At 66.8% G+C, this 55475-nt stretch carries 57 protein-coding genes and 1 pseudogene (1 of these 58 running past the window's edge); 27 read left to right on the forward strand and 31 right to left on the reverse strand.

Going from position 1 to position 55475, the window contains the following annotated elements:
• The first annotated feature begins 139 nt into the window (after positions 1 to 139).
• On the forward strand, positions 140 to 679 hold the full coding sequence (locus C489_RS00340) for an HIT family protein (RefSeq protein ID WP_006429081.1): 540 nt from the start codon (positions 140 to 142) through the stop codon (positions 677 to 679).
• 57 nt (positions 680 to 736) lie between these two features.
• Here the strand turns inward: C489_RS00340 and C489_RS00345 are convergent, their stop codons facing one another.
• Complete coding sequence (locus tag C489_RS00345) at positions 737 to 1102, reverse strand: winged helix-turn-helix domain-containing protein (protein ID WP_006429082.1); 366 nt, start codon at positions 1100 to 1102, stop codon at positions 737 to 739.
• A 243-nt stretch (positions 1103 to 1345) separates the two neighbouring features.
• Between C489_RS00345 and C489_RS00350 the strand changes: the two genes are divergently transcribed.
• Complete coding sequence (locus tag C489_RS00350) at positions 1346 to 2602, forward strand: RNA-guided endonuclease InsQ/TnpB family protein (protein WP_006429083.1); 1257 nt, start codon at positions 1346 to 1348, stop codon at positions 2600 to 2602.
• A 45-nt stretch (positions 2603 to 2647) separates the two neighbouring features.
• Here the strand turns inward: C489_RS00350 and C489_RS00355 are convergent, their stop codons facing one another.
• The 7 genes from C489_RS00355 to mfnA all read right to left on the reverse strand — a co-directional run bounded on the left by C489_RS00355 (position 2648) and on the right by mfnA (position 11047).
• A complete protein-coding gene (locus C489_RS00355; protein ID WP_006429084.1) occupies positions 2648 to 3901 on the reverse strand; it encodes a tRNA (N(6)-L-threonylcarbamoyladenosine(37)-C(2))-methylthiotransferase in 1254 nt (417 codons plus the stop codon).
• Between the two features lie 90 nt (positions 3902 to 3991).
• On the reverse strand, positions 3992 to 4360 hold the full coding sequence (locus tag C489_RS00360; RefSeq protein WP_006429085.1) for a hypothetical protein: 369 nt from the start codon (positions 4358 to 4360) through the stop codon (positions 3992 to 3994).
• Positions 4361 to 4420: 60 nt separating this feature from the next.
• A complete protein-coding gene (locus tag C489_RS00365; protein ID WP_006429086.1) occupies positions 4421 to 4750 on the reverse strand; it encodes a DUF7312 domain-containing protein in 330 nt (109 codons plus the stop codon).
• A 66-nt stretch (positions 4751 to 4816) separates the two neighbouring features.
• Complete coding sequence (gene pyk, locus C489_RS00370; protein ID WP_006429087.1) at positions 4817 to 6574, reverse strand: pyruvate kinase; 1758 nt, start codon at positions 6572 to 6574, stop codon at positions 4817 to 4819.
• A gap of 108 nt (positions 6575 to 6682) precedes the next feature.
• On the reverse strand, positions 6683 to 7462 hold the full coding sequence (locus tag C489_RS00375; protein ID WP_049890470.1) for a potassium channel family protein: 780 nt from the start codon (positions 7460 to 7462) through the stop codon (positions 6683 to 6685).
• A 168-nt stretch (positions 7463 to 7630) separates the two neighbouring features.
• A complete protein-coding gene (gene metG / locus C489_RS00380; protein ID WP_006429089.1) occupies positions 7631 to 9802 on the reverse strand; it encodes a methionine--tRNA ligase in 2172 nt (723 codons plus the stop codon).
• A gap of 159 nt (positions 9803 to 9961) precedes the next feature.
• Entirely contained in the window at positions 9962 to 11047 is a 1086-nt protein-coding gene (gene mfnA / locus C489_RS00385) for a tyrosine decarboxylase MfnA (RefSeq protein WP_006429090.1), read from the reverse strand.
• Positions 11048 to 11267: 220 nt separating this feature from the next.
• Here mfnA and C489_RS00390 point away from each other — a divergent pair, with 220 nt between their 5' ends.
• The 3 genes from C489_RS00390 (at position 11268) to C489_RS00400 (ending at position 15274) form a co-directional block, all read left to right on the forward strand.
• The gene (locus C489_RS00390; RefSeq protein WP_006429091.1) at positions 11268 to 12560 is read left to right on the forward strand and encodes a glycosyltransferase; all 1293 of its coding nucleotides are present in this window, start codon (positions 11268 to 11270) and stop codon (positions 12558 to 12560) included.
• Positions 12561 to 12762: 202 nt separating this feature from the next.
• Positions 12763 to 14013, forward strand: coding sequence for a Glu-tRNA(Gln) amidotransferase subunit GatD (gene gatD / locus C489_RS00395; RefSeq protein ID WP_006429092.1), 1251 nt, complete (start codon positions 12763 to 12765; stop codon positions 14011 to 14013).
• Between the two features lie 289 nt (positions 14014 to 14302).
• Positions 14303 to 15274 (forward strand): GNAT family N-acetyltransferase, encoded by a 972-nt coding sequence (locus C489_RS00400; RefSeq protein WP_006429093.1) that lies wholly within the window; start codon positions 14303 to 14305, stop codon positions 15272 to 15274.
• A gap of 49 nt (positions 15275 to 15323) precedes the next feature.
• On the opposite strand, the gene C489_RS00405 is transcribed toward C489_RS00400, so the two are convergent.
• From C489_RS00405 to C489_RS00415, 3 genes are all read right to left on the reverse strand, one after another.
• Entirely contained in the window at positions 15324 to 15605 is a 282-nt protein-coding gene (locus tag C489_RS00405; RefSeq protein ID WP_006429094.1) for a ubiquitin-like small modifier protein 1, read from the reverse strand.
• 31 nt (positions 15606 to 15636) lie between these two features.
• Complete coding sequence (locus C489_RS00410; protein ID WP_193364766.1) at positions 15637 to 16932, reverse strand: potassium transporter TrkA; 1296 nt, start codon at positions 16930 to 16932, stop codon at positions 15637 to 15639.
• Between the two features lie 61 nt (positions 16933 to 16993).
• Entirely contained in the window at positions 16994 to 18256 is a 1263-nt protein-coding gene (locus C489_RS00415; protein ID WP_006429096.1) for a hypothetical protein, read from the reverse strand.
• 129 nt (positions 18257 to 18385) lie between these two features.
• Here C489_RS00415 and C489_RS20565 point away from each other — a divergent pair.
• The 5 genes and pseudogenes from C489_RS20565 to C489_RS00435 all read left to right on the forward strand — a co-directional run.
• A pseudogene (locus C489_RS20565) lies at positions 18386 to 18529 on the forward strand (hypothetical protein); the annotation flags it as partial.
• Between the two features lie 21 nt (positions 18530 to 18550).
• Positions 18551 to 19735: an NAD-binding protein gene (locus C489_RS00420; RefSeq protein WP_006429097.1), complete on the forward strand. Its 1185-nt coding sequence runs from the start codon at positions 18551 to 18553 to the stop codon at positions 19733 to 19735.
• Between the two features lie 85 nt (positions 19736 to 19820).
• Entirely contained in the window at positions 19821 to 20174 is a 354-nt protein-coding gene (locus C489_RS00425) for a winged helix-turn-helix domain-containing protein (RefSeq protein WP_006429098.1), read from the forward strand.
• 185 nt (positions 20175 to 20359) lie between these two features.
• Positions 20360 to 21178: an AzlC family ABC transporter permease gene (locus tag C489_RS00430; protein WP_006429099.1), complete on the forward strand. Its 819-nt coding sequence runs from the start codon at positions 20360 to 20362 to the stop codon at positions 21176 to 21178.
• Positions 21171 to 21485 carry an AzlD family protein gene (locus C489_RS00435; protein WP_006429100.1) on the forward strand — a complete coding sequence of 105 codons (315 nt, stop codon included), beginning with the start codon at positions 21171 to 21173 and terminating at the stop codon, positions 21483 to 21485. The genes C489_RS00430 and C489_RS00435 overlap by 8 nt, the downstream gene beginning before the upstream one ends.
• Positions 21486 to 21555: 70 nt before the next feature.
• Here the strand turns inward: C489_RS00435 and C489_RS00440 are convergent, their stop codons facing one another.
• Positions 21556 to 22983, reverse strand: a complete 1428-nt coding sequence (locus C489_RS00440; protein WP_006429101.1) for a universal stress protein — start codon at positions 22981 to 22983, stop codon at positions 21556 to 21558.
• Between the two features lie 74 nt (positions 22984 to 23057).
• Positions 23058 to 23693, reverse strand: a complete 636-nt coding sequence (gene deoC, locus C489_RS00445) for a deoxyribose-phosphate aldolase (protein WP_006429102.1) — start codon at positions 23691 to 23693, stop codon at positions 23058 to 23060.
• 252 nt (positions 23694 to 23945) lie between these two features.
• On the opposite strand from deoC, the gene C489_RS00450 reads away from it, so the two are divergent.
• From C489_RS00450 to C489_RS00465, 4 genes are all read left to right on the forward strand, one after another.
• Complete coding sequence (locus C489_RS00450; RefSeq protein ID WP_006429103.1) at positions 23946 to 24767, forward strand: DUF63 family protein; 822 nt, start codon at positions 23946 to 23948, stop codon at positions 24765 to 24767.
• A gap of 86 nt (positions 24768 to 24853) precedes the next feature.
• Positions 24854 to 25741, forward strand: a complete 888-nt coding sequence (locus C489_RS00455; protein ID WP_006429105.1) for a carbohydrate kinase family protein — start codon at positions 24854 to 24856, stop codon at positions 25739 to 25741.
• Between the two features lie 141 nt (positions 25742 to 25882).
• A complete protein-coding gene (locus C489_RS00460) occupies positions 25883 to 26185 on the forward strand; it encodes a HalOD1 output domain-containing protein (RefSeq protein ID WP_006429106.1) in 303 nt (100 codons plus the stop codon).
• A gap of 132 nt (positions 26186 to 26317) precedes the next feature.
• A complete protein-coding gene (locus tag C489_RS00465; RefSeq protein WP_006429107.1) occupies positions 26318 to 27046 on the forward strand; it encodes a nucleoside phosphorylase in 729 nt (242 codons plus the stop codon).
• 21 nt (positions 27047 to 27067) lie between these two features.
• Here C489_RS00465 and C489_RS00470 read toward each other — a convergent pair whose 3' ends face one another.
• The gene (locus tag C489_RS00470; protein ID WP_006429108.1) at positions 27068 to 29356 is read right to left on the reverse strand and encodes an amino acid permease; all 2289 of its coding nucleotides are present in this window, start codon (positions 29354 to 29356) and stop codon (positions 27068 to 27070) included.
• On the reverse strand, positions 29349 to 29789 hold the full coding sequence (locus C489_RS00475) for a universal stress protein (protein WP_006429109.1): 441 nt from the start codon (positions 29787 to 29789) through the stop codon (positions 29349 to 29351). The genes C489_RS00470 and C489_RS00475 overlap by 8 nt, the downstream gene beginning before the upstream one ends.
• A 251-nt stretch (positions 29790 to 30040) precedes the next feature.
• Between C489_RS00475 and C489_RS00480 the strand changes: the two genes are divergently transcribed.
• Positions 30041 to 30799 carry an Lrp/AsnC family transcriptional regulator gene (locus C489_RS00480; RefSeq protein WP_006429110.1) on the forward strand — a complete coding sequence of 253 codons (759 nt, stop codon included), beginning with the start codon at positions 30041 to 30043 and terminating at the stop codon, positions 30797 to 30799.
• 30 nt (positions 30800 to 30829) lie between these two features.
• Here the strand turns inward: C489_RS00480 and C489_RS00485 are convergent, their stop codons facing one another.
• Positions 30830 to 31636 carry an HNH endonuclease gene (locus C489_RS00485; protein WP_006429111.1) on the reverse strand — a complete coding sequence of 269 codons (807 nt, stop codon included), beginning with the start codon at positions 31634 to 31636 and terminating at the stop codon, positions 30830 to 30832.
• 109 nt (positions 31637 to 31745) lie between these two features.
• On the opposite strand from C489_RS00485, the gene C489_RS00490 reads away from it, so the two are divergent.
• Positions 31746 to 32519, forward strand: coding sequence for an amphi-Trp domain-containing protein (locus C489_RS00490; RefSeq protein WP_006429112.1), 774 nt, complete (start codon positions 31746 to 31748; stop codon positions 32517 to 32519).
• Positions 32520 to 32536: 17 nt separating this feature from the next.
• Here the strand turns inward: C489_RS00490 and C489_RS00495 are convergent, their stop codons facing one another.
• Positions 32537 to 33274, reverse strand: coding sequence for a DUF547 domain-containing protein (locus C489_RS00495; RefSeq protein WP_006429113.1), 738 nt, complete (start codon positions 33272 to 33274; stop codon positions 32537 to 32539).
• Between the two features lie 116 nt (positions 33275 to 33390).
• Here C489_RS00495 and C489_RS00500 point away from each other — a divergent pair, with 116 nt between their 5' ends.
• Entirely contained in the window at positions 33391 to 34410 is a 1020-nt protein-coding gene (locus tag C489_RS00500) for an AI-2E family transporter (RefSeq protein ID WP_006429114.1), read from the forward strand.
• An 82-nt stretch (positions 34411 to 34492) separates the two neighbouring features.
• Here C489_RS00500 and C489_RS00505 read toward each other — a convergent pair whose 3' ends face one another.
• A complete protein-coding gene (locus C489_RS00505) occupies positions 34493 to 35020 on the reverse strand; it encodes a winged helix-turn-helix transcriptional regulator (protein WP_006429115.1) in 528 nt (175 codons plus the stop codon).
• A gap of 318 nt (positions 35021 to 35338) precedes the next feature.
• Complete coding sequence (locus tag C489_RS00510) at positions 35339 to 35770, reverse strand: SPW repeat domain-containing protein (protein WP_006429116.1); 432 nt, start codon at positions 35768 to 35770, stop codon at positions 35339 to 35341.
• Between the two features lie 182 nt (positions 35771 to 35952).
• Between C489_RS00510 and C489_RS00515 the strand changes: the two genes are divergently transcribed.
• The gene (locus C489_RS00515) at positions 35953 to 36300 is read left to right on the forward strand and encodes a DUF7471 family protein (protein WP_006429117.1); all 348 of its coding nucleotides are present in this window, start codon (positions 35953 to 35955) and stop codon (positions 36298 to 36300) included.
• Between the two features lie 72 nt (positions 36301 to 36372).
• Entirely contained in the window at positions 36373 to 37341 is a 969-nt protein-coding gene (locus C489_RS00520) for an AAA family ATPase (RefSeq protein ID WP_006429118.1), read from the forward strand.
• Here C489_RS00520 and C489_RS00525 read toward each other — a convergent pair.
• From C489_RS00525 to C489_RS00545, 5 genes are read right to left on the reverse strand one after another with little or no spacing between them, the layout of a single operon-like run.
• Positions 37327 to 38706, reverse strand: coding sequence for a hypothetical protein (locus C489_RS00525; RefSeq protein WP_006429119.1), 1380 nt, complete (start codon positions 38704 to 38706; stop codon positions 37327 to 37329). The two genes, C489_RS00520 and C489_RS00525, sit on opposite strands and share 15 nt — an antisense overlap.
• A complete protein-coding gene (locus C489_RS00530; RefSeq protein ID WP_006429120.1) occupies positions 38703 to 40058 on the reverse strand; it encodes a DUF58 domain-containing protein in 1356 nt (451 codons plus the stop codon). The genes C489_RS00525 and C489_RS00530 overlap by 4 nt, the downstream gene beginning before the upstream one ends.
• The gene (locus C489_RS00535) at positions 40055 to 40711 is read right to left on the reverse strand and encodes a DUF7269 family protein (RefSeq protein WP_049890471.1); all 657 of its coding nucleotides are present in this window, start codon (positions 40709 to 40711) and stop codon (positions 40055 to 40057) included. Before C489_RS00535 ends, C489_RS00530 begins: the two co-directional genes overlap by 4 nt.
• Positions 40708 to 42372 carry a DUF4129 domain-containing protein gene (locus C489_RS00540; protein ID WP_006429122.1) on the reverse strand — a complete coding sequence of 555 codons (1665 nt, stop codon included), beginning with the start codon at positions 42370 to 42372 and terminating at the stop codon, positions 40708 to 40710. Before C489_RS00540 ends, C489_RS00535 begins: the two co-directional genes overlap by 4 nt.
• The gene (locus C489_RS00545; RefSeq protein WP_006429123.1) at positions 42369 to 43457 is read right to left on the reverse strand and encodes a M48 family metalloprotease; all 1089 of its coding nucleotides are present in this window, start codon (positions 43455 to 43457) and stop codon (positions 42369 to 42371) included. Before C489_RS00545 ends, C489_RS00540 begins: the two co-directional genes overlap by 4 nt.
• Before the next feature lie 235 nt (positions 43458 to 43692).
• Between C489_RS00545 and C489_RS00550 the strand changes: the two genes are divergently transcribed.
• From C489_RS00550 to C489_RS00560, 3 genes are all read left to right on the forward strand, one after another.
• Positions 43693 to 44295 carry an NfeD family protein gene (locus tag C489_RS00550; protein ID WP_006429124.1) on the forward strand — a complete coding sequence of 201 codons (603 nt, stop codon included), beginning with the start codon at positions 43693 to 43695 and terminating at the stop codon, positions 44293 to 44295.
• A 72-nt stretch (positions 44296 to 44367) separates the two neighbouring features.
• Positions 44368 to 45546: an SPFH domain-containing protein gene (locus tag C489_RS00555; RefSeq protein WP_006429125.1), complete on the forward strand. Its 1179-nt coding sequence runs from the start codon at positions 44368 to 44370 to the stop codon at positions 45544 to 45546.
• A 207-nt stretch (positions 45547 to 45753) separates the two neighbouring features.
• Positions 45754 to 46371 (forward strand): winged helix-turn-helix transcriptional regulator, encoded by a 618-nt coding sequence (locus C489_RS00560; protein ID WP_006429126.1) that lies wholly within the window; start codon positions 45754 to 45756, stop codon positions 46369 to 46371.
• A 52-nt stretch (positions 46372 to 46423) separates the two neighbouring features.
• Here C489_RS00560 and C489_RS00565 read toward each other — a convergent pair whose 3' ends face one another.
• From C489_RS00565 to yjjX, 3 genes are all read right to left on the reverse strand, one after another.
• On the reverse strand, positions 46424 to 47083 hold the full coding sequence (locus C489_RS00565; RefSeq protein WP_006429127.1) for an HAD family hydrolase: 660 nt from the start codon (positions 47081 to 47083) through the stop codon (positions 46424 to 46426).
• A 109-nt stretch (positions 47084 to 47192) separates the two neighbouring features.
• Positions 47193 to 47414, reverse strand: coding sequence for a DUF7123 family protein (locus C489_RS00570; RefSeq protein ID WP_006429128.1), 222 nt, complete (start codon positions 47412 to 47414; stop codon positions 47193 to 47195).
• A 253-nt stretch (positions 47415 to 47667) separates the two neighbouring features.
• Positions 47668 to 48192 carry an inosine/xanthosine triphosphatase gene (gene yjjX, locus C489_RS00575; RefSeq protein WP_006429129.1) on the reverse strand — a complete coding sequence of 175 codons (525 nt, stop codon included), beginning with the start codon at positions 48190 to 48192 and terminating at the stop codon, positions 47668 to 47670.
• A gap of 228 nt (positions 48193 to 48420) precedes the next feature.
• Here yjjX and C489_RS00580 point away from each other — a divergent pair, with 228 nt between their 5' ends.
• From C489_RS00580 to C489_RS00590, 3 genes are all read left to right on the forward strand, one after another.
• The gene (locus C489_RS00580) at positions 48421 to 49404 is read left to right on the forward strand and encodes a transcription initiation factor IIB (RefSeq protein ID WP_006429130.1); all 984 of its coding nucleotides are present in this window, start codon (positions 48421 to 48423) and stop codon (positions 49402 to 49404) included.
• 76 nt (positions 49405 to 49480) lie between these two features.
• Positions 49481 to 50155, forward strand: a complete 675-nt coding sequence (locus tag C489_RS00585) for a type I 3-dehydroquinate dehydratase (protein ID WP_006429131.1) — start codon at positions 49481 to 49483, stop codon at positions 50153 to 50155.
• Between the two features lie 59 nt (positions 50156 to 50214).
• Positions 50215 to 50652 (forward strand): zinc ribbon domain-containing protein, encoded by a 438-nt coding sequence (locus C489_RS00590; protein WP_006429132.1) that lies wholly within the window; start codon positions 50215 to 50217, stop codon positions 50650 to 50652.
• Positions 50653 to 50706: 54 nt separating this feature from the next.
• On the opposite strand, the gene C489_RS00595 is transcribed toward C489_RS00590, so the two are convergent.
• Positions 50707 to 51909: a 3-dehydroquinate synthase II gene (locus C489_RS00595; protein WP_006429133.1), complete on the reverse strand. Its 1203-nt coding sequence runs from the start codon at positions 51907 to 51909 to the stop codon at positions 50707 to 50709.
• A gap of 234 nt (positions 51910 to 52143) precedes the next feature.
• On the opposite strand from C489_RS00595, the gene C489_RS00600 reads away from it, so the two are divergent.
• Entirely contained in the window at positions 52144 to 52725 is a 582-nt protein-coding gene (locus C489_RS00600) for a hypothetical protein (protein WP_006429134.1), read from the forward strand.
• Between the two features lie 55 nt (positions 52726 to 52780).
• Here the strand turns inward: C489_RS00600 and C489_RS00605 are convergent, their stop codons facing one another.
• Positions 52781 to 53647: an HFX_2341 family transcriptional regulator domain-containing protein gene (locus C489_RS00605; RefSeq protein ID WP_049890473.1), complete on the reverse strand. Its 867-nt coding sequence runs from the start codon at positions 53645 to 53647 to the stop codon at positions 52781 to 52783.
• Positions 53648 to 53979: 332 nt separating this feature from the next.
• Between C489_RS00605 and C489_RS00610 the strand changes: the two genes are divergently transcribed.
• Entirely contained in the window at positions 53980 to 54654 is a 675-nt protein-coding gene (locus C489_RS00610) for an HAD family hydrolase (protein WP_006429136.1), read from the forward strand.
• Between the two features lie 38 nt (positions 54655 to 54692).
• On the opposite strand, the gene C489_RS00615 is transcribed toward C489_RS00610, so the two are convergent.
• Both C489_RS00615 and C489_RS00620 read right to left on the reverse strand, forming a co-directional pair.
• Positions 54693 to 55232 carry a hypothetical protein gene (locus tag C489_RS00615; RefSeq protein WP_006429137.1) on the reverse strand — a complete coding sequence of 180 codons (540 nt, stop codon included), beginning with the start codon at positions 55230 to 55232 and terminating at the stop codon, positions 54693 to 54695.
• Positions 55233 to 55301: 69 nt separating this feature from the next.
• Positions 55302 to 55475 carry the 3' end of a SprT family zinc-dependent metalloprotease gene (locus tag C489_RS00620; protein WP_006429138.1) on the reverse strand. It continues 399 nt past the right edge of the window, so the window shows 174 of its 573 coding nt (coding positions 400–573); the start codon falls outside the window, past its right edge — the gene reads right to left on this strand; its stop codon occupies positions 55302 to 55304.

Genomic DNA, 55475 nt, shown 5'->3' on the forward strand with positions numbered 1-55475 from the left:
GGCCGATACTATGACTGAGGCGTGCGTTTTCGGGCATAGAACACTTTGAAAACGCCACGTCTCACTTCTTCAACCTTATCTGAACACCGCCATACTGGCGGACTGAAACGCTTTAGGTCGCGCTCGAGTGGCATCGGGTATGGAACAGGTCTTCGCACCGTGGCGCATCGAGTGGATCCGACGCGACGAGGGAAATCCCGACATCGAGGACTGCGTGTTCTGTGAACTGCCCGACCTGGGCGACGACCGGGAGCACCTGATCGTCGCGCGGAGCGAACACGCGTTCGTCATGTTGAACAACTACCCGTATAACCCGGGCCACGTGATGGTGATTCCACACGTCCACACCGGCGATTACACCACTCTCGACGACGACGTCCTGCTCGATCACGCCCGATTGAAACAGCGGACGTTCGACGCGCTCGCGGCCGCCCTCGAGCCGGACGGCTTCAACGCCGGCTTGAACCTCGGTGACGGGGCCGGCGGCTCGATCGACGACCATCTCCACACCCACGTCGTCCCGCGATGGCAGGGCGACACCAACTTCATGCCCGTCCTCAGCGACACGACGGTGATCGTCGAGGCCCTGGAGGCGACCTACGACCACGTCCACGAGGCCTTCGCCGCCCAAGACGGGGCGACCGTCCCCGACGAGGACAGCGCGGTCGTGTTCGAGTAGTCGACGGGGAGGCGGCTGCGGACTCGGGCGACGGTCGGTCGCCGCCGGGAGACGGCGTTAGGGTTCACAGTATAGCGGTCGCCCGTTGCACTCGCACTCGATCCGCAGCGGGTCGTCGTAGGTCACCGACACGTGATCCATGGCCTGGACGTAGTGGGCCGGGGTCCCGGTCCGCGATCGATCGTTGAGCCGCGAGAGGAGTCCGGCCTCCCGGAGGTTCTCGACTTTTCTATACGCCGTCGACTGCGGGAGGTCGACCGCCTCGGCGATTTCGCTGACCGTCGCCGGCTCCTCGGCGTACAGATACACCGCTCGAGCGTCGTCGTCGGCGAGCAGATCCATGACGCGGCGGGGAGTACACCCCAGCTCGCCGTCCTGTCCCAGCCGCGGACACGGGCGCGGTTGCTCGGTTCCGTCGCTCATGTATGCTGCTACACTCGGCGTATACTTTGCTGTCGCCGCCCGTTCCCGCTGACTGGGGATCGGCCCGTATGCTTTCGTTCCGGGCGGTTATACGCGGAACAGGCGCAATACCACGGCCTGAAGGCCGTGGATACGTGTCGTCACTCAGTGACACATTCTACAGACACTAACAATACCGGATATTCCATGCCAAACACAGCTTTTAATAGACTCTGATCCATAACTAGTTATGGAAACAGTACGATGCTGGAGACAACCCGCACCTACGTCGCACGCATCACGAACCACACGCAGGTTCGTGACGACCTCGACCAGTGCGGATTCGCAGCATCGAAACTGTGGAACGTCGGACGCTACTATATCCAAGGCCGATGGGATGAGGACGGTGAGATACCTGACGAAGCCGAACTGAAATCGGAGTTGAAAGACCACGAACGCTACAGTGACCTGCATTCTCAGTCAAGTCAGCGAGTTCTCGAAGAACTTGCTGAAGCATTCACCGGCTGGTACAACTCCGACGACGGCAACAACCCACCCGGCTACAGGAAACGTGGCGACGACCACCCCCGCTCCACCGTCACGTGGAAGCAGAAAGGCATCAAGCACGACGACAAACACGGTCAACTCCGTCTCTCGAAAGGATTCAACCTGAAAGAGTCGCGGTCTGACTTCATCCTCGCAGAGTATGAAACCCGCCCCGACGTAGAAATCGAGAACATCCAACAGGTGCGTGGCGTCTGGAACGGCGACGAGTGGGAACTACACATCATCTGCAAGAAAGAGATTCCAGTCGAAGACGCACCGGGTGACAACACGGCGGGCATCGACCTCGGTATCAGCAACTACCTCGCCATCGACTACGAGGACGGCTCCTCGGAGTTGTATCCGGGGAACGTGTTGAAAGAGGACAAGCACTACTTCACCCGCGAGGAGTACCAGACCGAAGGCGAGAACGGACCGTCGAAGCGAGCGTTGAAGGCTCGCCGGAAACTTTCCCGACGCAAAGACCACTTCCTCCACACCCTCTCAAAACACACTGTTCAACGCTGTGTCGAAGAGGGCGTGGCGGAGATAGCAGTTGGAGACCTCAGCGACATCCGCGAAGACGAGAACGGCGACTCGCGGAATTGGGGTGAGTCGGGGAACAAGAAGTTGCACGGATGGGAATTCGACAGATTTGCCCGTCTGCTCGAATACAAGGCGGAGGAATACGGTATTCTCGTTGACCGCGTAGACGAGGAAAACACCAGCAAGACGTGTTCGTGCTGCGGACAGATTCGAGATGTGAACCGCGTGGAGCGTGGTCTGTACGTCTGCAAGTCCTGTGAAACGACGATGAACGCGGACGTGAACGGTGCAGTGAACATCCGGCGAAAGATAACTCAGAGTCCCCCGACAGGGGATATGAGTAACGGCTGGTTGGCACAGCCCGGAGTCTTCCTGTTCGACCGCGAGAGCGGGTCGTTCAAAACGAGAGAACAGGGAGACTGCAAACCCTAATATCCCAACGCTCGGGATTCCTCCGCCTTCAGGCAGAGGAGGATGTCAAACCGGTTTTCCGAACGCGTACATCGTCTCGTGAGCCGTCACCTCGAGGTCGACGAAATCGCCGGGCTCGATGCCGTGGTCGCTCGCGTTCTGGACGATAATCTGTCGATAGGCCGAGTCGCGGCACTTTACCGAATCGGCGGTGCCGTCCTCGACGACCAGGACGTCCTCGCGAGTTTCGCCGACCATGTCCGCGTAGGCGTCGGCGACGATCTCGCGTTTGACTTCGCTCATCTCCTTCGAGCGCTCCTTCTTGATCGTCCCGCCCAGGCCCTTCAGCTCGGCGGCGTCGGTGCCGGGCCGCTTCGAGAATCGGGTGACGTTGATCTTCTCCGGGCGGGTTTCGCGGAGCAGCGCCATCGACTGGGCGTGGTCGTGGTCGGTCTCGGTCGGGAAGCCGACGATGAAGTCCGTCGACAGCGTCCAGTAATCGAGGGCCGAATCGAAGGTCTCGACGACCTCGAGGTACTCCTCGACCTGATGCTGGCGGCGCATGTCCCCGAGCACGTCGTCGCTACCGGACTGGACCGGCGCGTGCAGGAAGTCGTAGAGTTCGTCGTATTCTGCGAAGACGTCGGCCAACTCCTCGCGGATGCCGTGGACCCCCTTCGGGTTGGCCATCCCCACCCGCACGCGGAAGTCGCCCTCGATCTCGCAGATCTCCTCGAGCAGGCGGTGGAGCTTGCGCTCGCCCTCGTCCCAGCCGTAGACGCCGGTGTCCTGGCCGGTGATGCGGATCTCCTTTGCGCCCGCGTGGATCAGGGCGCGGGCCTTTGCGACGTTTTCCACGATCGACGGGGAGTCGATCTTGCCCGTGGCCTGCTTGGTGATGCAGTACGAGCAGTCGGACATACAGCCCCGCGCGATCGGGAGGATGCCGACGACCCCGTCGAGGATCGGCTCGGCGTCGGGCGTCGTCGTCGGACACTCGCCGTTGGTGACCGCTTCGGGGACCTCGTCCCAGTGGAGGACCTGCCCGTCGACGTCTGCCTGCGCGAACTCCTCGCCCTGGGCCAGGGCCATACAGCCCGTGATGAAGAGATCGGCCGTCTCGTCGGCCAGTTCCTCGGCTCGGCGAAGCATGTTCCGCTCGGTCTTCTCGACGACGGTACAGGTGTTGAGGATGGCGACGTCCGCCTCCTCGGCCCCGTCGACCCGGTAGTGACCCGCATCGCGGAGCCGTCGCTCGATCTCACGGCTCTCCCCGCGATTCGACGTACAGCCGTACGTTTCGATGTGATACCGGGCCATTCGCTTGGACCGTTCTCAGGGCTGGCGAATCAAAAGCGCGACGGATCGCGGGCGCGACGGGCCGGCCGTCACGGCCCGCGGTCGCCTCGATTACCGCTCGTCGGCGTCGGCCCCGCCCGCAGTCCCGTCTCCGGTCTCAGTTGCAGCGTCGTCGACCAGCGCCTCGAGCGCCTCCTCGCCGACGAAAAGGGAGCGACGGCCGGTCGGCTCCTGTGCGATGAGCACGCCGGCCGAAAAGTCGGGGGTTCCATCTTCGTCATAGATCCCGTCGGGACTTGTGCCGATCCGCACCGACTCGCGGACCCGCAACATCGCCTCTCGGACCGCGTCGTCCCGGTCGGCCGCCGCGCTGACGTCCAGCCGGTCGACCGACTCCTCGCGGGCCGACAGTGCCTCGAGGACGGCGTCGACGTGTGCCGGGGCGGTCTCGCCGTCATAAATGTAGCTTCGAACGCGCATGGTTCTACGAATCGGTCGGGGTCGAACGCGACGGGGCTCGAGCGAGTCGGCCGCCTCTCATCAGAGCGGAACCGAGAGCAGTCGCACGAGCACGAGCACCATCGCGATCGCCCCCAAGACGACGAACAGTGCGTTCTCGAGGTCGGGATCGCCGGACTCGATCGGCGTCGAACTGGCTTCGGGCGCGTATTCGTCGTCGTCCGTCGCCGCTTCGTCGTCCGACTCGTCGCTCGAGTCGGAGAGATCCAGCGGGATTCGATCCCAGTCGCCGTCGCTCGAGTCGCCCTCGTTCGTCTCGCTCGCCTCGGTCGTCGGTTCGGCGTCCGGGTCCGTCGCCGACGGCTCGCCCCATCGGTCGGTGGTGTCGTTTCCGGACGGGTCGTCTGCCATACGCCCTCCTAATGGATCCGCCGTCAAAAACCCGCGGTCCGATCGCGGGCGGCCGTCAGGACCGGGTCAGCGCCGCACGGTGCGGTCGCTGATATCGCCGCCGTAGACGACGCCGCGTTCGGCGTCGACCGTGACGACCTCGCCGGCCGCGATATCCGTGCCGTCCGCGTCGCTGATCATCGGTATCTCCAACTCGCGTGCGACCAGCGCCGGGTAGCCGGTCATCCCCCGCTCGGCGTTGATGATGCCACCGATCCGGCTCGTATCGCCCGTAAACTCCTCGTCGAAATCCGCGGGGAGGGCGAGGATCGCCCCCTCCGGGATGTCCGAGAGGTCGCCATCGCTCACGTGGACGACCGGCCCGGTCGCCCGCCCCTCGACGACGACCTGTCCGGTCGTCAGCGCGTCGGCGGCGACGTGGACCTTCAGCATGTTCGTCGTGTTCGACCCCTCGAGGTCTGTCATCATGCCACAGAGGACGACCACGGTATCCCCGCTCTCGGCGATCCCGGCGTCGAGGGCGGCCTGGACGGCCTTCTCGACGACGGCGTCGGCACCCTGATCCGAGACGGGCGCGTACAGCGGCGTCACGCCCCACGTCAACGCGAGCTGGCGGCGCACCGCCTGACTCGGCGTCGAGGCGACGACCGGCACGCCGGGGCGGTACTTCGCCGTCTTCAGCGCCGTGTAGCCGGACTCCGTCGCGGCGACGACCGCGTCCGCGCCGATGTCCCGTGCGAGGAATCGTGCCGACCGAGCCAACGCGTCCGTCCGCGCCTCGCCCGACGCCGGCACGCGCTGCTCGAGCAACTCGGCGTACTCCTCGGAGCCCTCGACCTCGCGGATGATGCTGTCCATCGCGTCGACGACGGCGATGGGGTGGTCGCCGACCGCGGTCTCGGCCGACAGCATGACCGCGTCGGTGCCGTCGAGGACGGCGTTTGCGACGTCGGAGGCCTCCGCGCGCGTCGGCCGCCGGGCGTGGACCATCGAGTCGAGCATCTCCGTCGCCGTGATGACCGGCCGCCCGGCCTCGCGGCACTTGCGGATGATCCGCTTTTGGATCATCGGGACGTCCTCCATCGGACACTCCACGCCGAGGTCGCCGCGGGCCACCATCACGCCGTAGGCGGCGTCGATAATCTCGTCTAAGTTCTCGACCGCGCCGGCGCGTTCGATCTTCGCGATGATCGGGATGTCCGCACCCGCCTCTTCCAAGACCTCGCCGACCTCGTAGACGTCCTCGGCGTCCCGGACGAAACTCGCCGCGACGAAGTCGACCTCCTTCTCGGCGGCCAGCTCGAGATCTTTGCGGTCCTTTTCCGTGACGACATCGAGATCGAGTTCGACGCCGGGGACGTTGACGCCCTTGCGACCGCCCAGCTCGCCGCCGGTGTCGACCCGCGCCCGAATCGCGTCGCCGTCGTGTTCGAGGACGGTCGTCTCGATCAGGCCGTCGTCGAGCAGGATTCGGTCGCCGGGCCCGACCGCAGTGACCGACACCGAGAGGCCGACCGTCTCCGATGTCGCCTCCTCGCCCTCGACGAACCGGATTTCCGAGCCCGTCTCGAGAGTCACCGTTTCGCCCTCCGGCAGCGGTGCGGTCCGAATCTCCGGCCCTTTCGTGTCGAGCATGATCGCGACGGGCTCGGCCCGCTCCTCGTCGACCGCGCGAACGCGATCGATCAACGCCGCGCGATCCGACGGGCTGCCGTGGCTCGCGTTCAGCCGTGCGACGGACATCCCGGCCGCGGCGAGGTCCCGGATCGTCTCCCGGTCGTTCGTCGCCGGCCCCAGCGTACTGACGATTTTCGCGTTTCTCATGGCGGGAGCTAGCGCCAGCACGCCCTAAAAGATGGTCACTTACTCGCCCGCGAGTACTCATCGAGTGTCACCCGCGGCGGACCGAGCGGACGTGCGCTTGCCCTCGAGTCAGTCCGCTGGGTGGCGATCCGCCGGCCGCTCGAGCAGGCGGGTCACGCGCTCGCCGCTGAGGACTTCGGGGATGATCACCTCGTCGGCACCGGCCTCCCGCGCGACGGGCTCGTACATCTCCTCGCCGACGCGGACGAGGATTTCGGGCGTCGACGTCGCCGTTCCGCTGACGATCGCGATCTGGATGTTGACGTTCGAGTCGTCGATCGCGGCGACGAGTTTCGTCGCCCGGTCGACCCCGGCCGACCGCAGCACCCGCTCGCGTCTGGCGTCGCCCTCGACGAGCAGATGCCCGTCCTCGCGGGCGCGCTCCGCATTGTCGTCGTCGATTTCGATGACGACTACCCGTCGATCCGCCTCGGCGAGCCGGTTGGCGATCGTCCGTCCGAACATGCCGTAGCCACAGACGATCACGTGATCGTCGCTGTTGTCGATTCGTCGTTGCATCGTTGCTCGTGATACCTCCGTAGAGATCCGTCCCCCGAACAGCTCGGTGACGACCGTTTCGCCGATCCACAGCCCCGAGAGGACGAGCGCGGCCGTCACCAGCACGGCGTAGGCCTTGGTCGCCCGTTCGGGACCTGCATGGTCCTGAAAGTGGAGATCGATGCTCGTCAGATCGACCAGCCAGAACGCCGCCTCCACGGGGCCGACGTTCCCGAGGGCCGCGAGGCCCGCGACCCCTGCGACGACGACCGCGACGAACGCACCGATCGGCGCGACCGTGTGGCGCAAAACCGGTCGATCGTCGAAGTGTGAGACGCTACCGGGGAACACAGTCTGATACCTGATCCGCGGCTACATATATCTATTTGGAGTTGTTTTTAATGCACATTCGGGGGGGGGGGGACTACGTCCAAAACGTTGTTCTAATGGGTTCGGATTGGCGATAAAACCTCCAATTCGAACTATCCAAAACGCGCTCTCGGCCTCGAGCGATGACCGTTACTTGATCTTCTCGCCGAGGGCCGCGTCGCCGTGTGTCGTCAGCAGGTCAGCTTCCTCGCCGGCCGCGAGAATCATACCGTTCGACTCGACGCCGAACAGTTCCGCGGGTTCCATGTTCGCGAGCAGCACGCATTTCGTTCCGGGCAGTTCGTCGAGATCGTGGAGTTGCTTGATCCCCGCGACCACCTGTCGCGTCTCGAAGCCGATGTCGACCGCGAGTTTCGCGAGATCGTCCGCGCCTTCGATACCCTCGGCCGATTCGATCCGGCCGACGCGAATGTCCAGTTCCTGGAAGTCCTCGAATCCGATCCGGTCCTCGAGCAGCGGCTCGAGGTCGTCCGTGTCTGCCATGCGCTCGGATTCGTCCGCGTCGGTGTCGTCGCTTTCGGTTTCCGCGTCGCCGTCGTCGGATTCCTCGCCGTCGTCCGAGGCAGCCGCGACTCGTTCCTCGAGCTTTTCGGTGAGTTCTTCGACGCGCTCGTCCTCGATCTTGCCGAAGAGTTCGCCGGGCTCGTCGAAGGTTCGCGGCGGGGCCTCGAGGGCGTCCTCGAGGTGGGCGTCAGCAATCTCGCCGTCCTCGCCGAGTTGCTCCCACAGGGCCTGGGCCTTGTCGGGGGCGATCGGCTCGAGCAGGACGCCGACGGCTTTGGCGATCTGGACGCAGTCGCGGATGACCTGCGCGGCTTCTTCGGGTTCGTCGTCGGTGAGCTTCCACGGCTCGTTGCGCTGGATGTACTCGTTGCCGAACTGCGCGAGTTGCGTCGCGGCCCCTCCGACCCCACGCATGGAGTAGTCGTTGACGTTCTCGCGAACGTCGCCGATGGCTCCCTCGATGCGTTCCTCGACCTCTGCGGAGATGTCCGTGTCGGGCGTGCCCTCGTAGTTGCGGTAGGCGAAGAGCAGCGAGCGGTACCAGAAGTTGCCGACGGTGCCGACGAGTTCGCCGTTGACCTTCTCCTGGAAGGCGTCCCACGAGAAGTCGACGTCCTGCTGGAGGCCACCGGTCGTGGTCAGGTAGTATCGCAGCAGATCGGGGTGGAAGCCCTCGTCTAGGTACTCCTTGGCCCAGATCGCGCGGTTCCGGCTGGTCGAGAGCCCCTTGCCGTTGATCGTGATGAAGCCGGTCGCGGCGATCCCGCGCGGCTTGTTGTAGCCTGCCCCCTCGAGCATGGCGGGCCAGAAGATCGTGTGGTGCTGGATGATGTCCCGGCCGATGACGTGCATAATTTCGCCACCGGAAGAGCCGTGCGCTTCCGAGCCTCCGCTCGCTTCGCTCGCGGAGACGTCCCCCTTCCAGACCTGCTCCCAGTCGTACTCGTCTTTGCCGACGCGCTCGGAGTACTGCTTCGTACTCGAGATGTACTCGACCGGCGCGTCGACCCAGACGTAGAGGACGAGGTCGTCGCCCTCAGTGTCGTCGTCCCCGTTAGGGTAATCGATCCCCCAGTCCATGTCTCGCGTGATACACCAGTCCTGTAGCCCGTCTTCGATCCACTGCCGGGGCTGGTTGCGCGCGTTCGAGGTGCCCTCGAGCCCGTCGAGGAACTCGGTCAGGAAGTCCGAAAACTCCGAGACCTCGAAGAACTTGTGGGTCCGCTCGCGGTATTCGGCCGGGTTGCCCGTGATCGTACTCGTTGGGTCCTCGACCTCGCCCGGCTCTAAGTGGCGCTGACAGCCCTCGTCGCACTCGTCGCCGCGGGCTTTCTCGCCGCAGTACGGACAGGTTCCCTCGACGTAGCGGTCCGGAAGATACTGGTCGGCGTCGGGGTCGTAGGCAACCTGAATCTCCTTTTCGTATATGTAGCCCTCGTCGTCCAGCGTCCGGACGATCTCCTGGGTCAACTCGGTGTTCGTCTCGTCGTGCGTGTGGCCGTAGTTATCGAAGTCGACGTTGAACTTCGGGAACGTCTCTTCGTACTGCTCGTGCCAGTCCAGCGCGAAGTCCGCGGGATCGACGCCCTGCTGTTCGGCGTTGACGGCGACCGGGGTGCCGTGCATGTCCGACCCGCAGACGTAGGCCGTCTCCTGTCCCAGCGTCTCGAGTGCGCGGCTGAACGCGTCCGCGCCGATATACCCCCGCAGGTGGCCGATGTGGAGGTCGCCGTTGGCGTAGGGCAACCCACAGGTCACGACGGCGGGATTCTCCGTCGGAAAGTCCTCGTGGCTCATGGTCGTCACGTTGCGCTCGCGGGCGTAAAACCCGCCGGTTTCGATCGCCCGCCTGACGGCTCTCGTCACGCGTTCGTGGGTTTCCGACTCGAGCGAGACCAGTCATCATTCGAGACCCTCGGGAACGCAGCGAATCGTCGCACACGGGCGGCAGCAGGTCTAATCGTCGCTCGTGATAGGCACGCTCGCACGCACCTCGAGTCGGTCGAGATCCCCAATAAAGGAAGCCAGCATCTCGCGGGTGACGTGGGGCATGCAGACAACCCGTAACTCGCCCGTAGCGGTTCTGGAAATTCGCCACCCCTCGGCCCGCAGCGCGTCGAACGTCGACCGCGGCACGTCGGCCGCGACCAGCGGCAAGGTCGGGTCGGCGACCTCGTAGCCGCGTTTTTCCAAGGCGTCAGCGAGCCATTCGGCGTTGTTCTTCGAGCGGGCGTACTGGCGGCGGTAGCCGCCGGGCCACAGCTCTTCCATCGCGGCGACGGCGCTCGCGACGCCGGCCCCGGAGCGGGTTCCGGTCAGCGTCGCCTGCGAGGTCGACTCGAGGTAGGGCGTGTCGACGGCGAGTTCGTCCAGCAGGGCGGAATCGCGGACGAGCAGTCCTCCCGCGGGCACCGCGGCCTGCCCCATCTTGTGGGGGTCGATCGCCATCGTGTCGATCGCGGCGTGGGCGAAGTTCCACTCGTAGTCGGTAAAGGGGAGGACGAAGCCGCCCCACGCGGCGTCGACGTGACACATGGCGTCGACCGAGTGGGCGATCTCGGCGAGATCCGGAATCGGGTCGACGCGGCCGTACTCGGTGGTCCCCGCGACGCCGATCACCAGCGCGGTGTCGTCGTCGACGGCGGCGCGGACGGCCGAGAGATCGGCCCGCTGCCGGTCGTCGGTCGGGATGATTCGGAGGTCGACGCCGAGCAGGTCGGCGGCCTTCTGGAAACTGAAGTGGCCCGATTCGGGCATGACGACGTTCGGCGTCCGACTGTCCGCCCGCTCGCGGGCGATTCTGACGGCTTGAATGTTCGCCTCGGTGCCGCCGCTCGTGATATAGCCCGCCGGATCGTCGAGGCCCGCGATCTCGCTCAACAGCGCGATCGCGTCGTCCTCGAGGGCCGCGACGTTCGGGTAGGTGCCAGGATCGCCGGGGTTCGTCGCGAGAAACCGTTCGGCCGCGTCGCGCGCCGCCGGGTGGGGTTCCGTACACATCGAGGAGAGAACCCGGTCGAACGCTTGCGGCTCGATTTGCATATCACGTATGTACTCAGTCGGCGGTTTATTTGTTGCGTTCGGCGACGTTTCCTCGGCTGTTCGTTGCTCTCGCCCGTGTCTCCAGCTGCTCCCGTCCGATCGACCGGAACCGCCGCTGTCTCCCGCTCGCATTCGTGACGCCAAGAAGGTGTGCTGTCCGCGCTGGACTCGCCGTCTATATGGGCAATGTTGATAACACGCCGACCGGAACCCACCGGCAATGATTTCGACAGCGTCTCGAGCCGTCGAACACGGAGCCACCGTCGTCGGTGTGCTCTCCCTGCTGCTGTTTGGGTTTACACAGGGACGGGAGATCCAGCAGTACTCCCTCGACTTGCTCGTGGTGACTGTGCAGGTGGTGTTCCTCGACGCGCTGTCGTCGATGGCCGTCTTCACGTGTTTCGTCGCGATCACCGGACTGCTGCTGGTCCGCGAGGTGTGGACCTCCCGAGACGTCATCGACCCGGTGACCGACGGCCCGCGGCTGACGGCAATCGTGCCGGTCTACCGCGATCACGCGCTGATGGACGAAAGCGTCGCGAGCCTCTGTGAAAGCGCCTACGAGAACCTCGAGGTCGTCATCGTCGCCGAGCCGAACGACGACGCGACCCTCGAGCGGGCCCGCGAACTCGCGAGCGCTCACGAGCGGGTCGAGTGTCTGATTAACGGGAATCCGGGCTCGAAGGCGGGCGCGATCAATGACGCCGTCCGCGAGACCGACGCCGAGCATGTCGCGGTCTTCGATGCCGACGAGCGGGTCACACCCGAGTTCCTCCCGCGAGCGATGGGCGCGGTACTCGACGGCGCGGACGTCTTTCAGGGCCGTCGGATTCCGCGACCGACCGGCGTCATCGAGACGGTCGCGTACTGCGAACGCGCGGTCTTCCACGCGAGCTACAAGCTGGTCGAACTCTCCGGGTTCGCGAACTGCCGGAGTTCCTCGACGGTTCTCACCCGCGAGGCCTTCGAGCGCGTCGACGGCTACGACGACATGCTCACCGAGGACCTCGATTTCGCCCACAGCTGTTATCGCGAAGGCCTCGACGTGAGACAGGCTCGCCAGTGTACGAACACGATGGAGGCCCCCCACACCCTGCGCGACCTCTGGGGCCAGCGCAAGCGCTGGCGCGTCGGCCAGATCGAAGTCCTCCACGCGACGCTTCTCGAGGCACTGGGCGGACAGGTCGACCGCCGCGGAGTCATCTCGATCGGCCGGATGTGCTCGAGCCTGCTCGGGTGTCTGTTCACGCTCGCGCTCACCTCAAAGCTCCTCCTGTTGCTCGTTCTGGGCGTCGAATCGGCGTTCCTGATTCCCTCCTTGGCGCTCATCGCGACCATCGGCCTCGTCGCGTGGCGCGACGCCCGCGACGGCCAGATCGACGGCCTCCGGTGGAGCGTCGTCCTCGCGCCGCTGCTCTATCCCGCCTTCGGTGTGCTCACCCTCAAATCGCTGCTCGAGTACGGCCTCTCGTGGGACGGGACGTGGTATCACGTCGACAAAAGCAGTTCCTGACGGCGACGGTAGTTCTCGAGTAGTTCGGCGTTTATACTTCGCTTGAGTGACGGCCCGCTCGTCGATCCACGGCCGGGTGGGACTGAAGCGACGCAGGGGCTTTCGCGTTGTTGCCGAAGACGCATTCACGCGATCGAACGAGTCACGTTTGCTGTTGGATCGAAAGCGTGCCTTCAAGTCCGACGCCGCGCAACGCCAACGCATGAACCCAGGCGACCGCGTCCGCGTCGATCGCGCGGACCGCACCTACGAAGGCGTGTTGCTTCCCTCGAGCACGGACGATCACCTCGTGGTGAAACTCGAGGGCGGCTATAACGTCGGCGTCGATCGAGAGGGAGCCGACGTGGAGGTCCTCGCGGAGGACGTCTACCGGATCGACGGCACCGACGCGGCGGGGGACGACGCCGGCTCGGAGATCGAGTTCGACGACGACCTGCCGACGATTTCGCTGATCTCGACCGGCGGCACCATCGCCTCGACGGTCGACTACCGCACCGGCGCGGTGACGGCCCAGTTCGACGCCGAGGACGTGCTCCGCGCGGTGCCCGACCTCGCGGGGCGGGCGAACTACCGCGGGCGCGTCGTCGCCAATATCCTCTCCGAGAACATGGAGCCGCCGCTCTGGCAGGACCTCGCCGACGCGGTGGCCGAGGAGATCGAGGCCGGTGCCGACGGCGTCGTCGTCATGCACGGCACCGACACGATGCAGTACTCCGCCTCTGCGCTCTCCTTTATGCTCGAGACGCCGGTGCCGATCGTCTTTACCGGCTCGCAGCGCTCGGCGGACCGGCCGTCTTCGGACAACGTGATGAACGCCGTCTCGGCCGTCGAGGCCGCCAAAAGCGACTGCGCGGAGGTGCTGGTCTGTATGCACGCCTCCGAATCCGACGACGACTGTGCGCTCCACCGCGGCACGCGCGTGCGGAAGAACCACACCTCCCGCCGGGACGCGTTCGAGACCGTCGGCGCGGCACCGCTCGGCGAGGTCGACTACGAGACCGAGGAGGTCAGCTTCCGGCGCGAGTATCAGGAACGCGGCGAGACCGACCTCAAGACCGCACCCGCACTCGAGAGCGACGTCGAACTCCTCAAGTTCACGCCCGGAATGGACCCCGCGTTCCTCGACGTCGTCGAGGGGTCGGAAGGGCTGATCATCGAGGGCACCGGCCTCGGCCACGTCCACACCGATCTGATCCCCCGGATCGAAGAGCTCATCGCGGACGGGACGACGGTCGTCATGACCAGCCAGTGTCTCGAGGGCCGGGTCTGTGACCGGGTCTACGACACCGGTCGGGACCTGCTCGAGGCCGGCGTGATCGAGGGCGGCGACACGCTCCCGGGAACGGCGAAGGTGAAACTGATGTGGGCACTCGAGAACAGCGAGGACGTCGAAGAGGCGATGGGAACCTCGCTTGCCGGCGAGATTCAGGAGCGGTCGGTTCCGTGGGAGTGACGGCGGACTCCGGTTGCGAAGTCGGTTTTCCTCTCTAAACGTTCGAAACGCTGTCTCGAATAGAAATAGCGGAAGGCGTTCTGCTATCGTGGCAACACGGAAGGCCACGCCCTCCCCAACCGATTCGCTCTCTCACTCCGTTCGTCCGCTCATCCCTCGCACGGGATCAGAACGCGGTTCGCCGGTGGCTCACCGCGTTCCAGCGCGCGCCACCGCAGCGGGCAACTCCCCCTCGAGCCTGCGAAGGTCTTTCGGGCACGATCGCGTGAGATGTCAGTGTTCGATCTATATGTCACCCGATTCGGACGCCGACCCCGCCATCGAAATCCGCCGCGCGACCCACGACGATTACGAGGCCGTCGCCGCCTTCACGAGCGACATCTGGCCCGAGCGCGGCGGTGACTACATCCCGCGGGTCTACCACGACTGGCTCGAGGACGAACCCGGACAGGGCAAGAAGACCTTCCTCGCGGAGGTCGACGGCGAGGCCGCGGGGATCGTCCAGGGCGTGTTGCTCACCGACGACGAGGCGTGGTTCCAGAGCATGCGCGTCGCGGCCGACTATCGCCGGCAGGGGGTGAGCCACCGGCTGAACGAGGCGACCTTCGAGTGGGCCCGCGAGCGGGGCGCGACGGTCGGCCGCGTGATGATCTTCTCGTGGAACGCGGCCTCCTTCGGCGCGGCGCGGACCAGCGGCTACGAGCCGATCACCGAGTTTCGCTTCGCCCACCCCGACCCCGACCCGGACGCCGACGGGTCGGCGTCACACGCGGTCTCGAGCGATCCCGCGGCGGCGTGGCGGTACTGGACCCACAGCGACGCCCGGGAGTACCTCTCGGGACTCGCTCTCGCACCCGAAGAGTCGTGGGCCGTCAGGGAACTCGCTCGAGCCGATTTCGATCGGCTGGCCGACGAGACGGCCGTCTTCGCGGTCGAAGGTGAGACCGGACTCGCGGGAACTGCCTACCGATCGCGAACCTACGAGCGGCCGGTCGAGGATGACGACTCGAGCGAGGACGAATCGGACGCTGACCCGCAGACCGAGACGTGGGCCGAGTACGGCCTCGGCGCGTGGGAAGACGTCGACGCCGCCCGCTCGCTGTTCGCCGCGATCGCTCGCGACGCGGCCGACTGCGGGGCCGACGAGACGCGGGTGCTGATCCCCGAAACGCCCAGACACGTCACCGACGCGCCCTACGCGGGCGTCGAAATCGCCGAGGAACCCGATTTCGTGTTAGGGATCGATCTCAGCGGGAAGTGACGGGACGGTGTCAAAGGGGCCGGTGCCACGATTCATTTCGAATCGGGCGCTACCCGCCGCTGACCGGCGGAAACAGCGCCAGTTCGTCGCCGTCCTCGAGTTCCGTTGCGAGGCCCTCCTCTTCGACCAGCACGTTCGTCCCGTTGCGCAACACGTTGATCTGCGATCGCAACTCGCCGTCTTCGAGCACGCGGCCCTCGAGTTCGGGTGCCGCCTCGAGCAGCGCCTCGAAGGCGTCGCCGACGGTGTCGCCGGCCCCGGCGTCGACGGTCACGTGTTTGTCGCCAGCGCGTTCGGCGAGGTCGGCGAACAGTTTCCACTCCGTAGGCATACGTGGCGCTATCGGTGCCGGCGGCAAGTAGCTACCGCTCCTGTGGCCGTTCCGGTTCGCGATCGTCCTGCCCGCCGGCGACCGTCTCCCGCGCTCGCTCCTGCTCGTCGCTCTGATCGCTCGCCTCGACTAGCGTCCGTTCGGTCACCCGCCGCAGTGCGTCGGGCCGACCGAGTACGTAGGCGATGTCGCCGGCCGCGAGTCGCTCGCTGCCGGCCGGCAGCGGCAGGTACTTGTCACCGCCATCGCCGCCATCGCCGTCACCGCCGTCACTGCTGTCTGGATCGCGCTCGAGAGCGAGCACCAAGACCGGTAGCGAGTCGACCGACAGCCCCGCGAGTTGATCGTCAGTCCCGACGGAGACGGTCGTCACCGTCTCGTCGGCCGTCCGGAGCAGGGAGACGAGATCCCGTTCGGCGTCGGGGCTGCCCGGCAGGGTCACGAGCCGGTACTCCCGCTCGGGCTCGAGGTCGCGGGCGTCCTCGGCGTCGAGGGCGACCGTCGCGATATCGGCGGCGGTCGCGCGCAGTTCGCCGCCGGCGACCCGCCGAGCGGTGCCGTCCTCGTCGTCGCGCGCCCAGATGCGGACCGCATCGCCCGGGCTGGCGTCCGCCGCGGGGTCGCCGGTCAGGGCGACGGCGACGGTGCCCGGCGCGAGCGTCGGCCCGATCCCCGCCGGCCGGCTCCCCACCGCGAGGTACTCGACGGTCCCGTCCGCGGTGAGGTCCGCGTCGACGTGGCCGATCCCGTAATCGCGCTCGAGGCGGGCGATCAGTCGCTCGCGGAGTTGGTCGGCGGTGAGCCGGCGCGGGAAGCGGAACGTCTGGCCCGCGAGTTCGGCTTTCACCGATTCCTCGACGGCGTCGTAGCCGTCGATGTCGCCGATCTCCTCGGGCAGTTCGACGCTGACGACGCGACCGGCCGAGCGGACGAGTTGGGAGACTTCGGTGATCGTCCGCGGCGTGGCGACCACGAACACGTCCCGGGCGAGGAAGTCGCCCAGCCGCCGGCCGCCGTCGGCGGCGACCGCGCTGGCGGTGAACGCAGCGACGGTGTATATCGCGGTACTGGGATCGGTCAGCGGCGTATCGCCGAGAATCGCCTGTTGCAGGGCGGATTGGGTGTTCAGCCAGATCGCGACCATCGCGACGCCGAAGAGGACCGCGACGCCCTCGGGGACCTCCTCGGCGCTGTACCAGCGGTAGGCAAACGCCACGCCGACGCCCGCACCGGCCGCGAGCAGTGCGAATCCGAGGATCCCGACGACCGCTTCCAGCAACGTCTCGGACGAGAGCAGTTCGGACGAGACCACTTGTGCGACACGAATGGCTACCACGAGCGATCACCCCCGGTCGTGTCCTCAGCGCGAGCGTCGATCACGGCGAGCGTCATCGTGCGATCGCCTCCGTGAACGCTTCGGTGGCGTCCTCCGGCCCCGCGACGAACGCCTCGTCGCCCGCCTCGAGTCGCCGCTCGATGCCGGGGCCGAACACCCAGCCGTGGCGGCGGCCGCCCGTCTCGCTGCCCTGTCGTCGCACCGCGAGGATCGTCACGGCCGCCGCCGACGCGGTCTCGTCGTCCGCGCCGGCCGCGCCGACGGTGAATCGGCGGATGGCGTACCCTTCGCGTTTGACCAGCGCGAGCGCCTCGAACTCGCCGCTCGTGCCGCGAGACCGCACGACGAGCCGCGGCGAGTCGGCCTCGAGGACGGGCTTGACGTCCCGTCTGGCGACGGCGAGGGTCACGCGTCCCGGCCCGCCGGCCGTCGCCGCGTTCGCCCTCGATGCCGGGGCGATCGTCTCCTCGTCTTCGCCGCCGTCGGTCGCGATCTCGTCCGTTTCGGGCGGGGCCGGGCTGGCGGCCGCGGCGCGTTCGTCGTCGACGTCGGTCCGAGCGCTCAGCACCCGTCCGGTGATCGAGCGCTCGCCGGTTCGGACGGTCACCTCGTCCCCGCGGGCCAGCCCCGTCGGAACGAGCGTCGCGACCGAGACGGCGCGCTGTCCCATCGATACCCGTCGGGAGAGTCTCCCGGACGGCGGTGCCGCCACGATGGTCGCCCGCGCCTGTTCGTCGACCGTGATGTCGATATCCGCGAGGTCGTGTTCCGTTCGCAGCCGCTCCTCGAGGCGGGACGCGAGTTCCGAGAGGGGGAGGTCGGCGGGGAGTCGCCACGAGCCGGCCTTGAGCGCTTGCCGGAGATCGGGAGACAGCGGCGGATAGCCCTCCATATCGTGGATTTCGCCGGTCGGGCGGACGGTGACTTGGCCGACCGAACCGACGAGTTCGACGACGTCGGCCGAGAGGGTCCGCTGTCGGAGCCGGGTAAAGGAGAGCCGTCGGGGCAACTCGGCCCCGAGTTTGTCGCCCTGATTGTGGGCGTAGAGCGCGAGCATGAGGACGATCAGTACGGCGATCAGTAGCCGCGGTGACTGGGCGATCGTGGGTTCGACGAGACCGAGCAGGCCGCCCTGCACGCTGGCGATCGAGAGCGCGAGGACGACGACACCGAACCCGGGCAGCGTGACGCCGGTGAAGTACCGCACGAGAAAGCCGAGCGACCCGGCGACGAACGCGGGGACGATGCCGGTCAGAAGCCCGAGATAGAGGCCGAGCAGCACTTCGATCAGCAGATCGACCGGAAGCGATTGCATTGTGTGTCGGTCGGACGGAATCGTTAAATCAGCACCGACAGCGGAACCGATAATCGCGTCCTTCGGCCGGAACCGTCCAGTCAGCTGTAGGTACGGGTTTTTGCACGCTCGAGTCGTAGTGATCGGTCACGGGTCAGTCAGCTGTTCGTCGGCGACGTCACCGAAACCGTGTTCCAGCGCTCGCCCGTTCCGGTGATCGTCGTTCGCCGAGCGGGTTCGATCCCTACCACGACGGCCGGTCCGGACGGACTCGAGACGGGGACGTTTAACTAACGTCGCCGCCCAGCGCTGTGTATGGTCGACGACCGGTCGCTTCGATCGCGACTGCCGGACAACTGGCGGCGAGTGCTGACGACGCGAGCGACCGTCGTGCTCGTCTTGCTCGTCGCGCTGCTCTCGGTCGCGACCGCGATTCTCAATATTTGGAATCCCAGCCCCGGTCCGCTCCATCAATACGTTCCCGAAGCGATTCAAAGCGCCGCTGCCTTCACGGGAGCACTCACTGGATTTACGATGGTCGGCAGTGCACTCGCCCTCCGGCGTGGGCTCCGCGCCGGGTGGTGGGCGACGCTGCTGTTGCTGCCAGTGACTGCGGCACAGGGACTCCTGCAATCGAGTCAATACTCGTTCCCACTGGTCGTCCTCTCCGTCATTTCGATCCCGGCCCTCTTGCTAACGCGCAGCCGGTTCGACAAACCGCTCTCGCTGACCACGACCCAGATCGCGGCCGGCGCGGCGCTCGTCGGCGTCCAGCTGTACGGCACTATCGGGGGCTACGCCCTCCGGGATCACTTCGACGAGATCAATACCATCCTCGACGCCTTCTATTTCACGCTGATTACCTCGAGTACGGTCGGCTACGGCGACGTGACGCCGAACGCGGGGTCGGTCCAGGGGATGCTGTTTACGATGTCCGTACTCATCCTCGGCGTCGCCAGTTTCGGTATCGCCATCGGGGCGCTCGTCGGCCCGGTGATCCAAGATCGCATCTCGAAAACACTCGGAAAGATGAGCGACTCACAACTCCAACTCCTCGACGAGCACATCCTCGTGCTCGGCTACGGCGAACTGACGGAACCGATCGTCGACGAACTCGCGGACGCCGGCCGGCAGTTCGTCGTCGTCACCAACGACCGCGACGCCGTGACGACTCTGACCGACCGCGACCTCGCCGTCGTCACCGGCGACCCCAGCGACGAGGAGCCGCTTCGCCGCGCGAAAATCGATCGCGCGGCCGCGATCCTCGTCGCCACGAACCACGACGCTGAGGACGCCCTGACCGTCCTCACCGCCCGCGAACTCGCGCCGAACACGCGCATCGTCGCCGCCGCGACCGACCGCGAGAACACCAAGAAACTCGAGCGGGCCGGCGCTGACGCCGTGATCAGCCCCGCGATGCTCGGGGGCCACCTGCTGGTGCGGTCGGCGCTGGGCAGCGACGAGAGCGGCCTGATCGATCGAATCCTCGAGCGGGAGTGAGGTCGGCTATCCGGCGCCGCAGCGTCGCACGACCCCGACGTGGGACCGGGAACTGTTTTTATCCCTGCCACGAAAATCGGACAATATGGCGATACCAACGTGGCTGTGGACCGCAACGGACGGACCCGCCGGTCGATCACGCTCGCGGATCGAACGCGACGAGGACAACGGCGATGGCGATGGGCTCGACCTCGAGGCGGTCTCGAACGACCTCGAACTGCTCTCGAGTCCGGTGCGGTTGGAGATCCTGCTCACCCTTGCCGATCGCGACCACCCGATTCGGTATGGCGAGCTCCGGGAGGCGGTCTCGATCGAGGACAACGGCCAACTCAACTACCATCTGCGACGACTCGAGAGCGCCGTCACCGGCGACGACGGTGAATACGCGCTGACCGCCCGCGGCGAACGGCTGCTGAAGCGCGCGACCGGACCGACGTGACGGAGACTGCTCGGTCTCGGTAGAGAAACGCTCTTCTCCGAGATTTTAGGTAATTCCGGGCCGCTACCACGGACCAGAACCGATGCACCGGAGTTCGCAATCGCTCGAGACACCATTGAATCGTCGCCGAGCCGTCGATCGGTCGGTCGCCGAGGCCGGTCGCGCACCGTGCCGGAGGGTATCTAATGGCCGATGAGTCACGACGACCGGTAGGGGACGACGAGAACCGGCCGACCGCGGGCAAGCAACCGGTCACGTTCTCCGCGGCCGGCGCTCGCGACGGGTTCGTCGCCTGTCTGCCGATCGCGCTCGGTGTCGCGAGTTACGGCGTCGTTTTCGGGGTGCTCGCGACCCAGGCAGGACTGAGCGCCGCCGAGGCGACGCTCATGAGCGCGACGGTGCTCGCCGGTGCCGCCCAGTTGATCGCGGTCGAACTCTGGGCGGACCCGGTTCCGGTCGCCGCGGTCCTGCTCACGACGCTGCTGGTGAACCTCCGGTACGTCGTGATGGGCGCGGCGCTCCGGCCTTGGTTCGAAGACCTCTCAGCGCGGGCGGCCTACGGCAGCGCATTCTTCACCGCCGACGAGAACTGGGCGCTGACGATGCGCGAGTTGACCGACGGCGGTCGGCGGGGCGCGTATCTGCTCGGTAGCGGTCTCGCTATCTGGGTTTGCTGGATCGGTGCGACGGTGGTCGGGGCGACTGCCGGCAGCGGGATCGGCGATCCCGCACGATACGGCCTCGACTTCGTGTTCGCCGCCGTCTTCGTCGCGATCGCTGCCGGCCTCTGGGAGGGGCCGAAAACACGGCGGCCGTGGGCCGTGGCCGCTGTCACCGCGGCCGCGAGCGCGCATCTCCTACCGGGCCGGTGGTACGTGCTCGTCGGCGCTGGGGTCGGCTGTCTCGTCGGCGTGGCCGCCCTCGAGGAGCCCGCAGAGCAGGCGGATCGAGCAGATCCGGGAGAGGGTGCAGATCGGACGGACGCGGGTGACAGCCGTGAGTGACGCCTTCTCCCTCGAGCCGGTCGTCGTCGCGGTGATCCTCGCGATGGCGCTGCTTACCTACGCGACGAAGGCCGGCGGGCTCTGGCTCCTCGGCCGCTTCGATGTCTCGGCGCGGGTCGAAGCGGGGCTCGAGATCCTGCCCGGCGTGCTCGTCGTCTCGATCCTCGCGCCCGAACTGCTCGCGGGCGGCCCGCCGGAGTGGGGCGGCGCGGCCGTCGTCGCGGTCGTCGCCCGCCGGACCGGCAACGTCGTACTCGCGTTGCTCGCGGGCGTCGGAACGGTACTGGTCCTTCGCGGCTCGTTCTGAACGCGGGCCGAGTACTACCGAGCACGACTCGACCGCAACTCCTAGGCCGTCGGCCGCCAGCGATCGCCGGCTATCGGTGCCGACCGCGGTGGACGATCGCCACGTCTGCCTCGAGATCGCTGAGTTTGCGGAACGTCGGCGGGGAGACGAACCGCGAGGCGGCCGACCGGTCGGTGCTCGAGCCGACGAAGCAGACGTCGTAGCGGGGCGCGGTCCGGCTGAGGTAGGATTCGACGGATGCGGTGACGACGTGGGTTTCGAAGGGGCCCGGGAACGCGTCGACGAGGTCCGCGAGGGTCGCCTCCGCCGTGCGGCGGCGTGACTCGGCGTCGATACAGGTACAGACGCTGACCGGCTGGCCGGACTGGGACACCCGAATCGCGAAGTCGAGCATCGCACGAGCGGTGTCGCCGGCACCCCGGACCGCGACGAGGCTGTTCTGCCACCGCCGTCGACGGATCCCGTTCGACCGGAACGCGATCACGTCGATCTCGCTGTCGAACAAGCCCGTGATGAACGCCGAGAGGCCGCCGTCCTCGCGTTCGGCGTACGGCGCGACGATGAGATCACAGTTCTGTTCCCGTGCCGTCTGCAAGACGAGCCCCGCCGAGCGGCCGCCGCTGGCCGCGACGACGACCTCGCAGGGAACGTCGTACGCGCTCTCGAGGTCGGCCGCCAGCGACTCGAGACGGCGCGCGGCGTCGCCGGCCGCGCGTTCGGTGCGGCTCGCGCCCGTTTCACCGTCGCTTTCGGCGGCGTCGACACGTTGTCCCTCGGCATCTTCGTCGTCGACGATGTCGAAGAGCACCACTTTTCCGGCGTCGTGTGCGCCGGCGATCGACGCGGCGAACCGGGCGACCGTCTCCGAACGGTCATACATCGGGACAAGCACGTGGTCGTCACCGCTGGTCGTCTGGTAGAGGTAGCGAGCGCGCTGCTCGTAGAAGTGCCGCCGCCAGAGAACGAAGGCCGCCGCGACGAACGAACTCGAGACGACGATCCCGAGGACGTAGGCGAGTTGCGTGTTGCCGGTCACGAGGACGAGCAAGGCGGTCGAAAACGCCGTCGGCTCCTCGAGGTCGAGCGCCCACGTACAGACGCCGGTAAAGAAGATCCCGAGGGCGGCACCGGCCGCGTTAACCCCGCCGGCGCGTAATCCGATGGCCGCCGCGAGCGCCAGTGCGATCCAGCCACAGAGCGCGCCGACGGTCATCCCGCCGACGAACTTCGACGGCGTCGAGTACTTCCCCTCCGGATCGGCAAAGAGCGTATACGTCCCGGAGGCAAGCGGTGGAAACAGCAGAAACGAAATCGCCGCCGTCATGTTCGCCAGCCACGTCACCGCGGCGATCAGCAACGGGACGAACACCAGCACCGAGAGGTGGACGAGATTGCCCGTGTGCTCGAGCCATCGCAGGACGGCGTCGAGTTCGCGTCGCTCCAGCCGCCGGAGTCGTCTCGCGAGTGCGTACAGCCGCGCTCGCACACCCTCGAGCATAGGTTCCGTTGTTCGGGGAGCGACCAAAACCGTTCGGCTTCGCTCGAGGTCGGCGGGCAGTTTCCGTCGGGCTTCTACTCCGGTGTCCCCTCGAGAATGTCGACCCCGCTCGAGGCCCCGATCCGTTCGGCTCCGGCCTCGAGCATCGCGATCGCGTCGTCGTAGCTGCCGACGCCGCCGCTGGCCTTGACGGGGAGGTACTCGCTCATGAGTTCGACGTCGTCGACCGTGGCACCGCCGCCGGCGAAGCCGGTCGAGGTTTTGACCATCGCCGCGTCGGCCGCGACGGCGGCCTCGCAGGCCCGGCGTTTCTCGGCGTCGGTCAGGAGCGCGGTTTCGATGATCACCTTGACCGGGATCGGCACCGCGGCGACCAGCTCCGCGAGTTCCGCCTCGACTGCCTCGTCCTCGCCCGCTCGCAGGCGGCCGACGTTGATCACGACGTCGAGTTCGTCCGCGCCGTCTTGCCACGCCGCGACTCCCGCTTTGCGTTTCACCGCGGGCGCGTGCTGGCCGTGCGGGAAACCGATCACCGTTGCGAGGGTCACGTCGGGTTCGTACTCGGCGGCCGTCTCAACCGCGTAGGGCGGGATACAGGCGTTCATGCCGTACTCGGCGGCCGCGTCGAGGACGTCTCGAACGTCCTCAAGGGTCGTCTCGGGGCCGAGGACGGTGTGGTCGATCAGGGGGGCGAGTTCGCTGCGGTCCATACACGGGTCGACTCGCCGGATAAAGAAAAAGCCGCCCGATCGTCCTTCGCGGTGCCGTCGCTACAATGGACTCGCGGCGCGGCGATGGTTGCCGCCGTGACCGCGCTCGAGGGAATCGCCGGCCCGTCGCCGTCTGCATCCCTCGGCCGTGATTCCCCTCCGCGTCAATTATCGCCAGTGCCAACCGCGTTCGCGGCTCCGAATATCCGATAATCGGAAAGTGTTAGTCACTGGTGTGAGCTATTCCACCCTATGGTATTACCCGAGGGGTTCGTCGTCCCGCCGTGGTACCTGCTGGGTCCGGTGATCGTCGTTCTCGGCGGGGTTATCGCGCTGTTGTGGGCACTCGAGCCGCCGGTGACGGACCGGACGGTCATCGCGTTCGCGCCGTGGATGATGTTCGGCGCGTGTCTCCACGTCCTCTACAAGCTGGGCGCGTTCCCGGCGACGATCGAGCCGCTGTTTACCGCGCCGATGGTCTACGCGGTGACCGCGACCGTCGCGGGAATCGTCTGGATTATCTCTATTTTCCTCCACGTCGGCGGGTTACAGCAAACGATCCCCCGCTTTGTCGGCATCGCCGGGACGGCGTTTTTCACCGTCTTCACGATGTTCGCGCTTTCGGTCGGGCTCGAAGACGGAACCCTCGAGCCGTTCTGGCCCGTCATCGCCGTCGTCGTCGCGGGCGTCGCCACCGCGGTCGCGTGGATCGCGCTCAGTCTCTGGGTTACCGACATCGCGACGACGACGAGCGCGACGGGCGCGCTCGTCGTCTTCGGCCACACCTTGGACGGCGTCACGACCGCGATCGGCTACGACGTCCTCGCGGCCGGCGAGGACGTACCGCTCTCGCTGCTGATTCTCGAGGCCGGCGAGGCGCTGCCGACCGCGGAGTACATCGGTGCCGGCTGGCTGTTCGTCCTCGTCAAGGTCGCCCTCGCGCTGGTCATCCTCGGGCTCTTCCGGGAGTACGTCGAGGAGGCACCGCGGCAGGGCCGGACGATGCTCGCACTGGTCGCCGCGGTCGGGCTCGGCCCGGCGGTCCACAACACGCTGTTGTTCGCCGTCGCCTGAGGGTTCGAGTCCCACCACAACCGCGTGACTCCGCCGCGTTGTCCCTAGATTTTTGCCGGGCCGAGCCGTCCTCTCAGTAGTCTCGAATGGATCCGATCACGGTACTCACCGCTGGGCACGTCAACTGGGACGTGACCCTTCGCGTCGACAGGTTTCCCGAACCCGATGGCGAGGCGGCGATCCGCTCGCAGCGCCAGTCGGGCGGCGGCAGCGCCGCCAACGTCGCCGCCGCACTCGCCGGCCTCGAGGTCGAGACCGAACTGATCGGCAGCGTCGGCGACGACGACCACGGCCTGCTCGCCCGTCGGGAACTCGAGGCCGCGGGCGTCTCCCTCGAGGGGGTCCGCGTGATCGAGGGGGCCGAAACGGCCGTCAAGTACCTGTTAGTCGACGAGACCGGCGAGGTCGCGATCCTCGGCAACGACGGCGTCAACGAGGCCGTGACGCCCGCCGACCTCGAGCCGGCGCGGATCCGAGCGGTCGATCACGTCCACCTCACGGGACAGTGGCCCGAGACCGCCGCTGCGATCGCACGGATTGCGAGCGAGGCCGGTATCTCAGTCAGTTTCGACCCCGGCCGCCGAATCGGCGATCGGGACTACGGCGAGGCGCTCGCGCTCGCCGACCTCGTCTTCGTCAGCGACCGGGAAGCCGCGGCACTGCTCGAGGGGGACTCGATCGATGCGGCGACTGACGCTCGGATCGTCGTCGTGACCTGCGGGGCCGACGGCGCGGAAGCGTACACGCCGGACGGTCCGGTCGTTCACCCGGGGTTCGACATCGATCCCGTCGACACCGCCGGTGCTGGCGACGCCTTCGCCGCGGGCTTCCTCGCGACGTGGCTCCGGGAGCGCGAGATCGACCGCGCGCTCGCGGTCGGCAACGCCTGCGGTGCGCTGACTGCGAGCCGCGACGGGGCTCGGAACACGCCGACGAAAGGGGCGGTCGAAGACGTTCTCACGGATCGATCCTGACCGGTGCCTTCTTCCCTGCTCTCGTACCCGCCCGAAAGCGCCGCAGTCCTGCGGTTCTCACCGGGTGGTGTCTGACGGTAGCTATATGGGCGACGACGTTGGCCACTCGAGTGAACAGTCACGATCCCGTGACTGAGAGACATGACGGAAGGAAGGGTAAACCAGTCCCACGGATGTGACCTTCGACGGCGCATCCAGTACGACCGACGAGAAGACGAACCGCCGAGTATCGCCGCTGCAACGGCGCTGGCACGGTATTACGGTGACGACGTCACCACGGCCAGTACGCAACTCTACGACTACATCGATCCGGACGCGCTCGATAGCCTCTTCGCCGAAACGAACCGCGGCGATACCCGATCCGCGGGGACCGTCGAGTTCGAGGTCGACGACGCGACCGTCACCATCCGACCCGAACGCGTCGACGTGTGTCCGATCGACTGACGGCGACGGGCGAGTCGCCGGTTCGTCGGCCGGGCGGGGGAAACGGGGTGCTGTCGAGGGTCGCCGGACGAGTCGATCATGTCTCGGCCCTTCCTCGAACCTTTTTTTGCACCGCCCGCGGAATCCGACGGTATGGCGACGCAGCCACACCTGCTGGTCGATGACGGAGATCTGACGGATATTGCGCTCATTCCGGGCGACCCGGGGCGAGTCGATCGAATCGCTGATCACTGCGACGAGTCCGAGACGGTCGCACAAAACCGCGAGTACAAGCTCGTCAACGCCACCTACGAGGGCCGGGAGCTAACGATCTGCTCGACGGGGATTGGCTGTCCGTCCGCCGCCATCGCCGTTGAGGAGATGGCCAACGTCGGCGTCGAGACGTTCCTCAGGGTCGGCACGACTGGCGCGCTTCAGTCCGGCATCGAGATCGGCGACATGATCGTCGCGACGGGCGCGGCGAAACACGAGGGGACGAGCAAGCGCTACGAGGCCGCCGAGTATCCCGCAGTCCCGGACTACGACGTGCTCTCGGCGCTGGTCGACTCCGCCGAGGCGAACGACGAGGACGTCCACGTCGGCCCCATCGTCTCCGACGACGCCTTCTACGCCGAGACCGACGAGCACGTCGCCGATTGGGAGGCCGCCGGTATGTTAGCCGTCGAGATGGAGGCCGCCGCCGTCTTCTCGCTGGCCCGCCGCAAGGGACTGCGCGCCGGCGCGATTTGTACCGTCGACGGCAACCTCGTCGAAGGGACTCAGAAGGGGACCGATACCGAGGACGACGAACTCCCCGACAAAGCGAAAAATAACGTCGGGCGCGCGATCGACCTCTCGCTCGAGGCCGCGACCGAACTGTAAGCCGTTTCGAATCGGCCGTTTCTACTCCTTCGACCGTCCGAACAACCGCTCGCGGAGCGACCGCTTCGTCGGCCGCTCGGCGAGCAACACGGAACACTCGAGGTCGTCGACGACGTCGAAGACGAGCGAACCGCGGACGAGTCGGGAGAGCAGGCCGCGTTCCGTCGCGCCGATGACCACGAGCGTCTCCCCGGCGGCTTCGCGGGCGATCGCGCCTTCGATGTCGCCCGATGTATCGACCGTGAGCACGGCGTCCCCGATATCGTGGTCGGCAGCCCACTCGGTGAGGAACGCCTCGCCCGCCTCGCGCTCGCTCTCGTCGTCGACGACGTGGAGCAGGTCGATCGAGGCACCGGTGGCTGAACGCAGGGTTCTCGCGATCTCGGCGCTGAGATCGGAGTCCGGCCCGCCGGCGGTCGGCAGCAGGATCCGGCTGGGATCGTAGCCCCGGTCTTTCAACACGAGGAAGTCACACGGGAGGTCGCGGGCGAGTTCGTCGAGCGGCTGTTCGGCGCGACCTACTGACCACGGCCGGTCCCCGCCCCAGCCCATCACCACCTGATCGTCGTCGTACTGGCGGGCGGCGTCGAACACCTCCTCGACGGAGCGGTGCGAGGCGATCGTCGTCGTCTCGATCTCCACGTCGTGGGCCGCGGCGTGCTCGCGGGCCTGCTCGAGCAGTTTCTCGGATTCGGTGTCGATCCGTTCAGCGCCGCGGTCCAGCGGCGTCTGGTCGGGGACCTGCACGATGTGGACCGCATGGACGATGCCGTCGCGTTCGGCGGCGAGCGTGCTGGCGAGCGAGACGAGGTGCCGTTCAGTCCGCGGGTTCGACAGCGGGACCATCACGCGGTGTTCGTCCGCGGCGTCAGGGCTGGCTGCACTGGCCGCCGAAACCGCGATATCGGGCATCGCATCGGAGCGGTCGAGGACGTACTGGCCGAGGACGCCCTGCCGAGGCGTCTTCGAGCGCGCGTACAGCGCGTACCACAGCACCGCGACGGCGACGAACGCGAGGCTCAGCCCGATCTCGATCGGGTTCATGAACCCGATGAGCCCGAAGGAAAGCACCGCGCCGACGATCGGCGTCACCGGGTAGAACGGTACCCGGAAGTCCGGATCGTAGTCGGGCACGTCGGCCTGCCGGAACGCGATCAGCGCGAGGTTCATCAGGCCGTAGACGATCAGGTGGAGCACGCTCGCCGCCTTCGCGAGGATCTCGAGGTCCTGGCCGAGCGCGGCGATGAACACGACGATGACGCTGCCGGTCAGCAGGATCGACCGGTACGGCGTCGCGTACGTGGGGTGGATCTCGTTGAGTTTGTCCGTGACGATCTTGTCCCGGCCCATCGCGAAATTGATCCGGGCCGACGAGAGGATCGACGCGTTCGCGCTCGAGGCGGTCGCGAGCATCGCGGCCAGCGAGATCAGGGTGACGCCGACGGCGTCGAGCACGGGGATTCCGGCGAACGTGATTTCGGCGACCTGCGAGACGGGGACGCTGTCGTCGAGCGAGTGCCACGGGACGATGCCGACCATCGTGCCGACGAGGACGGCGTAGATGGCCGTCACGACGGCGACGCTGCCGATGACCGCGATCGGGAGGTTCCGACCGGGATTTTTCAGTTCCTCCGCGACGGTCGCGATTTTCGCGTAGCCCAGAAAGGAGACGAAGACGAGGGCGGTGCCGGGGAGGATCGCGCCGTACCCCTGCTCGGTCGGCGCGAGCCCGTCGGTGGTCAGCGTCCCCCAGTCGAAGTGCAGGAAGCCGGTCGCGGCGAAGACGGTGAGAATGCCAAGCAGGACCGTGACGATCACCGTCTGGACGCCGCCGGTCTCCTTCGCGCCCATGTAGTTGACCCCGACGAACAGGAGCCCGGCGATCAGCGCGCCGAGTTGGATGTCCGTCAGCGCGACCAGCCCGAACTCGAGGGTCGGGAGCGCGAGCACCGTCCCGGCGAGCAGGTCGGTGAGATACCCCCCGAAGCCGATGCAGTAAAACGCCGAGGCGAAGGCCAGCCCCATCCAGTCACCCATGCCGGAGATCGACCCGAACAGCGGGCCGAGGCCGCGGTTGACGTAGTAGTAGCCGCCGCCGGCTTTCGGCATCGCCGTCCCGAGTTCGCTCACCGCCAACGCGTTGACCATCGCGATCGCGCCGCCGATCACGAACGAGGCGACGACGATCGGGCCGGCCTCCTGGGCGGCGGCCCCGGGGAGGACGAAGATCCCCGCGCCGATCATCGTCCCCATACCGATCGCAAGCGCCGATAGGAGTCCCAGGTCCTTGGCGAGTTCGTCGTCACTCATCGGTATCCCCCGGCGGGAGGATCACCAGCGGCCGGTCGGTGTTCGAGAGCAGTTTCTGTGCGACGTCGCCGGAGAGCAACTTCTTCCACCGACTCGCGCCGCGGGGCGTGAACATGATCGACGTGGCGTCGAGTCGGTCGGCGTGCTCGAGAATCGCCGTCGCGACGTCGGTTCCGTAGAGGACCGCTGTCTCGAGGGGAATGGGTTCCGTGGCCAGTGCCGTATCGACGCGATCGAAGATGCGGTCGGCAAACTCTCTCCGCTGTTCGACGCCGGCTTTGTCGGGCGCACCGCCGGCTTTCTCGATCACGTGAACGACGTGTAGCGTCGCGTCACCGTCGCCGATTTCCCGGAGGATCGCCCGACACGTGGCCTCGGCATCTCGCTCGTTGGCGATCGGGACGAGGACCGTCTCGAAGAGGGAGCGTTCCATTGACTCACCCCTCGCTCCGATCGACTTCGAACGGGTTCGGTCCAGCGATCGGTTCCGTCCCCTCCGAAATCGGCGGCTTGAGTTGTGACGCGGTCATCGGTTCGACCCTTCCCCCGCAGAAATATAAAATAACCGATCGTATTACGTATACCTCAATTTTCTAGACTTGAATTACTGATTGCTGAAAATAGATGTGAGAATGATACGATCGGAAGTAAACCAGCATATAGCGGCGGATCTAACGAACGGGTATGGACTATCGGCTCGACGAGATCGATCGGCGGATTATCCACGCGCTGATGGGTGACGCGCGGAACACCTCGGCCCCAACGATCGCGGACGATCTGAACGTCTCTCCCGGAACGATTCGGAACCGAATCTCGCAACTCGAGGAACAGGGCGTCATCACCGGCTATCACGCGAGCATCGATTTCGAACGGGCAGATGGCCATCTGCCGAACCTCTTCATGTGCAACGCGCCGGTCTCCGAGCGGGAGTCGGTCGCGCGACAGGCCCGGATCATCCCGGGGGTCGTCAACGTCCGCGAACTGATGACGGGCCGGCGGAACCTGCACGTGCTCGCGATCGGGAGCGACACCGAGGACTTACGCCGGATCGCCCGCTCGCTCTCGGACCTCGGCGTCGAGATCGAAGACGAGGTCCTCGTCCAGACCGAAACGACCTGCGCGTACGCGCCGTACGGACCTAACGACGAAACCCAAAACGCCGTGCTCACGGACTTCATCAGCCTCTCCGGCGATGCGGAAGTCGCGGAGGTAACCGTCGATCGGGACGCCCCGGCCGCCGGCATGCGGATTCAGGAGGCGGCCCGCTGTGACACGCTCACCGACGACACACTCGTGATCGCTATCGAACGGGACGATACGGTGTTGACGCCCCACGGCGATACGGAGATCCGCGCCGACGACATCGTCACGCTGTTCTCGCGGGGCGGCGTGACCGACGAAACGGTCGCGAACTTCGATGCGAGCGAGCCCGTCAACTCCTGACCGAACTGCCCGTAAAATCGGCTTTTCCGACTACGCTGCCGTGAGCCGTCGCGCGAGCGTCGTCGTCCGATCGGTCAACGTCTCGGTCGTCGCCGAAGCCCCCTGTAGCCGGTCGTTGATCGTCTCGAACAGCGCCTCGAACGCGAGCGTTCCGTCCTCGTCCTGCCACGCCGCCGTCTCGTACGCCTCGAGCCCGCAGCGTTTGCACGTCTCGCCCTCGAGCGAGTCGAAACAGCCGTGGCAGCGCTCGAGGCCGACCGCGACCGTTTCGCTCAGCGTGACGACCTCGCGCAGCGTCGACTGCAGGTCGGCCGCGGTGTCGGAGAAGTCCTCGAGCGCGGTCCAGATCTCGGGGTCGTACGCGCCGTCGTCGATGGCGGCGAGGCGCTCGAGTCGCGCATCGACGATCGCGATCGCGAGCAACACGTCGCGGCGACTGCGGCGGTACGCCGAGATCGAGTCGTCGAGGGCGGCGTCCGTGCCGTCGTCGACGGCCGACTCGAGGGTGGCAGGCAGCGACGTCGCGACCGACGCGAACGACGCGACATCCGAAATCGTCTCGCCCTGCACGCCGGTCGTCTCGCGGACGCGGTGAAACAGGTCGTCGCTGGCGACCGGGTCCGTCGACGGCGGGGCCTCAAGCGTCGCGAAACAGTCGTCACAGACGGTAACGAGCGCGCTCTCGTGGACATCGCCTTCGAGGGGAACGTCGCCGACGGGAAAGAGCCGAAGCGTGACCGGGTCGTCGTCACCGCCGTCAGTGCCGCAGTGTCGACAGGAGTGTCCGTCGCGGTCGAATACGGCCTCGCGGTCGGCGCGCCAGTCGCGTGAAGTCACGAGCGAGCGAAGACAGCGCGGCGACAAAAACGCACCGACAGCCCGTGGGACCGACGGCGATCGGGGGTAACGCACGAACTACTAACCGGCCGCCGGTCGTAGTTCCCGTATGGTCGACTCATCGGACGACCGGGACCCATCGGACGACTCGGCGGGATCGAACGACTCGGACGCGGACGGCCCGACCGAGTTCGAACTCGAGCGCGGGTACGACCGCGGGGACCTCGCCGGCGTCTTCCGCGAGTTCGCGACTGCCTTCGAGGACGGCCGCCCTATTCGATTGACCGGCGACGACCGAACCGTCAGGATCGCCGTTCCGGAGCGCGTCGTCGCCGAATTCGAGGCCGAGTACGATGCCGACGACGAGCCGCCGGTCGGCGAACTGGAACTGGAACTGGAACTCGAGTGGGACGACCCCGACGGCTCGAGCGTTCGGGTCGCCGACCGCGACTCGAGCGCCGATGGCGAGAGTGCTGGGTCAGCCGAGACCGCTGAGGCCGCCACAACCGAGACCGCTGAGGCTACCGATCACGGCACGGACGGGGACTCGACGGACGTCGATCCCGCGGCGGCAGTGATGCCCCTCGAAGGGGTGGCGGACCGCGACGGTGGCGAAGACGGTGCCGAAGCGGACGAGACGGCGGTGACGGCCGACGACGCCACAGCGCCGGCAGACGCCGACGAGACGGCCGACTCCGGCAGAACCAGTCGCTTCGAGGTCTACGAGGACAAGGGCGGCCAGTGGCGCTGGCGGCTCGTCCACTGGAACGGCAACATCGTCGCCGACAGCGGCGAGGGGTACGCCTCGCGGTCCAACGCCGAACGGGCGGCCCGAAGCGTCATGCGGAGCGCGCCGGCGGCGAGCATCGATCGACTCGAGTAGGTCGAGTCGGCGGCGGGCTACGATCGGATGTCCTCGGCGTCTACATCCACGTCGAGTTCTGCGGAGTGGTCGATCTGTTCGTACTCGAGGGCCGGCGTCGTCCCCGCCGGGACGGCGTTGTACTCCCTGAGAAAGCCGATGACGCCCTGTTTTCCCCCGAAGTCACCGCGGTACTGCCGGAACAGCTGCGGTACCGTCGCCGTGTCGTCCTCGTCGTCGTAGCTGACGTTTTCCTCTAAGAACCACTCGATCGCGATATCTAACTCCTCGTCGACGTCCCGCGGCGAGTAGACCGCGATCGGCGGGCAGTGTTCGGCCCCGTGGCCCAGCGCGAAGTGCACCCGCGGGTCGCACTCCTCGAGGCGAAACTGCCGCTCGAAGGATGAGGACAGCAGCCGGGGGACGTAGCCGAAGCCCCACGACTGCTTGGAACTCCGGAGCAGGCCGTGCTCGATGTCGTTGAGGCTCAGCCAGACTCCGCTGACGGGGATCTGATCGCGCGCGAAGAACTTCCACCGATCGAGGAGCCCGCCCTCGAACAGATCGGGTTCTTCTTCCTCTATCAGCAGCTGCGCGTAGGCGTTGTAACAGTTGAGCCAGAAGGCGAGTTTCCCCTCCCGACCGGAGAGCGCTCGCTCTAGCTGCGGTCGCTCGAGCGCCGCCAGATGCTCCCGTAACTGATCGGCGTTGCCCTCGGTCTTGACCGTATACAGGAGATCAGCCGAGAGCGAGAGGGGATCGAGCTGAGTCGACATTCGGTCCGAAATTCGCGAACCAGCCCCTTGAAGCCGTGTGACGGGTACACACGACAGTCCGGACTGAATACAAGTTCAGGCCGTGGTTTTATGCCTCGAACGGTGAAAATAATGGTGTGAATCTCAGCAAGGGATTTCTCCTCGTCCTCGTCGCCCTCTTCGCGTATCTCTCCCTGTTGCTCGTGCTCCCGTTTTTCCAGTACATCCTCGGTGCCATCCTCATCGCCTACGTCCTCTACCCGGTCCAGCAGCGCCTCGAGACACACGTCGCGCCGCCGATCGCCGCCGTCGGACTCGTCGCCCTCGCGATCGCCGGCTTCGTCATTCCGTTGATCGGCATCGTCGCGGCGGTCGCCAGCGACGCTCGCCGGCTCCTCGAGCAGATCAACACCGACTCGTTGCAGGTGGGCGACCTCGAGCGGGCGATCGAGGAGCAGACCGGCCAGACCGTCGATCTGCCGGCGGCGGTCGCCGACGCCGCACAGAGCGCCGGCACGATGGTGCTCGAGCGCTCGACCGAGTGGTTCAGCGCGCTTACGCACGTGTTGATCGGGCTGGGGCTCGCGCTTTTCTTGCTCTACTACCTGCTCAAAGACGGTGGGGACCTGTTGGCGTGGCTGCGGGAGCTGACGCCGCTGCCGGACGACGCACAGGACGATTTCTACCAGAAACTGGACGAAGTCATGTGGGCCGTCCTCGCCGGCCACGTCCTGATCGCGATCATTCAGGGCTCTCTCGCCGGACTGGGGCTGTTGGCGACCGGCATCCCGAACGCCGCGTTCTGGACGTTCGTCATGATCATCCTCTCGCTGATCCCGCTAATCGGCTCGTTTCTGGTCTGGGGGCCGGCCGTCGTCTACCTCTTCCTGATCAGCGAACCGTTGTTCGCGGTGGGGCTGTTCGTCTACAGCGTGATCATCGTCGGCCTCTCCGACGACTATCTCCGCCCGGTCCTCGTCGATCGCTACGCCGAACTCAACCCCGCCGTCATCATCCTCGGGGTTCTCGGCGGGGTCTACGCCTTCGGCGTCATGGGCCTGTTCTACGGCCCGGTCGTCCTCGGGGCGCTGATCGCGACGCTCGACGTGATGAACGACCACTACGACCGACTCGAGGAAACGCCCGGAATGCAGTAACGCCGGCCCGCGATCGAGCGGGGCGACTCTGACGTGCTGTCACCCGTGACCCAACAAGGACTGTAACTGCACCGACCGACCGCTACCGCGATTCCTGCCCGCCCGCGAGCAACTTGTCGACGAGGCGCGTAAACCGGTCGACGAGCCGGTCGGGAACCGTCGGCGTCACCGTCGCCAGCAGCCGGCCGGTCGCTTCGGGCTCGGCCAGTTCGAGGACGACCCGATTGCGGTCGTCGTAGCGCTTCGTGACGAGGTCGTGTTCGACTAACCGATTCAGGTGATACTCGAGCGTGCTCCGGGCGATCTCGAGGGCGTCGGCGACGTCTCCGGGGCCGGCCGGCTCGTGTTCGATCAGGTAGACGACGATCTCTCGAGCGGTCTCCCGATGGAACAGCGCCAGCGCGGCCCGTTCCCACTCGTCGTAGGCCGGGGGGTAGTAGTGGGTTCGGCCGTAGAACTCCTCGCGGACGAGCCGGTCGTCCTCCCGTAGCCGCCGGATGTGATACTGGACCTGTCCCGGTGCGAAGTCGGACTCTCTGACGAGTTCGTTGAAATGCACGCCGGCGTTGTCGCCGATGTGAGCCTGAATCTGTTGTCGAGTGTCGGTCATCGGTATCTCCAGGTCCGAAGCGCGGACGTATCGCCGGCTACTGCCGGGGGACATATAACGGGTTTCCCACGTTCCCAGCCCTCGAGAACCGTCGCTCAGTCGCGGGGTCGTCCGTTCGTGTGACTACCGTCGTATCAGTATAATTCACTATCCCGCCGCGGTTCTCGGGAGCGGTTCGCGGACGTACCCGTTCTGATCTAGTATAAATCGAAAATCTGATCGACAGCGTCGGCATCCGCTCGGCGATCTACGTGCTGCTCGCTCACCGCGAGCGGTTCCGGTCGAAAGAATCGGTATCGCCGCGACTCGATTTCGGCATCAGGCTCGAGCGCGGGTCTGTTCGGGCGTGTCGGCCTTGTTGTTCGCGTAGGCGTTGTACGCCGAGATCAGCGCGACGGCCGCGCCGGAGATCGCGGTGCCGGTCGCGAGCTCGCTGCTCCCCATTTCGATGACCGCGGGGGAGATAAGCGCCCAGAGACCGAGCAGGACGGCGAGCGACGCGACGCCGACGCTCGCCAAGCGATCTCTCGACAGCCGGACGAAGTTGTAGCCGGCGGTCAGGAAGATCGCCGTCCCGACGAGCGTATCGTTCCAGATCGCTGCATCCGTCGACTCGAGGATGAACGGCGAGGCGACGAGGTAGAGCCCGATCAGCGCGACGAGGGCGCTCAGCCACTGGATCGCGTCGGTGTTCAGGGAGTTGTAGTCGGTTCTGGTCTCGCGGTCGGTATCGGTGTTCGTGTTACTCATGGCTTCCTCAATCGCGGTAGCTGCCATCCGAGGAAAACGGCAGTGCTTGCACCTGTCGGGAGAATCGCCGGCCCGAAATGGCCTCCTCGCCGTGTGGTTCGCCGCGCACGCGGTAAGAGACGCCCGGCCGGAAACACCGAAGGGAATAGGTGGGTGTCCGCCCGATTACGGGTATCGATCGTATGGAGTTCCCCACGTCAGTCGCCAGCGAGTGGTTGGACCCCCAGCTTGCCCCCGTTCTCGTCTGCGTGATCGCGCTCGCGGTGCTGGGAACGGCGGTGCTGTTCGTCGCCGGACTCGTCGCGTACTCCCGGCGTCGGACGCTCCGCTATCTGCTCATTACGGTGGTGCTCGGCATCCTCGTCGTCCGGTCGGTGACCGGCCTGGGGACCGTCCTCGGCCTCGTTCCGATGACGGCCCACCACCTCGTCGAGCACGGTTCGGACTTCCTGATCGCGGTGCTGGTCCTCTATGCGGTCTATCGGAGCGGCGCGGCGACCGACGCCATCTCGGTTGAACCGGACGACTAATTTCCGTGGGTGGCTCCCCTTGTTCGTGTCGGGCGTCGTGAGATATAAGGTCACGTAGGGACGGGTATCGGTATGTCAGTCCCCGACGCCGCGGCGACGGCGGGAGCCGTCGTCGACGAGATTCTCTCCGCAGTCGTCGCCGATCGAACCGTCCTCGAGGAGGTCACCGCCGGAGTGCTCGCCCGCGGTCACGTGTTACTCGAGGACGTGCCCGGAACGGGCAAGACGCTCACCGCGCGGTCGTTCGCGACCGCGCTCGGGCTGGAGTTCTCCCGGATCCAGTTCACGCCGGACCTGATGCCCGCCGACATCACCGGCTCGTACGTCTTCGAGGAGGAGACCGGCGAGTTCCACTTCACGCCCGGCCCGGTGTTCGCGAACGTAGTTCTCGCGGACGAGATCAACCGCGCGCCGCCGAAGACCCAGTCCGCGCTGCTCGAGGCGATGGGCGAAGGACAGGTGACCGTCGACGGCGAGACCCACGACCTTCCCGAGCCGTTCGTCGTCATCGCGACGCAGAATCCCGTCGAACAGGAGGGAACCTTCGAACTGCCCGAGGCCCAGCGCGATCGCTTCATGATCAAGACCTCGCTGGGGTATCCTGACGCCGACGGAACGCGGGAACTGATCGACCGCCGGGCCGACCGCGACCGTCCGGACCCGACCGTCGACCCGGTCGTCGACCGCGAGCGGGTGCTCGACCTCCAGCGCGTACCCGAGGAAATTACCGTCGAAGACTCCGTCCGCGACTACATCGGTGACGTCTGCCGAGCGACCCGGACCGACGGCCGCGTCGACGTCGGCGTCTCGCCCCGCGGCGTCCAGCGACTGTTCGAGGTGAGCCGGGCTCGAGCTGCCCTCGAGGGCCGCGAGTACGTCGTTCCCGAGGACATCACACGGATCGCTGGGCCGGCGCTCGCTCATCGCCTCGTGTTGACCCCCGAAGCGAGCGTCGACGGCGTCTCCCGGCGCGCGGTCATCGACGCCGTGCTCGAGGAGTGTCCAGTGCCGGCGATGGAGCCCCCCTCAGCGGACCAGTAACCACGTTCCGCCGCCGACCGCGACCAGAGCACCGATCACGCCCGCCGTCGCCGGCACCGACAGCGCGGGCGCGAGGACCGCCGCTCCGGCCAGCCCGAGGGCCGCGACGAGGACGCCGGCACCCGCCATCGCCCCGCTCCAGCCGAGCCGCACGAGCTGTGGCCGACGGGACGCCTCGTGGCCGATCTCGCTCGCCAGTGTCCGCCCGTAGCGGCCGACATCGTACGCGAACAGCGCGGCTGCGATCGGCACGAACGTCGCCACACCGACCCGGACCGTCTCGAGGTCGAGCAGCACGGTATCGACAGTGCCACCGGCAATGGCTCCGCCCGCCGCGAGTGATCCGGCGAGGACGGTACTGGGCGTGGGGGCGTCGCCTCGCAACACCGCACCTTGGTAGAGCCACGCCGCCAGCCAGCCGGCACCGAGGACGATCGCCAGCGCGCCGAAGGCCACGGCCACGACGTTCGTCTCAACGCTGCCGAGAGACCAGACACCGGCGAACGCGAGACCCACGCCCGAGACCGCGCCGACGATGATCGCGACGGCCCCGTTCCGTCGTCCGTCCGTCTGGAGCCACGTGGCGCGGATGGCCGTCGCCGAGACGGCGACGACGGCGGCGACGACGGTCACGGCCGCGATCGATCCGCGAACGACAACGCTGCCGGCGATCACATCGACGAGCCACTCGAGGGGCGGGACGAACACGGAGAGCACCGTTAGTACCGCCAGCACGACGATCGCGAGGACGGTCGCGACACCCGCGGCTCTCGTGAGCGCGTTTCGCGTCCTGTCGTAGGTATCGCGTCTCGAGGGAACGGTAAACGCCGCCGGCGGGACGAGAAAGAGGGCGGCCGCGATCGCGACGACGGCGGCGACGAGCGCGAGGAACAGTCCGGACGGCCCGTCGCCGGTGAGCAACGGGACCGCGGCGAGCGCCGGTCCGACGCCGCCAAGCGTATCGATCCAGACGGCGACCAGTGCCGCGCCGCCGGCGACGACCGCCGAACAGAGCGCGGCCGCGCCCGCCCGTAGGAGCGCGATCGGCGTCGGCTCACCGGCGAGGACGCCACCCGCTGCGAGTCCAAGGACCACGCCGACGAGCGCCGAGAGAGCCGCTATCGGCGCTCCCGCGGGACCGATGACGGCGACCCCGCCGAGGACGACGATCGGAAGCAGCGCTGACGCGACCGCGACGCGGTGGTACGAACCCGCGGACAACCCCACCGTCGCCGAGAGACCGATCCCGACGAGGACGCCGCCGGCGACGAGCGGTTCCGCGAGGGCGAGCGCCAGCGCACTGATACCGGCGGCCAACGCGATCGCTCGCCCCGTCGTCGCCGGGAGTCGACTATCGGAAGTCATCGCCTCCCTCCCTTCCTGATCGCGTTGCGAAGTAAGACCCCGAGCGACTGCTCGCGGTCCCAGTCGATGACGCGAGCGCCCGTCGCGCGGGCTCGAGCGAGCCGTGTCTCCCGGTCGAGCGATTCCAGCCGCGTCGCGATATCGTCAGCGGCCGTCGTGACATCGGGCGAGATCACGCGGACCGCGTACCCCCGCGCCCGGAGCCGCTCGACGAGGTCGACCGGCTCGTCGTCCACGAACGAGGAGAACAGGTACACCTGCGCCTCGCCGGGCAGCGCCCGGGGGAGGTCCGCGACGGGATCGTCCGTTCGCGTCCGATCGCTCGACCGGTAGCCGAGGAAATCGGCCTCCCGGACCCCCTCGAGTAGCTGCGACGCCTCCCGCCTCGTGGCGGGGTCGGTTCCCGGGGCGACGGTCGTCAGCCGCTGCTCGTGAAACCCGACGACCCCGGTCGGATGGCCCGCGGCCACCAGCGCCTCGAGCGCCTGTTCGGCGGCCTCGGCCGAGCGCTCGATCGCGGGCGGGCGTGCAGTCGTCGCCGCACGGAACTGGCTCGGCCGAGCATCGACGACGCAGACGATCCGCGTCGCCCGTTCGGCGCGGTACTCGATGGTCGCCAGCTCCCGGCTCCCGGCGTAGCGCCGCCAGTCGATCGACCGGACCGGATCGCCCGGCTCGTACTCGCGGACGGCGTAGAACTCGAGGCCGCTGCCGCCCTCGTCGGTCGGCACCTCGCCCGCGTAGTCGTTCGCCCCGTCGCCGAGCGACACCGACTCGACGACCGGCGAACAGCGGACCGCGTCGTCGCCGCCAGCGCCCGCACGCCACGTTTCGGCCACCGTTCCCGTGAGATCGCGCGTTCGGACCGTGACGTCGTCGAACGCGTGCTCGCCCCGCCGGGGTTCGAGTTCGTACTCGAGGGTCGTCTCCTCGAGCGGCTCGAGGGTCTCACACGCACGCGGGGAGCCGGAAACGACCGGCAACGTGTCGGGGACGCCGTCGACGACGCGCAGGTCGACGATCGTGTCCGAGCCGGCGTTTTGGACGGTCGTCCGCACGGTGACGGTCTCACCGGGGTCGGCGGACACTGTCGCGGAACCAGAGTTCGTGCTCTCGTCGGCGTCGTCGATGGGCCCGCCGCTCGCGCCGTCGCGAACCGAGATACGGCGGTTGACACGCACCATGGACGGCTGATTCGTCCCGAACGCAGCCGCGGCGACGTACCACAGCGGGAGCGTCGCGGCGGCGACGAGGAGTTGGCTGCCGGCGGCGATGCCGAGTCCCGCGAGTGCGAGCGTCGCGGCGATGGCCCACTCGTCGCCCGCGAGTCGCTCGACGGTCCGATCGCTCATCGATCCACCTCCGCGTCGACGGCTTCGATCGCCGCGAGCGTGCGACGGACGCGGCGCTGGTACGCCGCGCCGGGGTCGACCGCGGCCCGCAGCCGTTCGCCGAGCGGTTGTCGCCCACCGTCGGCGAGGAACGCGGCAGCGACGGGGTCGTCGGTCCACGTCCCCGAGCGGACGGCCTCGCGAGCCGCGTCGGCCGCGAGCCCGCGTTTCGTGACGACGACGCGAACCGCACCCTCGACGAGCCGTCTGCGAACGTCCCTCGCCGACTCGTTCGTTCGACAGCGGTACTGGCCCTGCGCGGCGGCGGTGATGGTCCGTTGTGTCTCGCGGCCGACTGCAGTCTCCGCGCGATTGACGCCCGATTCGGGCGGCACACCCTCGAGCAGTGGGGACTCGCTCGAGCGGTCGCGGGTCCACAGCCACCAGCACACACCCGCCACGATCGTGACTCCGAGCGCCGGAAACAGCACTGCGAGCGGATACAGCAGGACGATGAGGGTTCGGGCGGACGGGACGAAGCCGCCGAGTAGCACCGCCCCGATCGCGAGGACGACACCGGCACCGACCACGGCCGTCACGACTCGCTCGAGATCGATGGCAGGGAGCCGGACTAGCGGATCTCGCCGCGGTCCGGAAGACGAACGCGAACTCATTCCGACCCCTCCTCGTCCGACTCGTGGGTAAGCAGGTCCTGCACCGCGGCCCGCGCCGCCGCCGCTCGCTCCGAAGACGGCTCGCGGCCGCCGTACTCGATGTCGCGAACGATCTCGACGAGGCGGCTCACGCGGTCGGCGGGGAACCCGGCGGCGAGCGCGTCGTGAGCCACCGCTCCGGGGGTCGCCGTCTCGCGGTCCGCTATCTCGAGGCGGTCGAGGAACGCGTGCCACGCCGCTCGGACCTCCGCGCGCGGCCCGCGAGGGGTCAGCGGTTCGGCCGCGAGACCGGGTCTCCCCGCGTCGTCAGCCTCGGAATCGCCCGGCTCGTCGGCGTCCTCGTCGTCCGCAGTCGGTCCGAGAAGCCCCGCGAGCAGCGACCGATCGCTGTCGGCCGACGATCGACCGAGCGAGCCCAGCGATCCGAGCGACGGGAGAGAGCCGAACGCGCGGCCGACCGACGGGAGGACCGCTCCGAACGAGGGGAATCCGAGCCCCGGGCCACCGAACTCGAGGCGAGGCATCGAAACGGTCGGGAGCGATATCGATGGCAGGCTGTAGCCGCCGATAGCGCCGAAGAGACGGCTGAGTGCGGCCCCAAGGCCCCCGAGTACGTCCGCGAGCGCGACGAACAGCGCTGCCGCCGCGTTTCCGCGCCGCCGCTCACTGGTGGCGACCAGTCGGAAGTAGGTCACAACGCCGCCGATACAGAATCCTGGGACGAGCACGACGACCGCCGCCAGCCGCAGGTAGAGGTTTCCGACGGTCACCGTTGCGGTCTCCGCACCGACCTCGGCCGTCACGGTCGCCCCGTCATCGATCGGCAGCCAGAGCCGCGCCCGCCCGTTTTCGCCGGTCGTCGCCGTCCCGCCGCTCTCGAGGGAGACCGTCGCGTTCGGGACGCCGTCCCCGTCGGCCGACACCTGGACGGGAGCGGGCGAGCCGGGGAACAGAACCGGCGAGACGAACTCGACCGTCGGTTCGGCCACCTCGACGGTCCGATTGCCAGCGATCGGGTCGCGTTCGACGCGGAGGTCGACCGGGCCGGTCGTCTCCGGGAGCGTCACGGTGGCCTCCCCGTCATCGTCGGTCGTCGTGACGGCCGTCCCATCGCGGAAGACCGTCGCGTTGGGCACCGCCGTCGAGCCGACCGACGCCGAGATCTCGAGGTCGCGAGCCGGAGCCGCCCCGCCGTGGGTCTCGAGCGTCGCAGCCGTCCGGACGTCGAACGTCCGCGATTGATTCTCCTCGGGGATCGAGACGGTCATCTCCTCGGCGTACGGGACGATGATGGTGGCCCTGCCGAATTCGTCTCCCTCCGTGACGTTCTCGCCGTTGACTGCGATGGTTGTCGTGCTGAAATGGCTGGGATGGTCGGTCTGGACCGTCACGTTGCTTCCCGGTTCGATTTCGCCGTCGATCTCGATCTCTCTCGTCTCCGATTCGTCGTCGCTCTCGCTGTCACGCTCGCTCGTGTCGTCGGGCGACTCCGTGACGAACTCGGGTGTATTTCCCATCGATTCCCAGTCGCCGGCGATGGGCTCTCCGTCGCTCCCCCCGGGCCCGTCGAGTCGCGGGTCCGCCGCGGGCAGCGCGCTCGCGACGACGAACAGACAGCACAGACAGCCGACGACGAGCAGGAGCCGCCGTGCCCCCGTCACGATTCCACCTCCAGTTCGGCCGCCATTTCGGCCAACCGTCGCACGCGGAGCTCGACCGGCGGGTGAGTCTCGGCCGAGTCGGCATCGACGGGTCCCGAGGGCGTGGTAGCCTCGAGCCACGACGTTACGTTCGCACGCCGGTTTGTCTCGTCTCCCGGCCGCCGGATCTCGGGCAGCGACGTCGTCTCGTCGCCAGTTACGGGATCGGTCGGGATGATACACAACGCTCTTATTTTGGCCGTTCGGAGGTCCGTCTCCGGCGTTCCGGTCGTCTCGGCGAGGGTCACCAGCGCGCTCGCGAGCGCCATCGGCGTCCCGGTGATCCGGGCGGCCGCGGCGTCGGCGGCGAACTCTCGCGACTGTGACAGCGTTCGGGTCGCCCAGTCGGCGATCGTCGGAAACACCCAGAAGATCGGCGCGACGAAGACGGAGGTGAGCACGACCAAGGGGAGAAACCAGTACAACGCGATCCGCCCGCCGTCCGATAGCTCGCCGGGATCGGAAAGTGCACGGCGCGCGAGCAGCGCCGCGTGGTAGGCCCGGTCGGCGATTTCGAGGAACAGCGTCGTGATCGTCATCAGCGTCACGTCCCGGTTGGCGACGTGGGCGATCTCGTGGGCGAGGACCGCCTCGAGTTCGTCGGCGTCGAGGGCCTCGACCAGTCCCGTCGTGACGACGATCGTCGCGTCGGTGAGCCGGCCGACGGTGTAACAGCTTGCCGCCTCGGCGGCGACGACGCGAACGTCCGGCTCCGGAACGTCGGCGGTCATCGCCAGCCGTCGGACCGTTCGCGCGACGGCGTGGTCCGCGTCGCCGGCGTCGCCGCGCGTTCCCGAGAGTACGCGCCGATAGCCGTAATACGTCTGCGCCGCGAGGAAGCCGCCGATCAGCACCAGTGCCGTCGTCCACGAGACCGGCAATCGGAGGGGGTCGAACTCGACGGCTCCGTACTGGAGGTAGACGATCGTCCCGCCGACGACTCCCGGGAGCAGGACGCCGTACGTCCACAACAGCGCGAGCACGAACGCGGCAGTAACCGAGACGAACACACCGAGGACTGCACAGATCCGCAAGCGAAGATTCATGGAGGGCGCTTGCTCGAATTCCCGGCTCCGAGACCAAAAATTTTCCCCGAACGTTCAGGGTAGGTGTCGTCTCCCGCGACCGACCGCCGCGGTGCCCACAGTCGATATGTAGCCACCCCCTTCGGATATTGGGGGCGCTCGAGCCGTCCGTGCCACGATTTCACTGCGATTGCCCGCCGAACTCCTGCGTGGTACTTGACAAACATTTACTTCGCACGGGATGCTAGCGCTAAGTATGGTCGAATCCCTCGTGGGGAACGTGCCGCTTCTGCTCTTGGTGGTGGGTCTCGTACTGATGGTACTCGAGGCCACCTCGCCGGGTGCCCACCTCATCGTCATCGGGATCGCGCTGGTCGGCGCGGGGTTGATCGGCGTGCTCTTTCCGAGCCCGCTTAGTCCGATCATTCTGGCGGGGTTGACCCTCATGATCGGGCTCGCAGCGGCGTATGTCTACAACCGGTTCGACTTCTACGGCGGCAAAGGGACGGCTCGAACCACGGACTCGGACTCGCTGTCCGGCGCGACGGGTTACGTCACCGACACGGTCACGAACCGCAGCGGCGAGGTCAAACTCGAGGAAGGCGGGTTCGCCCCCTACTACAGCGCGCGAACCACCAGCGGCACGATCGAGGAAGGCGAGGAGGTCATCGTCATCGATCCCGGTGGCGGAAACGTGCTCACGGTCGAATCCCTCGACGCGGTCGGTGAGGACGAGATCGACCGCGCGCTGGCACGAGACGCCCAACAGGGCGAGCAAGAGGAGCAAGAACCCGCGGACGGCGGCGACGGATCGCCGACCGACGCCGAACCGGAGACCGAAACGGAGCGCTCGAGTTGACCCGTGAGGCCGGCTCGCAAATGTTGGAGAAATAAGGGAACGCTTTTCTCCCCACCGCCGTAAGGCCGAAATATGGTGCTACAACTGTTCCCGATGCAAACCGCCGGCGCAGCCGTGTTGCTCGTCGGTGCCCTCGTCCTCGTTCTCGTCGTCGCCGCGCTGCTAAGCGCGATCGAGATCGTCGACGCCTACGAGAAGCGAGCCCTCACCGTCTTCGGCGAGTACCGCAAACTGCTCGAGCCGGGGATCAACTTCGTCCCGCCCTTCGTCTCGAACACGTACGCGTTCGATATGCGTACCCAGACCCTGGACGTGCCCCGGCAGGAAGCGATCACCCGCGACAACTCGCCGGTGACCGCCGACGCCGTCGTCTACATCAAGGTGATGGACGCCAAGAAGGCGTTCCTGCAGGTCGACGACTACAAGAAGGCCGTCTCGAACCTCGCCCAGACCACCCTGCGTGCCGTACTGGGCGACATGGAACTGGACGACACGCTGAACAAGCGCCAAGAGATCAACGCCCGCATCCGCGAGGAACTCGACGAACCCACCGACGAGTGGGGTATTCGAGTGGAGTCGGTCGAGGTCCGCGAGGTCAACCCCTCGAAGGACGTCCAGCGCGCGATGGAGCAACAGACCTCCGCCGAGCGGAAACGCCGCGCCATGATCCTCGAGGCCCAAGGTGAACGCCGCAGCGCCGTCGAGAAGGCCGAAGGTGACAAGCAGAGCGAGATCATCCGCGCTCAGGGTGAGAAACAGAGCCAGATCCTCGAAGCGCAGGGTGACTCGATCTCGACCGTGTTGCGCGCCCGCTCCGCCGAATCGATGGGCGAACGCGCGATCATCGACAAGGGAATGGAGACGCTCGGCGACATCGGGCAGGGCGAGTCGACGACGTTCGTCATGCCCCAAGAACTCACCTCGCTCGTCGGCCGCTACGGCAAGCACCTCTCGGGCAGCGACGTCGAGGGGAACGGTACCGACCTCGAGAGCCGCGAGTTCGACGACGAGACCCGCGAACTGATCGGGTTAGACGACATCGCCGAGATCATCGGCGAGATCGATCAGGAAGCCGATATGGACGTCGAAGCGATGGAACAGGAGGCCCAAGCCATCAAGGAAGGCAAGGATCCCGCGGATATCTCGGATCCGGACGAGGTCATCGAGGAGATGGACCAGGACTTCCAGGGCCAGACCGACGGCGGCACCGAGATGCCGGCCGACGAGGACGAGTCGTCCTCGAGCGACTGATCGTCTCCGTTCCGTTCGATCGCGGTCGATCCGTCTCAGGTGCCGTCGATTCGCGTTCTTTCTCTCTGTCTCTCGCTCGCAACCGTCTGCGTACCGTTCGCGCTCATCGCTCGGAGCAACGTATTGAGCTCCTAACTGGTAATACTCGGTGAACAAAGCGGAGCGAAACCTGTTTTACGTGTCACGCCGTTGTGGACGGTAGTAGGTATGACAGCACCCGATGGGGTCGACGACGAGAAACGAGCGACCCTGCGCCGATTCGCCGCCCTCGGTGCCGCCTCCCCGCTGGTCGGACGCTCCGATTCAGCGGCGGCTGACACGGGTGAAAGCGACGCGCGCGACGCCATCGCGGGCTATCTCTCCACGACGCCCGGCGCGCACTTCTCGAAGATCCGCGACGACTTGCAACTCGGGACCGGCGAAACCCAACACCACCTCCGCCGGCTCGAGGAACTCGAGGCCATCGAACGCTATCGCGACGGCGACTACAAGCGGTTCGTCACGGCCGGCCGGTTCGACGAATTCGAAAAACGCGCGCTCGGCTACCTCCGCCGGGAGACCCCACGAGGGATGCTGATCGAACTGCTCTTGAACTCGGACGCCACCGCCGGCGACCTCGCGACGGCGCTTGAGGTTTCCCCGCCGACGGTGAGCAAGTACGCCGGCGAACTCGAGGAGGCCGGGCTGCTCTCCCGTGACGACGGCTACGCCGTCGAACGACCCGAGACGGTGCTGGTACTGGTCGTCGGTCACGCGGACTCCTTCGGCGACCGCGCGCGGACGCTCGCTCGAGACGCGGATCAGTTCCTCGAGTATCAGCCCTGACTGTCTGGGGTACAGAACTGTTACTCGGCGGTAAGACCTCCTTACCGCGATATTATGACGACCCGTCCGACTCGAGCAGCGACGCGAGTTCGGTCAGCGACGCGAGGTCGTGGGTCGCATCGACCGACTGCTCGCGGTTGTGGGGCCGCCGGAGGAACGCGGTCTCGAGACCGGCCGCGTGCCCGGCGGTCACGTCTGTAACCGAATCGCCGACGTAGATCCCGCTCGTAACGTCGAGGGCCTCGAATGCCTCTTCGATGTAGGAGGGGTCGGGTTTGCGCCGCTCGTAGCCCTTGACCGTCGGGTCCCGGCCGCGGACGACATCGAACTCGAACCCGTAGTAGTCGGCGACGAACTCGGCGGTCTCGTGGCGGTTGTTGGTGACGAGTCCGATCGCCGTTCGCTCGCCGAGCTCGTGAATCGCGTCGATATCGTCGTAGGTGCCGCGCTCGCCCGACCGAAGCCGGTCGTGGGTGCCGCTCGAGGCGTGTGTCTCTTTCTGTTTCCAGAACTGTGCGAGATCGATCTCGAGATCCCGGCAGTGTCTCCGAATCCGTTCGTGGTCGTGCTCCCTGAAATCGCGGCGCTGCGACGGCGTCGGGTCGACCCCGAGGTCGTCGAGGGCTGCGTCGGCGGCGTCGGCGTACACCTGCGGGTGCGTCCGCGGCCCCTCGAGGATGACGCCGTCCATATCGAACAGTACTGCCGTCATGCCCCGATATTGAGGGCTCGCGATAGAAGAGCGTTCGCGTCGCTATCAGCGGCGGTTCGTTACGATCGGTAAACCGAGAGCAGAAACGGACCGCGCGACTGCAGCCGACTTACGCGTCGACTTTCCAGGTGGTACTCGAGGAATACCCCCACTTCTCGATCTCGACGTCGTAGTCGCCCTCTTGAAGTGCGGTGATGTTCGAGCCGACCTCTTTCGCCGTCATACCGAGCTCCTTGCCGATGAGGCGGGATTTGAAGTACGTCTTCGTCGCCGCATTGTTTCGGAGGTACTCCAGAATCCGCTGTTGTTTGCTCGTGAGGTCGGGGGCCATTGCAGTGCTCATACACGAACGGATGACAGGAACACCCTTAGGGGGTTTGGTACGTGCGGTTAACCCGCTCCAGTCGTGCGGTTTCCCCGGGGCGTAATGAGATACTAACCGGGCGGAAAGGTTTCGTTGGTACGTGCGGTTAATATATACTGCCCGCTGACTGTCGTTTGTTCGTGATGGTTTCCGGCCGACGGGATCCGATCGGAATTTCGATTGCCACAATGTGAGCGGGGCCCGTCACAGCGGCCGAGAGTCACGTATCGATGTCGTAATACCCTGTTACGAACGGTCCGAACGAAGCCGCAACCGCCTCGCCCAGCGCTTGTGTCCTGCTCGTCAAGCCGTCGGTGAGCGCGCCCGCGGCTCCCTCGGCCTCGGCGACGTTCTCGGTGCCGAGCAGGTCGTCCATGACCGGTCCCAGCTCCGCGCCGTCCGCGACCCGTTCGGCAACCCGGTCGGGAAGGCGAAGCGTCGGCCCGCCGCCGCGCTCGAGTCGATCGCCGTCGGTGACGGCTCCCCACATGATCAGGGAGAGCTTCGGTGTCGCCCCGAGCCGAACGACCCCGCCCTCGAGGCCGACGCCGTAGTCTGCCTCGGTCGCCGCGAGTGCGCGCCGGGCGCGGTTCTCGGCACCGGAAACCGTCTCCTCGAGCGATCGCGGCTGTTCGCTCACCCCGGAGTCGACGTCGACGGCGGTTACGGTCGGTTCGTACCGCTCGAGCGTGCGTTCGACCGCGTCGATCTTGACCGGGTTCGTGCTGCCGACTGCGAGTTCCATACCGGGCGTCCGCACGGAGCGGAGTTGGCACCTCCGATTCCGCCTGCGGCGGTCGTCTTCTCTGCTTCAATGTTTCTATTTATCATGCTCGTTCGCCCGAATTACCCGTTTTCGAGGGATATGGGGGAGCGATTTCGAAACCATTAAACCTCGAGTCTCTGAACGTGAGAGGTAACGGATCCGTCCGGGCTTTTGCAATCGGTTCGGCCGGGCAGCAATCGCCATCGTATGACTAACGCACCATCGAACACGAGAGTACGACGTAGCGAACCCGAAACGAACGAACAGGAGACCGAGAGCGAGGAGCAGCAGGATCTGGTCTGCCCTGAGTGTGCCGGCAACCTCGTCGTCGACGACGAGCACGGCGAGACCGTCTGTGAGGACTGCGGACTGGTCGTCGAGGAAGACTCCGTCGACCGCGGTCCCGAGTGGCGAGCCTTCGACGCCGCCGAGAAAAACGAGAAGTCCCGCGTGGGTGCACCCACGACGAACACGATGCACGACAAGGGGCTCTCGACGAACATCGACTGGCGAAACAAGGACGCCTACGGCAACTCCCTGGGCTCGCGCCAGCGCGAGAAGATGCAGCGCCTGCGCAAGTGGAACGAGCGCTTCCGCACCCGCGACTCCAAGGAGCGCAACCTGAAACAGGCGCTGGGCGAGATCGACCGGATGGCGAGCGCGCTCGGCCTCCCGACGAACGTCCGCGAGACCGCGTCGGTCATCTACCGCCGCGCGCTCGACGAGGACCTGCTGCCGGGCCGCTCCATCGAGGGCGTCTCGACGGCCTGTGTCTACGCCGCCGCCCGACAGGCCGGCGTCCCCCGGAGCCTCGACGAGATCGCCGACGTCTCCCGCGTCGAGAAAAACGAGATCGCGCGCACCTACCGCTACGTGGTCCGCGAACTGGGCCTCGAGGTCCAGCCGGCCGACCCCGAGAGCTACGTCCCCCGCTTCGCCTCGGGACTCGAACTCTCCGACGAGGCCGAACACCGCGCGCGGAGCCTGCTCCAGAACGCCAAGGAAAAGGGCGTCCACAGCGGCAAGTCGCCGGTCGGCCTCGCGGCCGCCGCGGTCTACGCCGCGGCGCTCCTGACCAACGAGAAGACCACGCAGGCCGCCGTCTCCGACGTGGCCGACATCTCCGAAGTCACCATCCGAAACCGCTATCACGAACTCCTCGAGGCCGAGGAGACCATCGGGATGGCCTAACGCGGGCGACGCACGCCCACGCCGACACTCGCCGAAACGACACCGTTTTTGTCGCTCTCGCTCCCACTCCATAGCAATGGGACTGGATTTCGACTCGTTCGTCCTCGCAGCCGCGACGGCGAATCTCTCCGACGAACCCGCAGCCCGCGAGCACGCGGACGCGATCGAATTTCGGATGGACCTGGCCGACGAACCCCTGGCCGCGCTCGAGGACTACGACGGCGAGTTACCGATTTTGGCGACGAACCGCGCCGAGTGGGAAGGCGGGGAAGCGACCGACGAGGGACGACTCGAGGCGCTCGCCGAGGCGACTGCATTCGATGCCGTCGATGCGATCGACGTCGAACTCGAGTCGATCCTCGAGGGTGAAGCCGAGGAGTTGCTCGAGACGGCCCGCGAGCGCGGCGTTTCGATCGTCGCGTCAGCCCACGATTTCGAGGGAACGCCGCCCCGCAAAGAGATGGTCCGGACGCTGACAGAGGCCGGCAAGTACGCCGACGTGGCGAAGCTGGCGGTGACTGCGGAGTCGAAGGTGGACACGCTCGCGTTACTCTCTGCGACCGAGCAGCTGACCTCACACGGCGATACCGTGGCGACGATGGCGATGGGCGAAGTGGGGAGTCACACTCGAGCGGTAGCTCCTGTGTACGGGTCGAAAATTGGCTACGCCCCCGTGGATCCTGCGGATGCGACTGCGCCGGGGCAGTACGACCTCGAGACGCTCGCCGATCTGGTCGCACGACTCGCGTGAGCTGAAAACAACGAGAATCGGAATGTTAAGGGCAGGGGCTCCCTACCATCCCACATACAATGACATGGCTCCGTGCGCTTCTCGCCGCCGGCCTCTCCGTGATCATGCCCGGCGCGGGTCACGTTCTCATTCGGGACTGGCTGCGCGCCGCCGCGTTCGCGGGACTTTTCGTGTCGGCGAGCGCCCTCTTTCTTCCGATCGACCAGCTGACGGCCGCCGGGCCGGTAACGAGCGTCGACGATATTACCGTGTACGCGGACATCATGGCCGCGGAGACCGACGCGATAGCGCAGTTCCTCCTCTCGTTTATCGCGCTGTTCGCCGCGATCGATTCGACGTTTCGCGCGCTCGGCCACTCCTCGGTCGGGGCCGACGCCACGGAGGGGCCGACCTGTCCCGAGTGTGGCAAAGAAATCGATGCGGATCTCGAGTTCTGTCACTGGTGTACGACCCGCCTCGAGCCCGTCGATCCCGAGGCGGAGACGAACGATCTCTGAAGCGAGCGACGGAGACGACTGTGGTGGACGACTGAGTCGACCGATCGAAACCCGTTACTTCTCGATGATGCTTTCTTCGACCGGCTCGCCGAAGTGGCGGGCCGTGTTCTCGGCGTACAGGAGGATCTCGTCGCCGGCCTCGAGGTCCGTGACGGCCTTCCGGCCCGCTTCGGCGGCGACCTTGATCGTCTCGGCGTTCTGGAGTAGCGTCTCGACGCGGTCGCCGTCCTCGGTCTCGAGCGCGACGCGGAACATCGGCCGCTGCTCGATCTTGACCCGACCGACGATGGCTTCGCGGGTGTTGCCGTCGGTGTCGACGACCTGGACCTCGTCGCCGCTCTGGAGCTCCGAGAGGTACTTCGTGCCGCCGTCGGGCGTTCGGACGTAGGCGTGGACCGCGCCTGCGTTGACCCGGAACGGCCGCGAGGCGACGTAGGGCGATTCTGCGGTTTCGGCGTGGACGAAGACCAGTCCGCGGCTCATCGATCCGACGAGCATCCCCTCGTCGTGCTCGAGCAGACTGCCCGTATCGATGCAGACTCGGTCCGCGCTGCCCGCCCGTTCGACCTCGAGCACTTCGGCGTACTCGAGGTCGAGGCGTTCGCGTGCGGCCTGATCGCGCATTTCGACGGTCTTGCGAATCTCGTCGGGGTCCCCGGAGTCGAGCAGGACGGCGTCGGACCCGATCTCGAGGGTCTCGAAGGCCGTTTTGGCCTCCTCGGCGCTGGTGACGCCCGCGACGAGGTCGGTCTCGTCGCCGATGCGGGCGATCAGGTTCTCGAGGGGGATGATCGTCCAGTCCTCGCCGACGACGATCGTGTGGTCGGCTTCCTCGGCGGCGGTCTCAGCGAAGCGCTCGTACTCCTTGCCGAGGATGCGGACGTACGCGCCGCGTTCGAAGTCGCCGTTCCGGCGCAGCGTCGAGAGGTCCGCCGACCCCGAGAAGTCCTCGGGCAGGTCGATGGTGGCGTCGCCTTCGCCGTCTTTCCCGACGACGATCGCGTCCGCCTGCGAGGCCGGTTCCGTGTCGCTTGCGCCGTCGGCCTCGGCGTCGTCGATGTCGTCGACCAGCGTCACGTCCCCGTCGGTCCGGAACGCGGCGACGTTGATATCGCCCAGTTCCCGGACGCGGGACACGTCGTCCTCGTCGACCAGTACCCAGTCTGCACCCGCCTCGAGCGCGGCGGTGATCCGCTCCCGGCGGTCGTCCCAGTCGCCGACGGTGTCGTCGGCTTTTACCCAGACAGCTCGCGTCATAAATCGACCCTCGGAGGGAACCGGCTTGAACGTGGCGAATCGAGCAGGAACGTCAGACAGCTCGAGCAATACCGGACTATCGGCCGTCTCGCCGAATCAGGTCTCTGAGTCCCATACCGTCGTAACTGACAGAACTGTACAGATACCGACGATAGTGTCGAAAGTAACGATAGTAACAATAGTTCGAATACCTTCTCAGAAGTTGATAATACCCGTCCGGACGAACGGGTTGATATGGGTCAGCGCCACCTCGATGAGACCGAACTGACGATCGACTGCGCCGCCCGCCGTCTCGAGGTGGAACCCGCGGCCGAGATTGCTCGCGCGGCGTTCGACCACGCGGGCGAGCTGGCTGCCCTCGAGTACGGCCGACCCGCGGCCGTGCTGGGTGCCGTCCGGCTCGCGTGTCGGCGCACGGACGTCACCGAACCCGCCCTCGGACGGCTCGAGGACGCGTTCGATGTCGATCCGGATCGAGTCGTCGCGGCCGACCGGGTGCTGGCGGAGCACCTGATGTCACCCGCCGACGACGCCGAGATCCGCTCGCTGCGCCAGACACTCATCGTGGCACGAGAAGTGCTGGCCGCGGTCGAGCGCGGCCGCGGCGCTGGCCCCGAACTCCCGGGCTCGCACCTCGCTGACGCCGCGCCCTTCCTGCTCGCGCGGGCAAGCAGCCACCTCGATTCCCGCACCGACCGCGAGTTTCGGGGGCTCGAGCCGGCGGCGCTTCGCGACCATATCGAGCGCCTCGAGGCAGACCTCGAGCTGGCTCGACTGGGTACGGACCTGTACGCGCGGGTCTCCGACGAGGAGTGACTGCTGTCGCCCCACCGCTGACGTCCACCCCTCCACCGATGCCACCGCCCCAATCCTATCGCAGCTCGTCGGCCTCGTCCATGAGCTTGTGTCGGAACGCCCGGTAGGCGTTTTCGCCCCGTTCGGTCAGTTCGACGACGCGCCGGCGGCCGACCGACTCGATCGTCACGTAGCCGTCCTCGGAAAGCGGCTCGAGGACGTGGGTGTCGAGGACCCGAAACGCGCCCTTGTCCTCGCCGGAGCGGTCGTCTGGCGACCGTCGATCGGCCATGAAGGCGAGTTCCTGCTCTCGAGCGTACTCGATGAGGTCCTTCTTTTTCGGCGGTGCCGTCCGGTCGTCGTGAAAGCCGTCCCACGCGGCCGGATCGGCGAGAAACTCCATGATGGCGACCTGCTCGCGCGTCGGCGACTCAATGGGGTAGGTCGGTACCTCCTCCATCTCGTCGAGGCCGAACGAGATGGGTTCGGTCGTCCCGTCGTGGGCGTACTCCGACGGCTCGACGTAGTAAGCGTGGGCGTCCGTCGAGACGTCCATGCACGCGATGGTCGCGCCGATCGCCGGAATCGTACCGGCCCCCGAAACGTTGACGTACACCTGATCCTCGGCGTGGATATCGGCGATCGTCGTCACGTCGCCGAGGACGGCGTACACGTCCGTCAGATCGCACGCTCTGGTCCGCACCTCGGGGACGATCGACTCGAGTTCCTCACGTAACTCGTCGTGATAGTCGGCGGCCGCGGTTGCGTTTCGCTCGCTGTGGCCGTCTCCCTCCTCAGCTCGTTTCCCGTCCGTCTCCCCACCGCCGGCGCTATCGTCCTCGAGCAGGTAGACCAGATCCGCCCGCTGGGTCCGGATCGGCTCAAGGATCCGATCGAACTCGTAGCCCAGCGGCACGACGTGCACTCGCCTGACGACCTCCATACGACAAGCGGCGTGTCAGCAAAAATAACTGCTGCGGAATCGGGAGCGGCCCCTCGAGCCGATATCCCTCTACCCCGGTCAACCACCGAGTGTCGACCAGCCGGCCAAACCACCGCCGGGCGGGACTGAAAGGGGCGACGTGGCTCGGGGACGGCGGACGACGCAAGCACTGGAGCGAGCGAACGACGTGAGCGAGCGAAGCGCGCAGCGAGTCCGCCGACTCGAGCCTCGTCGGGGCTTTCGGGCTGTTCTCGTTGGTATCGATCGCAACGACGGATACTGCATCGAATCGGCGAAACGTTGAGAACGCCCGCGCTCGTATACCGATCCAGATGGCCGCCTACGACGCGATCTGTTTCGATCTCGATAGCACGCTCTGCGAGCCGACCCAGGACGCCGCGACCCTGCTCGAGTCCGCCTTCGACCGCGCCGGCTGCGAGCAGTTCTGTACGCCCGCGGAGTTGCGGGCCGCCGTGCCCCACCTGCCGACCGCCGAGACCGACCGCGAGTTCTACGAGCACCTCTTTACCGAAGTCGCACAGCGGGCCGGCGCGGCCCCCGATCTCGCGCCGACGCTCGCGTCCGAATACCTCGCGGTACAGGACCCGACCGCCGTCAGATTCCGACCCGGCGCGAAAGCGGCGCTCGAGCACGCTCGCGGCCGAAGTCGGGTCGGACTCATCACGAACGGCGGCCGGAAAACGCAGACGCAGAAACTCCGGGCGCTGGGCATCGCGGACGCCTTCGACGTGCAGGTGTTTACCGAGCCGAGCGCGGGCATCCTGCCGAAGCCGAACGCGGCCCCCTTCGAGCGCGCGCTCGCCGAACTCGAGGTCGCGCCGGATGCGGCGATCCATATCGGTGACTCCCTCCACGCCGATATCGCGGGGGCCAATGCGATGGGGATCGATTCGGCGTGGCTCGATACCGGGCGCGACGACGGGCCGAGCGAGCACGTGCCGACCTACGAACTCGCGTCGCTCGAGGCGTTCGAGACGATCGTCTGAGCCGGCTCGAGACGTTGATCACGACTGCGACGCCCGTTCTACTTGTCGGGCAGCAGATCCGTGTGTACCACGGCGCGATACTGGGTGTCGGTCCCCTCCTTGAGTCGCTTGAGTAGGGCTGCCGCGTTCGGAAAGTTCTCCGGGAGTTCGAACGCGTCGGCCTCGTCCTCGTCGCGCTGTTTGCAGAGTTTGACGAACGCCACCAGCGCCTCGTCGGTGTTCGGCCGCGCGTAGACGACGCCGATATCCCGCTTGAGGGTGTCGCGCCACGACTCGATCACCGGTTCCACCGCGTGTCGCGGCTGCTGCATCCGCTCGGCGAGTTCGTCCGTATCGATATCGGGGCCGCTCTCGCCAGTCAGGCCCTCGAAGGCCGCATCCAGATCGGCGGCTTCGGCCTCGAGTGCCGGCGCGTCGGCTTCGGCCTCGAGCAATTCGGCGAACGCCTCGACCTCTTCGCGACGGACTGCGACGGGGTAGACGAAGTCGTGTGTGTCCTTGGGCAGGGTGTAGGACTTCGCCGCGACGCCCTGCTCGCCGGGACCGGAATTGCCCAGCATCAGATCGAGTATTCCCATGTCCGAAACAGGTATCGTGAGGCGAATAAGTGTTCCGCGCTCGACTCGATTCGGTCGCGCTCGATGGCTCTACCACTCCTCGCCGAGTGCCGACTTCGCGCCACCGTAGCCACTCGCGGTCGTCCACGTCCGGCCGCTCGCCACGTGCTCGACCTCGTAGGACCCGCCACAGCCCCCACACCGGTACTGGTCCGGCGACTTCACCGGTTTCGACGCGCGGTGGCGCTTCGCCCGCCAGTCGCA

This window comes from Natrinema versiforme JCM 10478, assembly GCF_000337195.1.
Lineage (GTDB): Archaea > Halobacteriota > Halobacteria > Halobacteriales > Natrialbaceae > Natrinema > Natrinema versiforme.

Excerpts from the sequence above, each read along its gene's own strand:
- C489_RS00340 (WP_006429081.1), top strand. The coding sequence starts at position 140 with ATGGAACAGGTCTTCGCACCGTGGCGCATCGAGTGGATCCGACGCGAC.
- C489_RS00345 (WP_006429082.1), bottom strand. The coding sequence starts at position 1,102 with ATGAGCGACGGAACCGAGCAACCGCGCCCGTGTCCGCGGCTGGGACAG.
- C489_RS00350 (WP_006429083.1), top strand. The coding sequence starts at position 1,346 with ATGCTGGAGACAACCCGCACCTACGTCGCACGCATCACGAACCACACG.
- C489_RS00355 (WP_006429084.1), bottom strand. The coding sequence starts at position 3,901 with ATGGCCCGGTATCACATCGAAACGTACGGCTGTACGTCGAATCGCGGG.
- C489_RS00360 (WP_006429085.1), bottom strand. The coding sequence starts at position 4,360 with ATGCGCGTTCGAAGCTACATTTATGACGGCGAGACCGCCCCGGCACAC.
- C489_RS00365 (WP_006429086.1), bottom strand. The coding sequence starts at position 4,750 with ATGGCAGACGACCCGTCCGGAAACGACACCACCGACCGATGGGGCGAG.
- pyk (WP_006429087.1), bottom strand. The coding sequence starts at position 6,574 with ATGAGAAACGCGAAAATCGTCAGTACGCTGGGGCCGGCGACGAACGAC.
- metG (WP_006429089.1), bottom strand. The coding sequence starts at position 9,802 with ATGAGCCACGAGGACTTTCCGACGGAGAATCCCGCCGTCGTGACCTGT.
- mfnA (WP_006429090.1), bottom strand. The coding sequence starts at position 11,047 with ATGCAAATCGAGCCGCAAGCGTTCGACCGGGTTCTCTCCTCGATGTGT.
- C489_RS00390 (WP_006429091.1), top strand. The coding sequence starts at position 11,268 with ATGATTTCGACAGCGTCTCGAGCCGTCGAACACGGAGCCACCGTCGTC.
- gatD (WP_006429092.1), top strand. The coding sequence starts at position 12,763 with ATGAACCCAGGCGACCGCGTCCGCGTCGATCGCGCGGACCGCACCTAC.
- C489_RS00400 (WP_006429093.1), top strand. The coding sequence starts at position 14,303 with ATGTCACCCGATTCGGACGCCGACCCCGCCATCGAAATCCGCCGCGCG.
- C489_RS00405 (WP_006429094.1), bottom strand. The coding sequence starts at position 15,605 with ATGCCTACGGAGTGGAAACTGTTCGCCGACCTCGCCGAACGCGCTGGC.
- C489_RS00415 (WP_006429096.1), bottom strand. The coding sequence starts at position 18,256 with ATGCAATCGCTTCCGGTCGATCTGCTGATCGAAGTGCTGCTCGGCCTC.
- C489_RS00420 (WP_006429097.1), top strand. The coding sequence starts at position 18,551 with ATGGTCGACGACCGGTCGCTTCGATCGCGACTGCCGGACAACTGGCGG.
- C489_RS00425 (WP_006429098.1), top strand. The coding sequence starts at position 19,821 with ATGGCGATACCAACGTGGCTGTGGACCGCAACGGACGGACCCGCCGGT.
- C489_RS00430 (WP_006429099.1), top strand. The coding sequence starts at position 20,360 with ATGGCCGATGAGTCACGACGACCGGTAGGGGACGACGAGAACCGGCCG.
- C489_RS00440 (WP_006429101.1), bottom strand. The coding sequence starts at position 22,983 with ATGCTCGAGGGTGTGCGAGCGCGGCTGTACGCACTCGCGAGACGACTC.
- deoC (WP_006429102.1), bottom strand. The coding sequence starts at position 23,693 with ATGGACCGCAGCGAACTCGCCCCCCTGATCGACCACACCGTCCTCGGC.
- C489_RS00450 (WP_006429103.1), top strand. The coding sequence starts at position 23,946 with ATGGTATTACCCGAGGGGTTCGTCGTCCCGCCGTGGTACCTGCTGGGT.
- C489_RS00455 (WP_006429105.1), top strand. The coding sequence starts at position 24,854 with ATGGATCCGATCACGGTACTCACCGCTGGGCACGTCAACTGGGACGTG.
- C489_RS00460 (WP_006429106.1), top strand. The coding sequence starts at position 25,883 with ATGACGGAAGGAAGGGTAAACCAGTCCCACGGATGTGACCTTCGACGG.
- C489_RS00465 (WP_006429107.1), top strand. The coding sequence starts at position 26,318 with ATGGCGACGCAGCCACACCTGCTGGTCGATGACGGAGATCTGACGGAT.
- C489_RS00470 (WP_006429108.1), bottom strand. The coding sequence starts at position 29,356 with ATGAGTGACGACGAACTCGCCAAGGACCTGGGACTCCTATCGGCGCTT.
- C489_RS00475 (WP_006429109.1), bottom strand. The coding sequence starts at position 29,789 with ATGGAACGCTCCCTCTTCGAGACGGTCCTCGTCCCGATCGCCAACGAG.
- C489_RS00480 (WP_006429110.1), top strand. The coding sequence starts at position 30,041 with ATGGACTATCGGCTCGACGAGATCGATCGGCGGATTATCCACGCGCTG.
- C489_RS00490 (WP_006429112.1), top strand. The coding sequence starts at position 31,746 with ATGGTCGACTCATCGGACGACCGGGACCCATCGGACGACTCGGCGGGA.
- C489_RS00495 (WP_006429113.1), bottom strand. The coding sequence starts at position 33,274 with ATGTCGACTCAGCTCGATCCCCTCTCGCTCTCGGCTGATCTCCTGTAT.
- C489_RS00505 (WP_006429115.1), bottom strand. The coding sequence starts at position 35,020 with ATGACCGACACTCGACAACAGATTCAGGCTCACATCGGCGACAACGCC.
- C489_RS00510 (WP_006429116.1), bottom strand. The coding sequence starts at position 35,770 with ATGAGTAACACGAACACCGATACCGACCGCGAGACCAGAACCGACTAC.
- C489_RS00515 (WP_006429117.1), top strand. The coding sequence starts at position 35,953 with ATGGAGTTCCCCACGTCAGTCGCCAGCGAGTGGTTGGACCCCCAGCTT.
- C489_RS00520 (WP_006429118.1), top strand. The coding sequence starts at position 36,373 with ATGTCAGTCCCCGACGCCGCGGCGACGGCGGGAGCCGTCGTCGACGAG.
- C489_RS00525 (WP_006429119.1), bottom strand. The coding sequence starts at position 38,706 with ATGACTTCCGATAGTCGACTCCCGGCGACGACGGGGCGAGCGATCGCG.
- C489_RS00530 (WP_006429120.1), bottom strand. The coding sequence starts at position 40,058 with ATGAGCGATCGGACCGTCGAGCGACTCGCGGGCGACGAGTGGGCCATC.
- C489_RS00535 (WP_049890471.1), bottom strand. The coding sequence starts at position 40,711 with ATGAGTTCGCGTTCGTCTTCCGGACCGCGGCGAGATCCGCTAGTCCGG.
- C489_RS00545 (WP_006429123.1), bottom strand. The coding sequence starts at position 43,457 with ATGAATCTTCGCTTGCGGATCTGTGCAGTCCTCGGTGTGTTCGTCTCG.
- C489_RS00550 (WP_006429124.1), top strand. The coding sequence starts at position 43,693 with ATGGTCGAATCCCTCGTGGGGAACGTGCCGCTTCTGCTCTTGGTGGTG.
- C489_RS00555 (WP_006429125.1), top strand. The coding sequence starts at position 44,368 with ATGGTGCTACAACTGTTCCCGATGCAAACCGCCGGCGCAGCCGTGTTG.
- C489_RS00560 (WP_006429126.1), top strand. The coding sequence starts at position 45,754 with ATGACAGCACCCGATGGGGTCGACGACGAGAAACGAGCGACCCTGCGC.
- C489_RS00565 (WP_006429127.1), bottom strand. The coding sequence starts at position 47,083 with ATGACGGCAGTACTGTTCGATATGGACGGCGTCATCCTCGAGGGGCCG.
- C489_RS00570 (WP_006429128.1), bottom strand. The coding sequence starts at position 47,414 with ATGGCCCCCGACCTCACGAGCAAACAACAGCGGATTCTGGAGTACCTC.
- yjjX (WP_006429129.1), bottom strand. The coding sequence starts at position 48,192 with ATGGAACTCGCAGTCGGCAGCACGAACCCGGTCAAGATCGACGCGGTC.
- C489_RS00580 (WP_006429130.1), top strand. The coding sequence starts at position 48,421 with ATGACTAACGCACCATCGAACACGAGAGTACGACGTAGCGAACCCGAA.
- C489_RS00585 (WP_006429131.1), top strand. The coding sequence starts at position 49,481 with ATGGGACTGGATTTCGACTCGTTCGTCCTCGCAGCCGCGACGGCGAAT.
- C489_RS00590 (WP_006429132.1), top strand. The coding sequence starts at position 50,215 with ATGACATGGCTCCGTGCGCTTCTCGCCGCCGGCCTCTCCGTGATCATG.
- C489_RS00595 (WP_006429133.1), bottom strand. The coding sequence starts at position 51,909 with ATGACGCGAGCTGTCTGGGTAAAAGCCGACGACACCGTCGGCGACTGG.
- C489_RS00600 (WP_006429134.1), top strand. The coding sequence starts at position 52,144 with ATGGGTCAGCGCCACCTCGATGAGACCGAACTGACGATCGACTGCGCC.
- C489_RS00605 (WP_049890473.1), bottom strand. The coding sequence starts at position 53,647 with ATGGAGGTCGTCAGGCGAGTGCACGTCGTGCCGCTGGGCTACGAGTTC.
- C489_RS00610 (WP_006429136.1), top strand. The coding sequence starts at position 53,980 with ATGGCCGCCTACGACGCGATCTGTTTCGATCTCGATAGCACGCTCTGC.
- C489_RS00615 (WP_006429137.1), bottom strand. The coding sequence starts at position 55,232 with ATGGGAATACTCGATCTGATGCTGGGCAATTCCGGTCCCGGCGAGCAG.